The sequence below is a fragment of the Protofrankia sp. BMG5.30 genome (genome assembly GCF_001983005.1).
In the GTDB taxonomy this organism is placed as follows: Bacteria; Actinomycetota; Actinomycetes; order Frankiales; family Frankiaceae; genus Protofrankia; species Protofrankia coriariae.
Genome location: NZ_MOME01000046.1, coordinates 1 through 51513, shown reverse-complemented (window position 1 = coordinate 51513; position 51513 = coordinate 1). Strand labels below are relative to the sequence as shown.

Sequence of the window (51513 nt, the reverse complement as noted above, 5' to 3'; positions counted from 1 at the left end):
CCGCTGGCCGGGCGACCGTGGACTCGAGCGCAGAAGCTTCCACGACCGGATCATCGAAAAGCTGAGCGCGGACCCCGCGTGGGAATGAGGCACGCACTGCTTGAGGCACGCACTGCTTGACGTGGCCTCGTCGCGGTCGCCACCCGCGTTTGGCGTAGGCGAACTACCGCGCATGCGGGGCCTGCGTGTGGCTGGGCCGGCATACGGTCGACCATGACAGGCGGAGACATGGTGGTGACGGACCGGAGACGGGCCAGCGACGGACCAGTGCCGCGCGGACCGGGAGGGTGTACGTGCCTTGACGAGTTGGCCGAACGATCCCCGGCGTCACGGCCGCCCGGCGACGGTGATGCGGACAGTCCCCGCGTGGGCCGCCCGCCTGCGGCCATCGGACGCCGGACGGTGTGGCGCGGTGGAACCCGGCCTGGTGAAATCTGGTGCGACAGCGCCCGGCAGGCCGGAAACGGCGGTCGCCGTAGCCGCCACCGTCGGCGCCGTGCTCGTCGGTGCCACCATGGCCGAACGGGTGTGGGTGGGGCTGGCGCTGCTCGTGTTCGTGCTGTATGTCGCCCTGGCCGTCGTGGATCTACGGCTCGGTATCGCCCTGTGGACGCCAACGCTGTTCCTCGAGGCCGTCCCGGCCTTCAACCTTGCCGCGAAAGCGGCCGGTCTGGTCCTCATCCTGCGTTGGCTCGTGGCACTGCGCGGACCGGCAGGACCAGCAGGGCCGGCACCGCGGACGGCGGGGTGTGGCAGCGTCGACCTCTCCGCGCTTCGGCAGCGGCCGGGGCTCGTCACCGTGGGCATGCTGTTGCTGACGTCGCTGTCGCTGTCGCTGCTGTGGGCCGTCGACATCGGGGCCGCCGCCACCGACCTGTGGCACTGGTGGGCACTGGTAATGATCTTCGTCGTGGTGGGTACGGCAATGGCCGACATGCGGGCCGTCCGCCTGGCCGCCGGCGCGTTTCTCGCCGGTGCGGTGCTCTCGGTCGCCGTCGGCCTGGCCGGCGCCGGCCCGTGGCCGAGCAACCCCGCGGGCCTGGCTGGAGCCCCCCGGTTGCAGGGCGGGGCGGGTGATCCCAACTTTCTCGCCTCGTGGCTGGTGGCGGGGCTGATCCTGGCGGTTGGTCTCATCGCGGCGAGCGAGAACAGGGCGCTGCGCCGGCTCCTGCTCGCGGCCAGCGGCCTCGCCGCCGTCGGGCTCGCCGCGACCCTCTCCCGTGGGGCGTTCGTCGCCGCCGGTGCCAGCGCCCTTGCCGCGCTCGTCCTGCTGCGGCGCCACCGTCGGCGGGTGGCCGGGCTGATCCTGCTTGTCACGGCCGCGGCCACCGCCTGGCTGGCGACGTCGCCCGCGGCCTGGGAGCGCATCACGACGAACGACCGCGGGGACGGCCGGGTGGACCTGTGGAAGGTCGCCTGGAGCGTCGTGCGGGACCATCCGGTCCTGGGGGTCGGGCTGAACAACTACACGGCGGTGGAGAGCGACTACGTGCGCCGGGTCGGGCCCGTACCCTGGCTCGACATCATCATCAGCCGCGCGCACGAGGTGCACAACGCCTATCTCCAACTGCTCGCGGAGAACGGGATCGTCGGGGTAGCGCTGTTCCTGGCTTTTCTCGTCCTCTGCCTGCGGTCGATGTTCCTCGCCGCCCGGCGTTTCGAGGCGCTCGGTGACCGGCGGAACGCGGCGGTGGCGAGCGCGGTTCTGCTGGCCACGTTCAGCATGGCCGTTTCGGGTGTCTTCCTGTCCAACGCCATAGACAAGCGCCTGTGGTTCCTGCTCGCGCTGGGGCCGGCGCTGCTGCGGGCGGCAACCGACAGTCCGCGCCCACCCGTGGAGCACGCGTCACCGCCGGGTGTCTTTCTCTCACCAGCAGCCTGTGCGGTGGAAGAAGGACGCCCGGCGGGAAAGGAAGACCGGAGACCCGGAGACAAGCCCGGTGTCCGGGACGGGATCAGCCGGCCGGATCCAGGTCGAGGGTCATGGCGCGGTCGGCGATGAGCCGGCCCAGCTTCTCGATCAGTTCTGGGACGGGCCGTGAGCCCAGGTTGCGCCGCCCGCGGGCGCGGACGGACACCGAGTCGTTCTCCAGCTCACGGTCACCGATGACTGCGACGTAGGGCACCTTCTGCTGCTCGGCCCTGCGGATCTTCGCCTGCATCGTGTTGTCGCTGTCGTCGAGTTCCGCGCGGATTCCCGCGTCGACCAGGCGGCGCCAGACGGCGGCGGCGCCGTCGGCCTGCCGGTCGCTGATCGGGACGACCCGCACCTGCACCGGGGCGAGCCACACCGGGAACGCCCCGGCGAAGTGCTCGATGAGGAACGCGACGAAACGTTCGTGCGAGYCGAGCGGCGCCCGGTGCAGGACAACCGCCTGCTCCGCCTCACCGTGCCGGTTGGTGAAGGTCAGGCCGAACTGTTCGGGCATGTAGAGGTCGACCTGGTTCGTCGACGCGGCGAACTCCCGGCCGGTGACCGAGGTGAGGATGAAGTCGACTTTCGGCCCGTAGTGCGCCGCGCCGCCGATGTCCTCGATGTAGGGAATGCCGGACCGTTCCATGGCGTCGCGGGTGATGCGTTCGGCCTCCTGCCACATCAGCTCGTCGCCGTGGTATTTCTCGGTGTTCTTCGGATCCCGCAGCGCGAGGACCATGTGGTAGTCCTCGATGCCGAGCTTGTCGTAGTAGAGGGCGTGCAGCCGCATGACGGCGAGGAACTCGTCGATGGCCTGTTCCCGCGTGCAGTAGATGTGCGCGTCGTTCTGGGAGAAACCGCGCACCCGCATCATCCCGAACAGCTGACCGGACCGCTCGTAGCGGTAGACCGTCCCGTATTCGGCGAGCCGCAGCGGCAGTTCCCGGTAGCTGCGCGGGCRTGCCTTGTACACCATGTGGTGGTGCGGGCAGTTCATCGGCTTGAGGTAGTACTCCTCGCCATCGATGTCGATGGGCGAGTAGAGGTCGTCCGCATAGTACGGAAGATGCCCGGAGATGTAGTACAGGTCGCTCTTGGTGATGTGCGGGGTGACGATGCGCTGGTAGCCGTGGGCGCGTTCGACCTCCCGCGCCCAGGTTTCCAGCTCGTCGCGGACGATGGTGCCGTTCGGCAGCCACAGCGGCAGCCCCTTGCCGACCGCCGGGCTGAAGGCGAACAGGTCCAGCGCCTCACCGATGACCCGGTGGTCCCGCTTCTTCGCCTCCTCCAGCTGCCACAGGTAGTGACGCAGCTCTTTGGGGGAGTCCATCACGGTCCCGTAGATCCGCTGGAGCTGCTGGCGTTTCTCGTCGCCTCGCCAGTAGGCGCCGCTGACCCGCAGCAGCGCCACCGCGTCGGGATGGATCGCGCTGCTGTCCTCGATGTGCGGCCCGCGGCAGAGGTCCTCGAAGTCGCCGCTTTCGTAGACCGACAGCTCGACCGGCCCCTCGATCGGCTCGCCGTTGTCGTCGACGCCGCCGGCGACGATGTCGCGGATGAGTTCCAGCTTCAACGGCTGATCGGCGAACTTGGTGACGGCCTCGTCCGCGGTCAGCTCGTGCCGCTCGAAGTGCACGCCGCCGCGGATGAGGGCGCGTACCCGCTCCTGGAGCTCGGCGAGGTCCTCCGGGGTGAGGGGGCGCGGGAGCGCGAAGTCGTAGTAGAAGCCGTCCCGGGTCGGCGGGCCGACGCCCAGCTTGGCGTCCGGGAACTTCTCCAGCACCGCGTGGGCGAGCAGGTGCGCCACCGAATGGCGTTTGGCGTAGAGCGTGGATGCCCGGTACTCGGCGTCCGTCTGGGGGACCTTGCTCATGACCGCCCCCCGCTCTGGCTACCGTGGGCGCCGGTCAGCGATGACCGGCCGCCGGGCCTTCTCTCACACATCACGTCGTCCTTGCCCTGTCTGCCCTGTCCGTGTCTGCTGCCCTGCCCGCCGGGTCCGCATGCCGACCCCCACGGGCGTGGGGAGCGGTCGGCTCACCGGTTCGGCGGCGTCACCGCCGTGGCACCGTCCGGCATGATCGGACACACCCGTGGTTGGATGCGCCGGTGTCCCGCCGCCGACACGCCCTGTTCCCAGCAGACCTTACTCGATACGGGAGTCGCCGATATCGACCCGCTGGCGGGGCGGGCGGGGCCGCCGCAGTCACCCGCGGCGGTCATCTCGAGTATTCACCGACGCGGAACCGGCTCATGTTCGACTTGATCCATCCGATTGTCGCCGTGAGCCCGGCGTCGAGGTCGACCCGGGGGGCCCAGCCGAGCAGCTCGCGGGCCAGCGCCGGATTCGACACCAGCCGTGCGACCTCGCTGTGCGGCGGCCGCAGCCGGGTCTCGTCGACGTTGACGGTCAGTTTCCGGCCCAGCAGGTCGCCGACCGCGGTGACGAGTTCCGCCACCGAGACGTCGTGCCCGGTCCCCAGGTGGACGGTCCGGCCGACGGCGGCGTCGGACTCCGCCGCGGCGAGGAAACCGGCGACGGTGTCCGAGACGAAGGTGAGGTCCCGGCGGGTGTCGAGCTCCCCGAGGCGCAGCGTCCCACCGGCCAGCGCCTGCGTGATGACGGTGGTCGTGACCGCGCGGGCCGACTGGTGCGGGCCGTAGGTGTTGAACGGCCTGAGCACGGTCACCGGCAGCTGGTGCGAGCGGTGGAACGCGCCCATCAGCTGGTCGCCGCCTGTCTTGCTGGCGGCGTAGGGGGACTGCGCCGTCAGGGGATGCTCCTCGGTCATGGGGATGGTGCGGGCGGTGCCGTACACCTCGCTCGTCGAGGTGTGCACGACCCGGCCCACCCCCGCGCGCAGCGCGGCCTCGGCGACGTTCAGCGTCCCGAGCACGTTCGTCTCGAAGAAGTCCCGGGCGTTGACGTAGGAGTACGGGATGGCGATCTGCGCCCCGAGGTGGAAGACGACGTCCGCGCCGCTGACCGCCCGCTGCACCGACTCGACGTCGCGCAGGTCACCGAAGAGGACCTCCATGTCACGTACGACGTGCTGGTCGTGCCATTCCAGGCTGCCCCTCTCGCCCCGGGAGTTGTACCGGAGAAAGGCACGGACGCGGCTGCCACCGCGTACGAGCGCGGYGGCGAGATGCCCGCCGATGAACCCGCCCGCCCCCGTGACGAGCGCTGTCCGCGCCATTACCGGGCGGGCCCGGTCGGCTGGCCATCCAGCGCCCGCACCGTGGGGGCCACACCGGCCTGTGTGTCCACCGTGGACGCCTGCGGTCCGGGCGACGGGGACGCGCCGTCGGCCGCCGCCGTGTCCGCTGCCGGTACCGTGCCTGCCGATCCCGTACCCGCCGGCATCACGCCCGCGGATGTCGTGCCTGCCGATACCGTGCGGGCGGACCCGTCGTCCCAGGCGGAGCCCTGCCGGCCACGCCGTGCGCGGGCGAGCCGTTCGGCCGTGATCGCCGCTGCCGCCCCGAGGACGAGGCCGGCCAGCGTACTGATCGTCAGCACCAGCCAGGCCGGGGCGCCCGCGGCCGAGCGCGGGACCGCGGCGTCCTGCAGCAGCGACATGGTGGGATCACCGCTGTCGCGGACCTGGCCCAGTTCGACCAGCCGCTGCTCGAGGCCGGCGGCGGTGACGCTCTGCTGGCCGGCGGCGTCGCCGCTCTGCTGGCCGGCGCCGCCGGGCTGGCTGCGCAGCGCGTCGAGCCTGGCCTGGGCCGCGCGGGCCGAGGAGTCGGCCAGCCGTCGCAGCGTGGCCTGCCGGGTGTCGATCAGGGAGTGCGCGTACGTGTTCGCGACATCCGCCGCGGTCCTCGCCACAGAAGCGCTGGCCACGACCTCGAGAATGTTGGTCTGCCCCTTCGGCGCCACGTCGACGGTCCGCTGGACGCGTTCCGCCGTCCAGGGCGCGCCGAGCCGGGTGGCCGCGACCTGTGCGATGTCACGGTTGTCCGCGGCGGCGGCGGCGGTCTGGATCGTCCTGATCGGGTCCCCCAGGTCGCGGACGAGCGGCAGCCCGAGCAGGCTGTCGTCGTCCTGCGCCAGCGGTGTCACGAGAACGTCCGCCCTGGCGTGGTAGGTGGTCGGCCGCAGGGCGAGCGCCAGCAGACCGCCGCCGAGCGCGGCGAGCGTGACCAGGGTCACCAGCAGCCGGTGTGCCCGAAGAGCCCGCAGGTCGCCGGCGGGACGCTCGTCGTCCCACCCCCGCGCGGGGCCGTCCCGCCACGGCGCCGGAGACGACGGTGTGGGCCTCTCCGTCGGCGGCTCCATCGATGGCTCCACGTCGTCACCTCGCAGCCGTCTCGTCGCTGGTGTCCCGGCGCCGGGAGCTCGTTCTGGCGAGCGCCAGGGCCTTCCCCGTCGCGCTCACCACCTGTTCCTGCTGGTCGTCGCGCATGTGGGCGAACATGGGCAGGGTGACCGTCCGCGCCGCGTACCCGTCCGTCAGCGGGAGTTCCCGCCGGGGCGACCCCGGCGGGGCGGCGTGGACGGTGCTGCGGTGGACCGGCGGATAGTGGACGCTGGTCTGGACTCCCCGCTCGGACAGGTGGCCGCGGAACGCGTCGCGGTCGACGTCCGCGGGCAGGACGACGGCGAACAGATGATGCGAGCGGGCGCATCCGTCATCCACGGGTTGCCCCGGGACCGCGTCCACGGGGTGGCCCGGGATCACGACGTCGAGGTCGCCCAGCGCCTCCCGGTAGCGGGCGTCCAGCCGGGCCCGCCGCTGGTTCTCCGCGGCCAGCCGCCGCAGTCGGCAGGCGGCCAGCGTGGCCCGCGGTTCGTCGATGCGGTAGTTGTAACCGAGCGCGACGACGTCGTACGTGTGCGCGTGGCCCTGGTGACGGTCCCAGGCGAGTGTGGTCATGCCGTGGGAGCGCAGCAGCCGCACCCGGTCGGCGATGTCCGGGTCCGCGGTCACCACGACACCGCCCTCGCCGACCGCCAGGTTCTTGTTCGCGAACATGCTGAAGGCGCCGGCGGTGCCGAAGGTGCCCAGGTGGCGGCCGTGCCACCACGAGCCGGCGGCGTGCGCCGCGTCCTCGAGAAGGATCAGGCCGCGGCGGGCGCACAGGTCGCGCAGCGCCCCGATCTCCCCGGCGTGCCCGCCGTAGGCGACGTACAGGACGGCCTTCGTCCGACTGGTGATCACCTGTTCGCAGCTGGCCGCGGACAGCCACGGCCGCGCAGGCCCGGCGATGTCGGCGAAGACCGGGGTCGCGCCCGTGTAGCGCACGGCGTTGGCGGTCGCCACGAACGTCAGCGACGGGACGATCACCTCGTCGCCGGTGGTCAGCCCGACCGCCAGGCACATCAGGTGCAGCGCCGCGGTCCCGTTCGTGACCGCGACCGCGTGCCGGGTACCGACGAAGCGTGCGAAGAGGTCCTCGAACTGACGGGTCCGCGGGCCCATGCTGAGCCATCCGGACCGGTAGGTGTCGGTCACCGCCCGTAGATCGTCGTCCTCGACGACGAGATCCGACAGCGGCACGGCCCAGTCCATCACTGTCACTGTTCCGTGAGCAGGGCGACGTCCTGGACCGCCCGCTCGTATTCCTGCGGTGTGCCGATGTCGTACCAGGGGGCGTCGCTGGAATATGCCGCGACCTTCTCACCGGCCGTGAGCAGGCGCTGGACCAGCTCCGGGAACTGGCACTCACCGTCCGGGAGGTGTTTCAGCGCCCGCGGCTCGTAGATGTAGACGCCCATGCTCACGTCGTAGTGCAGCGTCGGTTTCTCCCGGTAGGAGCTGACATAGCCGTCCGTGGTCTCGAGCACGCCGAGGTCGATGTCGACCGGGTTCTTGTGGGTGGCGATGGTCAGGGCGGCGCCGGTCTCGACGTGGAAGTCGACCAGCTCGCGGTAGTCGAGGCCGGTCAGCACGTCGCCGTTCATGGCGATGAACGTCTGGTCGAGGTCGGGGACGGCCCGCAGTGCCCCGGCCGTGCCCAGCGGTCTTTCCTCCCAGTGCCAGTGCAGCTCCAGACCCGGTTCGAGTCGGGCCTGGGAGAAATAGGCCGCGATGAGCCCTCCGAGATAGTTCACACAGAGATCTATCCTGGTCACCCCGACGGCCCGCAGCCGGTCGATGATGTGCTGCAGGATCGGGCGTTCACCGACCGGCACGAGTGGTTTGGGGATGATTGTCGTGTACGGGCGCAGCCTGGTGCCGAGCCCGCCGGCAAGAACAACCGCCCTGATGTGCGACAGACCGCTCATCCCGTTCATCGACATCCCCGTCCTCGGCCCTCCGGTGCGGAACCCGCCTGCTTCGGCAGACGGCCCGTCCGGCTCGCGTGGAAGAATTCCGGACCAGCCGGAAGAGCTCTCCTCGCCCGTCACGTCCGACAGTTTTTCCGTCGTGTTCGGGCTTTCTGCGAAGCTCGGTTCTCCTGTCCCGTTCTGTTTTCCCGTCATATTCGACGTCGAAACGGCAGAACAGCACGAGTGGGGTCCACAGCAGCAGTTTGCAGTCGGTGGTGAGCCGCCGGTCAGCGGCGTACAGGCGGTCGAGCCGCACCTTCTCCGGCAGCAGGTCGTCGACGTAACGGCGCACCGGATCCCCGTCCTGCCCGGCACCGATCAGGTCGCCCTCGTCCCGGAAGACGAGCTGGGTCCATCCCGACAGGCCGGGACGGACCGTCAGGATCTCCTGGTAGGCCCGCGGGTGCAGGGCCACGAACCGGGGATCCTCCGGTCGCRGGCCGACCAGGCTCATCTGCCCGCGCAGGACGTGCCACAGCTGGGGGATCTCGTCGATGCGCCGGCGCGCGAGAAAGGCGCCGATACGGGTGAACCGTTCGTCGCCAGCCGCCGTCACCGGCGGCCCCGACATTCCCATCCGCATCTTCCGGAACTTCAGGACGGCCAGTGGCCTGCCCCGATGGCCCACCCGCAGCGCCCGGTAACACACCGGCCCTCTTGATTCGATCTTGATGGCAAGTGCGATCAGGAGTAGCGCCGGCAGGGCCAGCAGCAACAGAAGGGCCGCCAGCAGCATCTCGGCGGCCAGCTTCGTCCCGGCGAGAAACACCTCCCCACGGGTCCGCCCTGTCGTGCCCGCCGTGGTGGGCCTTCCGCCGAGGACGGGTCCTTCGTTGAACGGGCGTCCCGCGGCCGAATCCGGGCGCTGCGCCACCGGGTGTTCCGTTGCCGCGGTTTCTGCCGCCGGGTGTTCCGCCACCGACGTTTCCGTCACCGATATTGTGGTGAGAGCCCGCCGGATGTGCCCGGTCGTCCCGGCCACGGCGGTCGTACGACGGACCACGTCCTCCCCCTGCTTTCCCCGTCGACCGGTGGCGTACCGCCGGCCGGGCCGGGCCCGGGATTCCCACCGGATCCGGCGTCCGGAAGCCGGACTGGACGGTCCCGGGGCCAGGCACTCCACCGGTCGCCAGCGGGCCTGGAAACCGCATCGCCACCGTACGTCCGCCCCCGCCGCCACCGGCTCCCCCATCGGCACCAACTCCCCTACGCCGTATGTGGGTGGCGGGAGTCGTCCGGGTCACGCCTTCTCCCCTGCCTCCCCGGCGATGAAGCGGGCGACCCGGCTCGCCTCGGCTTCCAGGGTCACCGCCCGGGCGGTGACCAGGCCGTGGGCGACCAGACGATCCCGCAGGTCGGCGTCGTCGACGAGACGGTTGATCGCGGTCACCAGCCGGCCGACGTCCGAGGGCGGCACGAGCAGGCCGGCGCGCCCCCCGTCGAGCGCGGCGCGCACACCGCCGACGTCGGTCGCCACGACGGGCGTCCCGCAGGCAAGGCCCTCGATCAGCACCTGCGGCACACCCTCGGTGAACGAGACGTGCACGAGGATGTGTGCCTGCCGATAGAACCGCAGCAGGGCCGGGCCGAAGGGGACGTACCCCTCGAACACGACGCGTCCGTCGACGCCGAGCCGGCGGGCGTGCCGCCGGACCGCGTCCTCCAACGGCCCGCGGCCGAGCAGCCGCAGCACATGGCGCCCCGGCCGCTGCCGCTCCAGGTGGGCGAGCGCGTCGACGAGCAGCAGGGGGTTCTTCTCCCGGTCGATACGGCCGACGGCGAGCAGTTCGACCGGTCCCGTCCAGTCACGCCGTGGCACGGCCGCGGCGATGTCCCGGGCGGGGACCAGGCTGACCGTCATCGGCAGGACCGCCGGCCGCCGCCGCTCGCGGCCGGGCGGCCCGTCCCGCCGGCGCGAACGGCGACGCCGGGAGCCGTACCCGCGGGCGAGTTCCGTTCCGACGACCGTTGTCGGCAGCCACCGCGCCAGCAGACGGTAGCCGCTGTCGAGCGCCCGGACCGGCACGAGCGCCGGCGCCCACCGGCGGCCGGGCAGGCGGCTGCGGAAGTACGCGGGGGTGTCCTGACGGACCCCGAGGACGACCCGTCTGCGCCGCAGGAGAGCAAGCGCGATCAGGACCATCGCGAACGGGTTCGGCCCGAGCACCCACACGACGTCCACCCGCGCCAGCCCCCGCCACATCCCGGTGACGGTGCCGGCCGCCGCGCGCGCCAGCGCGCCCAGCCGGCGCAGGCTGGCGTAGTACGGCAGCGCGACGAGTTCGGTGCCGGGCGGCAGGACGTGGTCCGCGGGCCGGTCCGCGCGGAGCGTGCGGCCGAAGAGGACCAGCCGGTCGAAGTGCTGCCCGACCGCGCAGGTGAAGAGGAGGAACGCCTGGTCGGCGGAGATCCGCGGACCGGCGGCGGTCCGCTCGAGCTGGAAGACGTCGTCGGAGTAGACGCCCAGACGGCCGTGCATGTTCKGTCATCCTGACCCGGCTCCCGGCAGCGGGCCAGTCGCGGCACGCCGGCCGCGGCGGAGACGGCGGCAGAGACGGCAACCGCAGGACCGCGAGCCGCTGGCCTGCCGTCCGCCGGGCTGGCGGGCCAGCGGGAGCGCGCGGGAGAACGCACGGCTGTAAGCGGATCGCGAGCGGCAAACAGCGGACGGTGAATATATGCTGCCCAGGATGGCCGCGCCTTGGTGGGGGGATGGTGACGGCGGCCCCCGGCATCCCAACTTCGTCTCGTCGGCGCTCGCGACCTGGGGCACACAGCTTGCGGTCGCTGTCCTCTCGCTCGCCAACGTCCTGGTCGTCGCGCGGTCGCTGGGTGCCACGGGCCGGGGCGACGTCGCCTTCCTCACGGTGATCGCCTACGTCGTCTCCCAGCTCTCCCTGCTGGGCGTGGAACAGGCGAACGTCAACTTCGCCTCGGCCGAGCCCGGGCTGCGACCGGCGCTGGCGACCAACTCGGTCCTGCTCGCCCTCCTGCTGGGGACRGTCGCCGCCGGTGCGGTCGGCGGTCTGATCGCGCTCTTCCCCCAGGTCGGCGGGCATTCGTCGGCCGGGTTGCGCTGGCTGGTACTCGCCTCGGTCCCAATGCTGATCCTGCAGGTCTATCTGCTGTTCCTGGCGCAGGCCGACTACGCCTTCGGGTTCGCGAACGCGGCGTACCTGCTCGCCCCGCTGGTGAACGTCAGCGTCAACGGTCTGCTCGCCGCGCTCGGCGCGCTCAGCGTCGGCGTCGCGGTCGCCGCCTGCATCGGCGGCCAGCTGCTGGGCACCGCGCTGATGGCCTGGTACGTGGGACGCCGCGCGGCCGGGTTCGGCCGTCCCGACCTGCGCCTGGCGCGACGGTCGCTCGGCTTCGGGATGAAGGCACACGCCGGGCAGACGATGCTGCTCGCCAACTACAAACTCGACCAGTGGCTGGTGGGCGCCATCGCCGGCGCCCACCAGCTGGGTGTCTACAGCGTGGCGGTCGCCTGGGCCGAGGCGCTGTTCTACCTGCCGACGGCGCTGGCCGCCGTGCAGCGGCCGGACCTGGTGCGTTCCAGCGGGGGTGATGCCGGCCAGGAGGCCGCGGCCGTGTTCCGGGTCGCGGTCCTGACCACGCTCCTGATCGGCGCCGGTCTGGTCCTTGCCGCGCCTTTTCTCTGCGTGACCGTCTTCGGTGTCGAGTTCCAGGACTCGGTCGTCCAGCTGCGTGTTCTGACGGCCGGCGCGTTCGGGGTCGTCGCGCTCAAGCTGCTGGGCAATGCGCTGACCGCGCGGGGGAAACCGCTGCTGGAGACCGCCGCGGTGGGCATCGCGTTCGTTGCCACGGTGGCGCTCGACATCGTGCTCATCCCCGGGCACGGCGGTGTCGGGGCGTCGGTCGCCTCGGTGCTGGCGTATTCGGCCGGTGGGATCGCGGTCGCGATCATCTTCGCGCGGGCGTTGGGGGCAAGTTGGGGCAGTCTTGTCCCGCGCTGGCATGACGCGCGTGTGCTCGGGCGCGTCGGCCTGCGCTTCTCGGCGCGGCTGGTGCCGTCCCGGGCGGCAACGGCGAACACGTTCCGCGGCGACGGGTAACCCGTTCTCCGCCTGCCGGAAAACCAGGGTGGGACGTCGCGGAAATCTGCCGCGTCCGCCCCGGTTTTCTGGTTTTCTGGACCCTGTCAGGATCTGCCGGGGCGGGACGCGGCGGATTTCGCTTCAGCCGTTTTTTGTCTCAGCCGGGTCGCCGTGGCCGGTCGAGAACTCCTCGCAGGGTACCGAGAGCGTAACCCGCGTGCAGCGCCCCGAAACAGGCCGTGACCCTGGCGGTCATCGCCGGAAATCCGTCCGGGCGGCCCCCGACGACGGTCGTGTCGGGAACGGGCCCGTCTCGGCGCGCGCGTCTGACCGCCATGGCCGCCGACAGCGACGCGGCGGCAGAATATGCCAGCACAGCAACGGCAAGGGCCGTCCGTGTCCCGGTGGCGTCGGCCGCCCGACGTGTTCTGGACGCGCAGGCCGACGCCCCCGCCAGCCCCACCAGCGCGAGCAGAAAGGACGCCGGCGCCAGATGCCGGGGCCGGAGCATGCCGTGGTGTGCCCGGCACACCCGTACTCGGGCACGGCCATATCGGTAGTACTGGCGGAACACGGCCCGCCAGGAGGGACGGGCCAGGTAGTGGAACCCGATCGAGGTGTCGAGCACTATTCGGTAACCGGCCCGCCGCAGCCGCCAGTTCAGCTCCTCGTCCTCGCCGTAGACCATGTCGGGGTCGAAAAGGCCGACGCGTTCGAGCGCCGCGCGCCGGTAGACCCCGCACTGGACGGTGTCGACGAACGCGTGTTCCGTCCGGCCCGCGTACCCGCTGTCCCCGACACCGAAGTGGGACGTGCGGGCGAGCGCGGCAGCCGCCCCGAAGCGGGTGTCACCGTGCTGCCGTGGCCGCCCGCCCACACAGGCGACGTCGGACGGGCCGTCCCGCAGCGCGGCGACGGCGCGGCGCAGGAAGTCACACTCCGGGTAGCCGTGCGCGTCCACCTTCGCGACCAGGTCGTTGGTGGAGAGCCTGATGGCGAGGTTCAACGCCGTGGGCAGGACGCGGCGCTGCCCGTCAGCGATCACTGTCAGGCGCTGGTCGGCGGCTGCCCGCTCGTCGGCGATCGCGACGGTGCGGTCCCGCGAGCCGCCGTCGACCAGCCAGATCCGCACCAGTTCCGCCGGGTAGTCCTGGGCCAGTACCGCGTCCAGGCAGCGGCCGACGTGGCGTTCCTCGTCATATGTCGAGATGACGACGTCCACCGTTTCCGCGCCTGTCGTCTCCCGGTCCGCCGCCTCCTGGCCGGTTGTTTCTCGTCCGGTTGTTTCTCGGCCCGTGCTGTTCTGGTCTGTGGTGTCGCGCTTACCGGCCGGCGGTGCGGCACCCGCCGTTCCCGTGTTCTCGGCCGTCATGTCAGGACGCCGGGTGACAGGCCGTGTCCGGCGCGCCGATCTCCTCGGGAGGCTCTTTCTCGGAACGCTCGTCCCCGGCGTGTTCCGCGCCGTTCCCGTGGTCGTTCCTGCGGGCGACACCGGTGATGATGTACCGCCAGTTCTGTGGTGTGACCCGTTCGCACAGAGCCCGGTCGACGGCGCCGAGCGCCCGTCGCTGCCGTTCGGAGCGGCCGAATCCGCCGAGTATCCCCAGCGTCGTGTAGTCGACCGTCCCGAACGCGGACAACAGCCCAACGGCCTCCGTGGCCGACAGATAACCGCATCCCTTCCGACCCCAGCCGAAGTGCGTGCGGAAGAAACCGTGGATCCGCGTCCCGGCCGCGTTCTCCGCGAACCACAGCTCGCCGCCCGGTTTCAGCGCCCGGTACATGTTCGCGATCGCCTTCCGTTGCGGGACGGGCCAACTGTCGCCGCCGGTGGTCATTCCCGGGAGCAGGGACTTGAAGGCGACGATGTCGAAGGCGGCCACGTACGGCATGTTCAGCACGTCGATCCGCTCGTAGGTGACCGCGTCGCCGATGCCGTACGCGGCGTGCAGCCGCCGGGCGGCCGGTGACGGTTCCTGAAGGCCGGAGCACACGACCTGGAATCCCTTCGTGGCCAGCCACAGCGAGAGACCACCGTGCGTCCCACCGAAACCGATTTCCAGAACGCTGGGGGTGGCCGCGGCCACCCTGCTGTGCTCCTCCCAGAAGGACAGGCACCTCGACCAGTTCGTCACGTCCCAACCGATGCTGTCACGGACGAGGCTTGCTCGGTTCATGTTCGCTCCCCTGCCCGCGCGCGTGCGTGAAGTAACCGGATCCGGCCCCTACCGTCGATATTCAGTTACAGAAAGTGATATTTGTGGCGGTCTGGTCTGTGGCTCGCCCGCGACCCGGACCTTGTCCGACAAATGATCACCGGTTTTGTCCCAGCGTGGGTTCGCGGAGCCGGCGGCTGGGTGGTCGGCCCGTTACGGCAGGCGGGCGTGTTCGGCGCGGCTGGCGGCGATGCGCGCGGCCGCGAGCGCGCGGGCCCGCCCGGCGTCGCCGGTGAGCCGGGCGAGGATCGTCGCGAGCGGCCTGATCTGCCCGTGYCCGCCCCAGCGGCCCTCCGGAATCTCGGTGGGGAACACCCAGACCCGGCCGGGATCGCGTGGCCAGGCGCCGTTCTCCGCGTCCAGGAGCGCCTCGGTGACCTCGGCGATGACGCCCGCGCGCGCCCGCTCGTCCAGCTGCCCCTCGGGTACGGACGGCACGACCTTGTAACGCGGCGCCTGCGCGGGCGCCCCGCCGACGTAGACGGCGGCCGGTCGGTGCACGAACACCCAGGAGACGGACCGGGTCACCGGATCGGCGGGGTCGAGTCCCTCATGGCGGATCAGGATCTCGGTGATCCGGTTCACCAGCGCCGCCTCGGCCTCGGGCTGGAGCGTGCTGTCAGGGATGTACACGTCGAGCATGGGCATGGTCTCGTCTCCTGACTTTATTTTGTCAACTCAGAGCGGACCATAGGGAAGCTGGATGGAGATTGTCAACTCAGGTGCGGTAGGATCCGCCCATGGGGGCGCGGCGGATCGACCCGGTGAACTGTTCGGTGGCGCGCGCCTTGGCGGTGGTGGGCGAGCGCTGGTCGCTGCTGATCGTCCGTGAGGCGCTGGACGGCGCACGCCGGTTCAGGGAGTTCCAGACCCRCCTTGGCATCGCCAGCAACCTGCTGGCCACCCGGCTCGACACCCTGGTGGCGGCAGGAGTGGTGCGGCGCGTCCCCTACCAGGAGCCCGGCGATCGGCAGCGCTTCGAGTACCAGCTCACCGAGCAGGGGCTGGATCTGCGACCCACACTGGTCGCGCTGCTGGAATGGGGCGACAAGTACCTCGCCGACCCGCGGGGGCCGTCGGTCGTCGTCCGGCACCGGCCCGCCACCGACGAGGACGCCTGCGACGAGCCGGTCAGGGTTGTTCTCGCATGCGCCGCGGGGCACACCCATCTGCCGCCGCACGCCGTCCACCGTGCGCCCGGACCAGGTGCACGCTTCCTGGACACCACCTGACCGCCTGACCGCGCATCCCCTGACAGGACCCCCGCCCAGACCAGCAGCGTCACCGAACAATCACTCGTCGAACATGCCTAGCGCAGGGTGGCGCAGGGGGTGGGCTCGATGGAGGTGGCGTTGTCGTGCGGTTCACCGAGGGTGAGTACCCGCATGTGGGTGAGCAGGCTCTGCGGCAGGTCGACATATGTCTGGTCCCCCCAGGGATAGGGCACCGTGGTCGACAGCGGGTTCTGCGCGACGAGGCCGACGCCGCCGCCGGTGTCGCCGAGGATCATCCCGTACCGCTGGAGCGCGCGAGCAATGATCATTTCGTACTGGTTGAGGCCGAGGGTGGACAGGTCCACGCCGGGGTCGAGTTGGAGGCGTGCGCCCTCGGGGATCGCGCCGACGTTCGTGCTCGTACCGTCGGCTTCGGTGGCCGGCAGGACGGGAGCACCCGCCCTCGTCTGCGGGTAGGCGAAGAACAGGGCGTGCCTGATCTCGCCGTCCCGCAGTTCCTCGGGCCGGATCACCCCCGCGGCGCCGGCCGCGCCCGAACCGGTCGCCGACAGGCCGCGGGGGTACCAGCCCGGCCCGGCCGTGGAGGTCGCGTTCGCCCAGGATGCCGACCATCCGCCGTCGGCGTTGCGTACCGCCTGCCAGAAGTCGTACTCGCACCCGGTCGAACGGTCGATGATCACCATGTGGCCGTCGCCGGCCGGGTCGGGCACGGCGTGCGCGGGGATCGGGACGCCGGAGATCGTCGATGYCGGCGCCCACGGGGCGGTCAGCGTGACGGTGTGGCGTGGGGTGGTTGCGTCGGCGTAGTGCAGCGGCCTCGACCACTCCCTGACCGCGATCACGAAGCCCTGTGCCCGCGCGGCCTCGACGACCGTGCGCAGCATCGTGGCCGAGTTCGCGTCGGCTCCCGCGTCCGGTGGGACCAGGGTGTTCCACAGGCTCGTCGGCGAGTAGAGCGCCGGTGCCGGTGTGGTGGCCGAGGGGGACGGCGGAGTGGGCGTCGGCAGCTGCGGCTGCTGGCAGGCCTGGAGACCGGCGCCTGCCAGCAGTGCCAGCAGGACCGGCATCAGCGCGGCGGGCCGCCGCCGCGGCCTGGGCCGTAGGTCGGGCGGCCTGACCGGCACAGAACCGACCGGCACAGGATCCACCGGTACGGGATCCACCGGCACGGGATCGGCCGGCATGAACAGGTGATTATTGGGCATGTTACTTCCTTATGGGTACGACCACCCCCCCGGGCGGAGGCACCGTAACAGTTCGCTCCCGGTAGTCCAAAATCCGAACAAGACCGTTACGGTGCCCATATCGGTGTTATCGCGGTAACGACCCGGCGAAGCACGTGGAGTCAGTACAAATGGTTGCTCCACAACTGCGGGAACCACCCTTTTCACCGTCCGCCGGGATATGTCGGAACGCGTTCGGGGGCCGATGCCGATGGTGATGCCCGCCGGATCCCGGCTGATTCCGCCGCCGTGCCCGACGGACACCGGCCTGGGACGGGGCGTGCCGCGTCGGTGCGGTCACCACCAGCAGCGGTTCCTGATGGTCCCGTCCGCGCGTCACGTCGCCGACGCCGTGTGATGTGCCGCGGCGTGTATGCGGAATACCGTCGCCGTGGCCGGGTACGAGTCAGTCGGTCCTCGTTGCCGGGCGAGGACACCGGCTGCCGAGGAGGAGACGCCGGTCGCCGAAGAAAGATGCCGAAGGAAGTCAGCTGACGACAATGCCGGACGAAACGGCGTCGGACGAACGTGTCAGAGATACGGGGGAATCATGACGGCGATGTCGGCCGGCCCGGCCCGGAGTACCTGTCGGGGCATGCCGTGAGGGTGGTTCTCTGCGACGACCACCGCATGTTCGCCGAGGGCATGGCGACGGTGCTGGCCACGCGTGGCTGGACGGTGTGCGCCGTGGCTTTCACCACCGCCGACGCCGAAAGCGCGATCCGACGTCATCGGCCCGACCTGGGGATGATCGACCTCGGTTTCCCGGACGGCGACGGCCTGGATCTGATCCGTTCCCTCGCCGGACTGGCACCGGCGACAAACCTGTTGCTGCTCACCGGTTCCACCGACGCCGCGGCAGTCGGTGCCGCCATTCGGGCCGGCGCCGGCGGGGTCGCGTCCAAGACGCAGGGCATCGAACGGGTCATCGCGATCGCGGAACGTGTCGGCCGTGGAAAGACGATGACCGATGTGTGCGCTGTTACGCAAGGTGCGCGCATCCCCCRCCGCCCTGCCGCGCGGGCAACCGTCGCCACCCTGCTGACCAGCCGGGAACGGGACGTGCTCGGCCGGCTCGGCCGAGGGCAGAGCACCGCCGTTCTCGCGGCGGATCTTGGCATCACGGTGAACACGGCGCGTTCGCACATCCAGAATGTGCTCACCAAACTCGGCGTGCACAGCCGGCTGGAGGCCGCCGCGCTGGCGGCCAGGTCCGGTCTGCTGGACCGCGCCGGCTGACTCTCGGAGGGTGACTCCCGGGGGCTGATCCGAGGTGCGTCGGAGGTGTACTCAAAGTACCTGGACGGTACATGTCCAGCATGCGACCGAGCCGGCTACTGATCGCCGATTCCCAACGCGCCTTCAGTGATGTCATCRCCGCCGCCATACGTGTCGAGAACGATTTCACGGTGGTGGACACGGTGCCCAGCACAGAGATGGCGAGCAGGATTCTGGACCTGCGTCAGGTGGACGTTCTCCTACTTGACGTGGAACTTCTCATGGCGGATACTGCCGAACTTGTCAGGTGGCTGCGGCGGCTGTGTGAACGGCTGCCAACAGTCATTGTGACCGATATGGAAGACCCATCTCTGGCCATCGCCGCGGTACGCGCCGGAGTACGTTCGTGGGTGCCGAAAAGGCTGGATCTGCACCATCTGATATCCGTGGTGCGAGGTATCCGTGACGGTGAGAGCTGGTTTCCGCCGCCCCTGTTGGGGGCCGTTCTCACCGAGCTGGCACGGTCGGCGCAGCCGTCCCCCGCGCAGCGGAAACTCGCCACTCTCACCCGCCGTGAACGGYAGATCCTGCAGTGCATGGTGAACGGGCTCGACCGCGGCGCCATCGCCGCCCAGCTGTTCCTGTCCTCGAACACCGTGCGCACCCACGTCCAGAATCTGCTCGGCAAGCTTGAGGTCCATTCCGGGCTGGAGGCGGTCGCGCTGGCCGCCCGCGCCGGTATCGTTCCTGGCGGAACACCGGGCGAGGCAGCGGCCTTCGCCGGCGCGGCCGGAACCTGGCCGGCAACGAATCTCAACCAACACTGACGGACGCGGTGCCGCTGGCCGTGGCGGTGGGCGCGCTCTGCCCGGGTGCGGCGGCGGTCCCGTGCCCGGGGCGGGACAGCGCCAGCGCGAGCAGCCCGCCAGCCAGGGAGATCGCGGCGATGACGTACCAGCCGTGCTGAAAGCCGGCCAGCCGCGCCCACGGCCCGTCCGGGGTGCCCAGCACGGCGACGAGCATGGTGACGAGCACGGCGACACCGACAGCGATACCGATCTGACGGATCATGCTGACCACGGCGGATCCGGTGGCGAACCGCGCGGACGACCGTTGGGCTGTGCCTCCCGCGGGCCCGCCCGTCCAGCTCGTGCACGAGGCCTGCGGCCAGGTGGCCGAGGCGATCCCAACCTGCTCGCGGTGCGGCACCACCCTCCGCGTGGGAGACGTACGGGTAATTGCGGTACAGGCGCGGCCGACAGCAGAACCCTGCCGCCTCCCGTACGTCACTGACCGCCGCCGACATCAGGGCTGCCCGCTGCCCGATGTCCGTTGCCGGGCTTGTGCGGCAACGCCGCGGACGGGTGTGACGGCAGGCCCGGACACCGGGCGTCGCCACTCGGTCGCATGGCTGTACGTAACCGTATGTTCACTCTGTTGCCGCCGGTCGTCCGCGGACGGCCGGCAATGTTGTCGTCATGACAGAGCCGCCGGTGGTCATATTCGGTCAAAGTGCCGATGGTGACAGATGGTGGGCGCTCCTGCCCTCCGCCGAGGTCCTGCGCGCGTCACGTTTCGACGATCTCCTCACCCGTGTCGAGCGCGCGATGGCCGGGCAGGCGCCCGGCCGCCCGTTCGCGTTCATGCTCGACCATCGCGGCATCCGCGAACCGGGYGTCACACCACGCCCGCGCCGACGCGGCCGCCGCCCGACACGCCCGTCCCAGCCGTCCACGGGATGAAGCCGTCCATGGGATGAAAAGGGTGAACAAAACATGGCGCCGGTTGCCCAGGCGCTCGCCGAGTGGCGCCACACGGCCGAGGCCCACGCCGACCCGGGACCGCGCGCCGTTTGGCTGGTGGCGGGCCGCCGTATTGGCTGGTGCTTTCACGGGGAACCGGCGCCGCCGGTTCCCCGATTGCTCCCGAAAGCGTTCGCCGTGACGGGCGGGACGGGAATGCTAACGGCTGGCCGGTGGAACCGCATCCGCCACCGTCACGCCCCGTCAGAAAATCGGGTGAAGATGGCAATGTTTACCGTCACACGACGGCCGGGCATCCTGGGACAGGGCGCCGGTCCTTGAGTCATCGGCTTACCGGCCGACCATGAAGGGAAACGAAATGACGCTCGTGAAAAAGCCCCTGTACCTGCTGCCCGCGGTGGGCGTGGCCCTCTCGGCCGTCCTGTTCGCCCCGGCGGCCGCCCAGGCGGCTCCGTCAACGGGCCACTTCGACAAGTCGTACGGGAGTGGGTACGACCACGGCAAATACGGCCATGTGAAGTATGACTTCAAGAACTACGACTATAAGAGCTACGACCACGGCTCGTACGACGACCACGGCTGGTACGACCATGGCAAATGGTACGACGGCCATGGCTGGTACGACGGCCACGGCAAGTTCCACCAGGACAAGTCCTACAAGTAGGTGGAAGCCGCCGGCCCCCACGGTGCTGGGAGCCTGGTGAAGGACCCCGTTCGTCCGCCGGGAAGGCCGGTGGGATAGTCAGCCGTCGGCTGGCTCGTGCCGGCCACAACGGCGCCCGCAGGAATCCCACGGCCGGGACATCGCGCATGAGACCGCCGACGCGCACCGGCACTTTTCCGGCGGATGGCGGGGAGAGAAAACCGCGGGCCGCCCACGACACCGGGCGGCCCGCGGACCCGTGCGCCAGCGGCATCAACCATCCGTTCAGGATCCAGGACGCGACCAGGACGATCCGCTGAAGGACCCGGTTCAGCTCCGGCCCGACCAGGGTGCTCAACCGACCCGCGGGAAGGCGACCTGGAACCGGGCGGAGTACAGATCGTCACCGTACGGGGGACGTGCGCCGGGCGCGTCCGGATCGGATTTCACCGTAACGGTCCGCTCCGAGCAGGCCCGCGGAGTCAACTGTTCCATCGAGTTGTTCTGCCGGCGGGCGGGCGGGTGCGGCGGCCGGCCAGGCGTCCGGTCCGGAGCGGAGCCCGGTTACCGGCCGCGCTTTCCCGGTCGGCGGCAGAGCACGTCAGAGGCTGGGATCTTCGCCGGGGCCCTCGAGGTCGCCTTCGAGGTCGAGGTAGGTCTGGCGGAGGCCATCGAGGGTGGCGGGGTCCGGTTTCTCCCACAGGCCGCGGTCGGCGGCCTCCAGCAGGCGTTCGGCGATGCCGCGCAGCGCCCACGGGTTGGACGCCCGCATGAAGTCGCGGGTTTCCGGGTCGAAGACGTAGGAGGCGGCCAGCGACTCGTACATCCAGTCCTGGACGACACCGGCGGTGGCGTCGTAGCCGAACAGGTAGTCCACGGTCGCGGCCAGCTCGAACGCGCCCTTGTAGCCGTGCCGGCGCATCGCCGCGATCCACCGCGGGTTGACCACCCGGGCGCGGAAGACCCGGTGGGTCTCCTCCCGCAGGGTGCGGGTGCGCACCGCGTCCGGTACGGCACTGTCCCCGATGTAGGCGGCCGGGGACGCGCCGGTGAGCGCCCGTACCGCCGCCACCATCCCGCCGTGGTACTGGAAGTAGTCGTCGGAGTCGACCAGGTCGTGCTCGCGGGTGTCGGCGTTCTTCACCRCCACCTGGATGCGGCGGAACGCCTGTTCCATGTCGGCGCGCGCCTGACGGCCGTCGAGGTCGCGGCCGTAGGCGTAGCCGCCCCAGACCGCGTACACCTCGGCGAGGTCGGCGTCCGAGCGCCACTCCCGTGAGTCGATCAGGGGCAGCAGCCCGGCGCCGTACGCCCCCGGCTTCGAGCCGAAGATCCGGCTGGTCGCCCGCCGCCGGTCGCCGTGGGCGGCGCCGTCGCGGGCGAGGTCGGCGCGGACGTGCGCGGCGAGCAGGTTGTCGGCGTCGGCCTCGTCGTCGAGCCCGGCGACGGTGGTGATCGCGTCGTCGAGCAGGGCGATCACGTGCGGGAAGGCGTCCCGGAAGAAACCGGAGATCCGCACCACCACGTCCACCCGGGGCCGGCCGAGCTCCGCCAGCGGCACCACCTCGAAACCGGTCACCCGCCGGGAGGCGTCGTCCCAGGTCGGACGGCAGCCGAGCAGCGCCAGTACCTCCGCGATGTCGTCACCCTGCGTGCGCATGGCGGAGGTGCCCCAGACGGTCAGGCCCACCGAGGCCGGGTAGGAGCCGGTGTCGGCGAGATGGCGGGCCAGCAGCGAGTCGGCGAGCGCCCGGCCGGTCTCCCAGGCCAGCCGGGACGGGATCGCCTTCGGGTCGACCGAGTAGAAGTTCCGCCCGGTCGGCAGCACGCCCACCAGCCCCCGGGTGGGCGAGCCGGACGGCCCGGGCGGCACGAACCCGCCGCCCAGCGCCCGCAGCACGTTGGTGATCTCGTCGGAGGTCCGGTTCAGGCGCGGCACCACCTCGGTGGCGGCGAACGCGAGCACCCGCTCGACCTCGGTGTAGCCGGGACCGGCGGCGCCACCGCTGGCCTCGCCGTCCGTAAGGACGTCCGCGCGCACCCCGGCCGCCGCGGCCGGGTCCCAGCCCGCGGCCTCCATGCCGGCGACGAGCGCGCGGGCGGCCGCCTCGAAACCGTCGACCTCCACCCGCGCGGCACCGCCGCCCTCGACCAGGCCGAGCGCGGCCCGCAGGCCCGGCAGCGCCCCCGCCGTGCCGCCCCACACCTGCGACGCCCGCAGGATCGCCAGCACCAGGTTCACCCGCGCGTCACCGGCCGGGGCGGCGCCGAGGATGTGCAGGCCGTCGCGGATCTGGGTGTCCTTCACCTCGCAGAGGTATCCGTCGACGTGCAGCAGGAAGTCGTCGAAGTCGTCGTCGCCGGGACGCTCGTCCAGCCCGAGATCGTGGTGGAGCTGGGCGGCCTGGATCAGCGTCCAGATCTGGGCGCGGACCGCCGGCAGCTTCGCCGGGTCGAGCGCGGCCAGGGTGGCGTGCTCGTCCAGGAGCTGTTCCAGCCGGGCCATGTCACCGTAGGTGTCGGCGCGGGCCATCGGTGGCACCAGATGGTCGACGATGACCGCGTGCGCCCGGCGTTTGGCCTGCGTGCCCTCCCCGGGGTCGTTGACCAGGAAGGGGTAGACCAGCGGCAGGTCGCCGAGGACCGCGTCCGGCGCGCATCCCGCCGACAGGCCGAGGCCCTTGCCGGGCAGCCACTCCAGCGTGCCGTGCTTGCCCAGGTGCACGACCGCGTCCGCGCCGAACTCCTCGTCCAGCCAGCGGTAGGCGGCCAGGTAGTGGTGGGACGGCGGCAGGTCCGGATCGTGGTAGATCGCCACCGGGTTCTCCCCGAACCCCCGCGGCGGCTGGATCATGAGCAGGATGTTGCCGAACCGCAGCGCGGCCAGCACGATCGCGGGCTCCCGCCCGTCCCCGTCCGCGGGCCGCGGCAGGCCGCCGCCAGCGCTGCCGGGAATGTCACCGGGAGTGACCGTTGGAGGGTCGACGTAGAGGCTGCCGGGCGGCTCACCCCAGTGTCGGAGCATCCCCTCGCGCAGGGACGCCGGCAACGCGTCGAACCAGCGCCGGTACACGCTCGCCGGCACCCGTGCCGGGGCGGCCGCGAGCTGCTGTTCGGTCAGCCACTCGACGTCGTGCCCGCCGGCGGCGATGAGCGTGTGGATGAGCGTGTCCCCGTCGGTGGGGACCGGCCGTCCGCCCGGCCCGTTCTCGCCCAGGTCGTAGCCGGCCGCCCGCAGCGCGGCCAGCAGCCGGACGGCGGAGGCCGGGGTGTCCAGGCCCACGGCGTTGCCGACCCGGGCGTGCTTGGTCGGGTACGACGACAGCACCAGCGCGATCTTCTTCTCGGCGTTCGGGACGTGCCGCAGCCGGRCCAGCCGGGCGGCGGTCCCGGCCAGCCGGGCGGCGCGCTCGGGGTCGGCCACATAGCCGGGCACCCCGTCCGGCCCGGACTCCTTGAACGAGAACGGCACGGTGATGATCCGGCCGTCGAACTCGGGGATCGCGACCTGCATGGCCGCGTCCATCGGCGACAGCCCCGCGTCGCTGCCCGCCCACTGCGCCCGCGACGACGTCAGGCACAGGCCCTGGAGCACGGGTATGTCGAGTGCGGCGAGCGCGCCGATGTCCCACGCCTCCTCGTCCCCGCCGGCGGACGCGTCGGCCGGGCGGGTGCCGCCGGCCGCGAGCATCGTCACGATCAGCGCGTCCACCCCGGCCAGCAGTGGTAGGACGTCGTCGGATGCCGAGCCCAGCCCGCGCAGGGAGGCGGCGAACACCGGCCGGGCATTGACCCCGCGCGCCTCCAGCGCGTCGCACAGCACGTCCACGAAGGCGGTGTTCCCGGACGTCGCGTGCGCCCGGTAGAACACGACACCGACGGTGGGGCGGTCCGTCTTCGCCGTGCGCGCGCCGTGCACCCCGGCGGCGGGCATCGGCGTGGGCGGGGCGAACCCGAAGCCGGTCAGCAGCAGCGTGTCGGCGAGGAAGCGGTACAGCTCGGCGAGGTTCGCCGCGCCGCCCTCCACCAGGTAGGCGAGCGCCTCGGTGGTGACACCGGCCGGCACGGTGGAGCGGCGCATCAGGTCGGCGTCGGGTACCGCCTCCCCGCCGAGGACGACCGTGGGCAGCCCGGCGGCGAGTGCCGCGGCCAGCCCGTCGGGCCACGCCCGCTGCCCCCCGAGCAGCCGGACGACCACCGCGTCCGCGCCCTGGAGCAGGCCGGGGACGCCCTCGGCAGCGAGCCGGGCCGGGTTCGCCACCCGCCACGGCATCCCGCTGGCCCGGGCCGCCAACAGTTCGGTGTCGGCGGTGGACAGCAGAACGATCATCGGCTCGCTGCCAGGACGTGTCACGTCGATACTCCCGAGGAGAAGAAAGGATCAGCAGGCGAAGGGGTGCGGCACGCGAACGCGGATGGTCGACACGCCCTGGCCCCGGACCGCATGCTGACCCTCGCAATCCGGTCGACCAACGGCATACCAACGGCATACTGTAATCGGCTGGGACGGCTCGGGGGCTGTTCCGCCGGACCTGGGCCTCGGCGGTCGCCGGCCACCCTGACTGGCCGGCGACCGGTGGCCGGGACCCGGAAAACAACGGAAAAACAGGCCGGACACCAGGACGGGAAACGCGCAGCGCGGGCAGGGGATCCAGGTCGCGCCGCGCGTTCAGTATTTTCCGCGATCAGCAGCTTGTGAGCAGGCAGGCGTTCTTGTCCCACCAGGAGGCCGCGGAGACGGCTGACTGATCTTCACGGACCACCACGACACGTTCCGTGTTGAACGCCCAGTTGATCTGGAACTTGCCGTTACTGAGAAAAATACACACCTTGYGGCCCAGCGTCCCGCTGGAGGACGTGTGCCAGGTGGTGTTCGACTCCTGGCCGTCCTTGCAGTTGCCGAGGCCGTTGACGGAGCCGGCGGCGCGGTCCAGATACGCGTTCATGTCCGCGACGGTTCGGTACCGCAGGAGCTGGACCTTGGTGGAGTCCGCGGCGGTCTCACACGTGATCGCGCTCAGGGCGTTCCAGGGAGCCACCGACTCCAGATCGGGACGGCTGTGGCAGGAGCGGCGATCGATCAGGCTGCTGCGCAGCAGGGTGCAGATGGCCGCCTGATCGGTGTCGAGGGACGGTGACGCCGTACCCACCGTGCACGGCGGACGGGCCGTCGCCGTCGTGCGGACCGGGCTCGGGCTCGGGCTCGGGGTGCGGGTCCTGGTCGGCGTGGGCGTGCTGGTGTACGGCGCGGTCGAGGTCGGGGGCTGCGGCGGGGGCTTCACCGTCGCGCTGCCGGTGAGGGCCACGGCCACCAGCGGCCCTATCACCGCCGTCAGCAGGCCCACGAGTGAGGGAACGACGATATTGGGATTGCGCCACCACGGGTCGTTCGACAAGCTCAGTACCCCCTTGAGAGCCTGTTCCGAGCCTTTCGTCCACCCGGATGGCCATTACCCGGACAGGCCTGACCGCCCCCGCGGATCCTGCTTGTTCCCGGCCAGACCGGTATACAACGTTTGACGCTGTGACGGGAAACAGATGGCGGGGACCCTACCGACGGATCACCGACAGATCAGGAGGCGGCCGATCGCCGGCCGGCGGCCCGGCCTGGAAGAAGCGCGGTCTCCTCAGGTCATGTCGACCCGACCGCAACGGTCATCGGCCGCCATTTCTCCGGACGGGCGGTGAGCGGGCACCCGCGGCACCATCCGGTGACCGGAGGCGATGGCCGCTGTCACCCCGGTGCCCCCGGCGGGACGAAGGGCAGGCCGGCCGGGGGACCGCCCTCGAGCAGCCGGCGGACGGCCCCGGTGTCGAGATGGTCCGCGACCAGGTCGCCGAGGACGTCCAGACGGCGGCGGCGGACGTCGGCGAAACAGGTGCGGGCCGGGATGAACGAGCGTCCGGCGCGGGCCGCCACGTCGACGAGGAACTCCCGGCGGAACTCGTCGTTCTCCAGCAGCCCGTGCCAGCTCGTGCCGGCGACCGCGCCGGCGCGCACCCCGTCCGCGGCGAACGGTTCGACGGCCGGCCCCCCGGCGTTCCCCCTCACCGGCCCACCCGCGGGCCTCGCGAGCGGCCCGGCGTCGTGGACGGTGAGCCGGCCGTGACGGATCTCGTAGCCGGTCACGGTCAGACCGTCGGGGGTGGTTCCGGTACGGCGGCCGAGCAGCTTGTCGGGGGCGAAGGCGGTGGTCACCGGCAGCAGGCCGAGGCCGTCGACCGTACCGGCGCCGGATTCGACCGGGTCGTCGATGCGCCGGCCGAGCATCTGGTAGCCGCCGCAGATCCCCAGCAGCGGCCGGCCCCGCGCGGCCCGGGCGCGCAGGGCGGCGTCCAGGCCGCGCCGGCGCAGCCAGCCGAGGTCGTCGACGGTCGCCCTGGTCCCGGGAACGACCACCAGATCGGCGTCGGTGAGATCGTCGGGGCGGGTCGCGAAGCCCACCAGCACCCCGGGCTCGGCCCGCAGCGCGTCGATGTCGGTGACGTTGGACAGCCGCGGCAGCCGGATCACAGCCACCCGCAGGACGTCCCCCGTGTGGCTGTTGGCACCAGTACCGCCACCATGGGTATCGGCGCCACGGGTATCGGCGGCGTTGTGTGTGTCGGCGTCGTCGGCGTCGCCGGCGTCCGGGTAGGCCGGATAGGAGGCGAGGTCCAGGGAGTCCTCGACGTCCAGCCACAGCCCGGAGCGCCACGGCAGCACCCCGTGTACTGGACGGCCGGTGAGCTGCTCGAGCTGGCGCAGCCCGGGCTCGAGCAGCCGGGGGTCGCCGCGGAACTTGTTGACGATCCAGCCGGCGACCAGCGCCTGATCGTCGGCGTCGAGCAGCGCGAGGGTGCCGAACAGTGCGGCGAACACCCCGCCGCGGTCGATGTCGCCGACGACGAGCACCGGCAGGTTCGCGGCCCGGGCCAGGCCCATGTTCGCGATGTCGGTGTCCCGCAGGTTGATCTCCGCGGGCGAGCCGGCGCCCTCGCAGATCACCGCGTCGAATCGGCCGCGCAGGTCGGCCAGGCAGTCCGTGACGATGCCGGCCAGCCGCGCCTTGTACGGGCGGTAGCCCAGCGCGTCGACCTCGGCGACGGGCCGGCCGAGAACGACGAGCTGGCTGTGCCGGTCGCTTCCGGGTTTGAGCAGCACCGGGTTCATCGCCGCCTCCGGTTCGACCCCGGCTGCGGCGGCCTGCATCGCCTGGGCGCGGCCGATCTCCGCGCCGTCCGCGGTCACCACCGAGTTCAGCGCCATGTTCTGCGCCTTGAACGGCGCGACCCGCACGCCTTCGCGGGCGAGCCAGCGGCACAGCCCGGCGGTGACCACGCTCTTGCCCGCGTCCGACGTCGTCCCGGCGACCAGCAGCGCTCCCCCGCTCACCGCCGGCCTCGCCGGCGGGGCCGGGCGGTGGCCCATGTGGAGGCCCGCGCGGAAGTGTGTCTGGAGCCCCGTGCCGAGCCCAGCGCCGACCGGGCCGCCGCCGTGGCCACGGCGACGCCGGCGGACAGCACCAGCGCGCAGCCGCTGACCGAGGCGGAGAGGAGCGCGGCCCGTTCCAGGTCGGCAGGTACGGCCGGCCGGCCATAGCCCATCACCGGCCGGTGCTCCACCCCGTGGTGGTAGCGCAGCGTCCCGCCGAGGCGCAGCCCGAGCGCGCCGGCGAACGCCGCCTCCACCTGGCCGGCGTTCGGGCTGGGATGGCTGCAGCCGTCCCGGCGCATCACCCAGAAGGCGTCGACGGCCGAGCCGCCGACGATCGGCGCGCACGCGCAGGCCAGCAGTCCGGCGACGCGGGACGGCAGCAGGTTCGCGAGATCGTCCAGGCGGGCCGAGGCCCAGCCGAAGCGGGCGTGCCGGGTGCTGCGGTAGCCGACCAGCGCGTCCAGGGTGTTGACCGCCCGGTAGCCGAGCAGCCCCGGGACACCGCCGAGCGCCCCCCACAGCAGCGGCCCGACGACCGCGTCCGAGGTGTTCTCGGCCAGCGACTCCACCCCCGCCCGGGACAGCCCGGCGCGGTCGAGGACGGCCGGGTCCCGGCCGCACAGCGACGGCAGGCGGCCACGGGCGGCGATCAGGTCGTCGCGCAGGAGCTCGCCGCCGAGGTGACGGCCGTGGCGGCGCAGGGATGCCCCGCCCAGCACCGTCCACGTCGCCGCCGTGGTCAGCGCCACCGGGGCGGCCCGCGGGCAGCCGAGCCGACGGCCGGCCCTGGTCACCCCGGAGCGCGCCAGGGCGCCGACGGCGACGGTGCCGCCGGCGAGCGCGCAGGTGTAGGCCAGCCCGGCGGCCCGGCTGTCGCGGTAGAGCAGCCGTTCGGTGTGGTTGGCGACGGTCCCGAAGGCCGCCACCGGGTGCCCCCGCGCCGGGTCGGCGAGGGCGGCGTCGAGCGCGGCGCCGGCGAGCAGCCCGACGGCACGGAACCATCCGGACACGGGAGTTCTCCCTGACACGAGGAGGAGGCCACGCCAGCCGGTACCGACTGGCGGCATGATGGACTATGTGACGTGATCAGCAGCTCGGCGTGATCGGATACGCGGCGTGAGCGACGGCTTAGTGTGAGCGACGGCTCAGCGTGACCGGGTGCTCAGCGTGCGGGGCTGTGATGCCATGGCCGGCCCCCGCAGGGCGCCGGCCGCCGAGCCCGGGCCGCCGGGGCGACCGGCCGATGTCAGGGGAGACTCCCACCGGCTTCCTCCGCGTCCATCATGCGTCCATCGACTGGGCCCGGTGCATCGGCTGGGCATGACGAGCAGAACAGATCCCCCAACTCCCGGTCAAGTCGCCACCCTCGGCTCCCACCCTCGGCGGCCATCCCGTCAGGCGTGCGCTGAACCGGCCGCACGGTGCGGGTCAGGTGTCAGGTGTCAGGTGGTAGCGCGGCAGCGGCCACACGAGCTGTCGCAGGACGTTCAGCCCGGCCGCCACGAGGAGGTAGACCCACCGCGGCGCTCACCGGGACCGCCGAAGCAGACGCACCGTTTTCATACAGCCGTGTCATAAAAATAATTTAGCACGGCCGTGCCATTATGGGTCCGTGCCGAAGGTTGTCGATCACGAGGCCCGCCGTGAGGAGCTCGCCGGCGCGGTGTGGYGGGTGGCGCTGCGCGACGGCTTCCCCGCCGTGTCRGTCCGGACGGTGGCGCGGGAGGCGGGCTGGTCGCCCGGGGCGCTACGGCACTACTTCGCCACCAGCGGCGACATGATCGTATTCGCGGTCGAGTGGGCGGTCGGTCAGGTCCGGCGGCGGTTCGACGCGCTCGACGCAGCCCGCGGCGGCGCTGTCACGCCGGCCGCGCCCATGGGGATTCTCGAGCAGTTGCTGCCCCTCGACGCGAACCGGCGGGTCGAGTCCGAGGCATGGCTCGCGATGGTCGGTAACGCGCACCTCGGAGCGGACCTGCGCGAACAGCGGCGCGAGATCGACAGGCTGATCCGCCATGTCGTGCGGACTGTCGTCCGCCAGCTCGGCGACCTCGGCCGCCTCGCCACCCGCCGGGATCCCGAGGTGGAGACGGCCCGGCTGCACGCGCTCCTGGACGGCCTGGCCGTGCAGGGCATCGCCGACCCGCCCGGCATCACACCAGCCGGCATCCGCGCCGTCCTGCGCCAGCACCTCGACGATCTGGCCCACTGATCCGACCAAACGGATCGTCCGGCCGCCCGAGGAACAACCGCTGGGCGCGTTGGGTCGCTGGTTTGACAGTGGTTGTCCTCCGGGTAAGGGTCCCTGCGCTTGCCCGAGCTCACCCCTCCCCTTGGTTCTGCCTTGATCTTCAAGATCACTTTATGATCATCCAGCTTCACTAGTTACACTTAGTAACCAGCAAGGGCGTCGGACGCTCATCGGAATGACCGTCGCCGTGAAGCGCCGGGACGCCGGCGGGTCGGTCGGGCGGCGTGGACGCCATTCACGGCCGTCCATTGGTTGCTGTTTTGTAAATTTTACAAATACCGCTGTCCGGGCTCGCGGGATCTCGCTGTTCGACGGTGACGGCTACGCTCGGCCGCTCGTTCCGCACTGGCGAGGATCACCCGCGATCTGACTGTCCAGACTCAAGAATCTCTTTAGAAGCCGACGTCAGAGTGTGTGTCGTCCGGACGGCCGATGATCATTAAAACTGGGGCGGCACTCTGCGGACCTGGCCGGACGGATCTTCCCATAATTATTACAGCTCTGTAAGCATCGGAGTTCTGTGAGTATTGAAACCGAGCCCGGCCACGACGGGGCCGCAGCTGTCCAGCCATATCACGYCCGGTTACGGGGGCGGACCTTCAGCGGCGAGCGGAACCGGACGACGACGCCCGCCGATCGGCTCGGTGCCGTGCGCCCGCTGACGAACGCGGGCCCGCGGACACCGACCGGACACCGCAGCCGAGATTGAGGCGCCTCTCAGGGCGCCGTCACAGCACCCGGTCGTGTCGACCTGGTCGTATCGCGGACCGGCCTGGCATGTGCCGGAGGAAGGGTTCCCCATGGCTGCGGCGGGCGTGACCGTCCCGGTGCTGGCAGGTGATGATCCGGCGGCGATCCTGGCCGCCGCGGACGCGGTCGCGCAGGTGATCGCCCCGGAGGCGGCAGCGGCCGACCGTGACGGCCGCTTTCGCCCGGCCAGCGTCGAGGCCCTGTGGCGGGCGGGACTTGGCAACCTGACGCTCGCATCGCGGCTCGGCGGCTCCGGGGCCACGCTGCCCACGGTCACCGAGGCGGTGGCGCGGATCGGTGCCGTCGACCCGTCCACGGCGTTGGTGTGGGTCATGCACCTGCTGCAGTTGCAGCTCGTGTCGGAGCCGGTCGACGTGTGGCCGGACGAGCTGCGCGACGAGATCGTCGCCGAGACGCTCGCCGGGCCAGCTCTGATCAACGCGCTGTCCGTCGAGCCGGACCTGGGCTCCGCGGCGCGCGGTGGCCGGCCCGCGACCACGGCCGTCCGTGTCACAGGCGCCGACGGCACGCCGGCCTGGCGCCTGTCGGKCCACAAGACGTTCTGCACCGGCAGTGTCGGGCTGCGCTGGCTCGTCGTCTGGGCGTCGGCGCAGGGCGAGAGCGGGCCGCTCACCGGGGCGTTCTTCGTGCGCGCCGACACGCCCGGGATCGAGATCCGCGAGACCTGGGACCACGTCGGCCTGCGCGCCACCGCCAGCCACGACGTCATCCTGCACGACGTCGTGGTCCCACCGCATCGTGTCGTCGGGCTCGCTCCGGCCGACCGTGAGCAGCCGTTTCGCAGCGGCACGTTCGTCGTGTGGGGCGTGGCGCTGCTGGCGGCGATCTACGTGGGCGTCGGTCGTGCCACCCGCACGGCGCTGACGACATACCTGCGCGAGCACGTGCCGGCCAGTCTCGGCGTCTCGTTGGCGACGCTGCCGCGGGTGCAGGCCATCGTCGGCGAGATCGAGGCGGAGCTGCTGATCGCCGAGACACTGACACGCGAGCTGGCCGCCGCGGGCGAGCACGGCGGCACCGAGGCCGAGCGCGCGTCCGCCCGGGCCACTCTGGTCAAGGCCGTCGTCACGCGCGCGGTGCTGGCAGCGACCGACCGTGCGCTCGATGCCGTCGGTGACGCCGGCCTGGCCCGCCACCACCCGTTACAACGTCACCACCGTGACGCGCTGTGCGGCCCGGTGCACACGCCTCAGACCGATTCCGTTCTCACCGCGGCCGGTCGCGCCGCACTCACCCCTGTCACCCCGACCGAGAGATCCCACGATGCCCGTTGAGCTGATCGGAGTGTTGTCCATCCAGGACCACTCCGCGGCTGGCGGCGATCGCCCCCGCGCGCAGCCTGACGCGGTGCGACGCCTTGCCCACGCCCATGAGGACGCCGGTTTCGACCGTGTGCTGGTGCCGACCGGCCCGTCGGTGCCGGACAGTCACCAGGTCGCCGCCTACGCGGCGTTGCAGACCGAGCGGCTCGGCCTGCTGATCGCGCACCAGCCAGGCCTGACACAGCCGACGGTGGCCGCGCGCGCCCTGTCCACGCTCGACCGGTTCAGCGACGGGCGCGTCGCGGTTCTCGCGCTCGTCGGCACATCAGAGCACGAACGACGTCGTGACGGCGACTTCGTGCCCGAACAGGACGCGCTCGCCCGCGACCGCGAGTACCTCCAGCTCCTCAAGCAGGCCTGGGCGGCACATGAGCCCGTCGACGTCGACGGACGCTTCTATCGCGTCCAGCACTACGTCAACCACATCTCCCCGCTGCGTCATCACATCCCGCTCTACATCGGCGGGTCGGGGGCGGACGTCGCCCAGCTCGCCGAGCAGGAAGCCGACGTCCATCTGCTGCCCGCGCCGCCCCGGCACGCGGGTGCCGGGAGCGCTGACACACATCCGGCCGTCGAGCACGGTCACGATGCGACCGGTGTGACCGGTGTGACAGAGGGGCATCGGCACACCGCGACCGGCGTGACCGTCACGGTGACACCCGACACGAACGTCCAGACCCTGCTCGATCATGTCGACGCCGGCGCGAGCGCGCTGGTACTCGACGGCTACGAGCTCGACCAGCGCGTACGCGACCTGATCACCCAGGTACGCGAGCACGCCGGCGCGGGCGCGGGCGAGCGCGTGACCCACGGAGCCGGGGCATGAGCGCCGCGGTTCGTTCGTGGCGCCGCGTCGCCCTGGTCATCCTGCTCGGCCTGGCGCTCGCGGCCACCGGCGCCGGCTGCGGCTCGGGCGACGACGACACCACCGGCACCCCCGCAAACGGTCCCGCCGTCGGGGGGACGCTGCGCTGGGCGGTGTATGCCAACCTCGGCTGGGATCCGGTGACGTCGGGGGCGGCGATCGAGACCCCGATCCTGGGCCTCGTCTACGACTCCCTGATCCGGCTCGACGAGCAGGGCCAGCCCACGCCGGGCCTGGCCACCGCCTGGAACTACTCCGAGGACGGCCGCACGCTCACGCTGAAGTTGCGTGACCACGTCACCTTCACCGACGGCGCGGCGTTCGACGCGCAGGCCGTGAAGGTGAACCTGGAACGCGGGAAGACGCAGAAGGACTCCGTGCTGGTGCCGCTGCTGACGGGCATCGCGTCGGTCGACGTCGTCGACCCGTTGACCGTGCGGCTGCAGCTCACCCGCCCGGACTACCAGCTCGTGCTGGTCCTCGGCGGCAAGGCCGGAATGATCGTCAGCCCGACGGCGCTGGCGGGCGACATCGCCCGGCTGGCGACCACGCCGGTCGGCTCCGGGGCGTTCCGGCTGACGAAGTTCGTGCCCGACGGATCGTCGTCACTGGTGCGCAACCCCGACTACTGGAACGCGGCGAACATCCATCTCGCCGGCGTGGAGCTGAAGTACCTCACCGACGCGCAGGTGATCCTGGCCGGTCTGCAGAGCGGCGAGCTCGACCTGGCCAACATCACCGGTGGCGGAGTCAAGGCCGTGGAGCGCGCGGGGCTGAAGGTCACGCAGTTCCCGAGCCTGGCGGCGAGCTCGCTTCTGATCAACGACTCGATCCCGCCGTTCGACAACCACACCCTGATCGAGGCGATCAACACCGCGATCGACCGCAGAGCGCTGATCGCCGCGCAGAGCGGAGGCATCGGCGAGCCCACCTTCCAGYCCTTCCCCAAGGGCACCGTCGGCTACAGCGAGGAGGTGGCCAACCTCTATCCTTACGATCCAGCGAAGGCTAGGAGCCTGCTGGCGCAGGCGGGCTACCCCAACGGCATCACGCTGCCGCCGATCACCTACGTCGACCTCATCGGCTACAAGGGCCTGACCGAGCAGCTTCAGGCCCAGCTCGCCGCCGTCGGCATCAGGGCCGAGCTGCAGGTGCTGCCGGTGACGCAGTTCGCCGACCGCGTGGTCATCAAACACGAGCTTCCGTTCACACCCGCCGTCCAACTCGGCCGTGAGTCGCCCCTGCAGCTGCTCGTCCAGCAGTACAGCAAGGACGGCCAGCTCAACGTCGGCCACAAGGCGAGCCCCCGGCTCACGCAGTTGCTCGCCGAGGCGGCCAGCTATCCGCTCGACAGCCCGCAGTACCCCGGGGCGCTGCAGGCGGCGACGGCGCTGGCCGCGCGCGAGAGCGCGATCACCTATCTGTTCACCCGTCCGACGGTCCTGGCCCACACCGCGAACGTCAGCGGTCTGCGGCCCTACGTCGTCTTCACCCGTCTGGAGGGCGTGCGGCTCGCGAGCTGAGGCCGCACCGGCGCTCTCGATGACAACGACGACAACAACGACGACGCCGTCCACGGCCGACACGGGCCGTGGACGGCAGACGCGGCGACGACACGTCGCGGGTGTGCGGGCCCGGCGCTGGGCCCGCACACTCCTGCTCGGCGCGCTGCCGGTGGCGCTGATCAGCACGTTCCTCGTCTTCCTCATGACGTACCTGGCCAGCGGTAACCCTGCCGCCCAGAAGCTGGGCGATCGTGCCACGCCCGAGGAGGTAACACGGCTCAACGCCTCCTGGGGCCTGGACAGGTCCTTTCCCGAGCAGTACCTCTCCTGGTTGGGCCATGCGGTGCGGGGCGATCTCGGGAAGTCGTACTTCAGCGGCCTGTCGGTGACGAAGAGCATCGGCGAACGGCTGCCGGTCGATGCCTCTATCACCCTGGTGGCGGTCGTCGTCGCGGTTCTCGCGGGCTTCGCCGCGGGCATTCTTGCCGCGCTCCGCCAGGGCGGCATCACCGACCGGGCGATCACCGTGCTGGCGGCGGCGGCGACCACGATCCCCGAGTTCTGGCTGGCGATCATGTTCGTCTCGCTCTTCTCGCTGACGCTCGGCTGGCTGCCCTCCGGCGGCTACGTGCCGCTGACCGAGGATCCAGGCCAGTGGCTGCTGCACGTGCTGCTGCCCGGCGGCTCGCTCGGCCTGGCCGTGGCCGCCCAGGTCGCCCGCCAGCTGCGCACCTCGCTGCTTGCCGCGTTCGGTGCGCACTACGTCCTGGGCGCGCGGGTCCGCGGCCTGTCCACGCCGCGGATCCTGTTCGGGCACATCCTGCGCAACGCCGCCGCCCCGGCCATCGCAACGCTCGGGCTGGCGATCCCGACGCTGCTCGGCGGGGCGGTCATCGCCGAGGCGATCTTCGGGCTGCCCGGCCTGGGGCAGTACGCGCTCAGCGGCGCGCAAAGCCATGACATTCCCGTCATCCAGGGGGTTCTCGTCGTCTCGATCGTCCTCGTCCTGTCGTGCAACCTCGCCGTCGACGCGTTCCTCGGCTGGCTGCGGCCCGCGACGCGGGGCACGCGATGACGGCGACGGCAACGGCCGCGCGTGTGTTCGCCGCCGTGCCCGCCCGCGTCGCGGGGGCGATACTCATCGTGCTCGCGGCCGTCACGGTGCTCGGCGAAACGCTGGCCCCGCACGACCCGCGCGCGCAGCAGGCGAAGCTGTTCGCGCCGCCGGGCACCGGTGGGTATCCGCTGGGCACCGACTACCTCGGCCGTGACGTGCTCAGCCGCCTGCTCGCCGGCACGGCGCCGTCGATACGCGACGCGCTCGCGATGGTCGGGGTCGGCCTCGCGCTCGGCGCGCTGCCGGGGATCCTCTCCCCCTTTGCCGGACGTGGCGCGCAGTTCGGGCTGCTGCGCCTCACCGACGCCCTGATGACGCTTCCTCCGATCGTCTTCGCGATCGCGGTCGCGGGCCTGTTCACCGACGGTGAGCTGGGCGTAGTGATCGCGATCGGTGTGCTGCTCGCCCCGCGCTTCTTCCGCGTCATGCGCGCGGAGACGCTCGGCTTCGCCGGCGAGCAGTACGTCGAGGCCGCGCTGCTCGCCGGCGCCTCGCGCGGCTGGATCCTGCGCCGCCACATCGCCCGCAAGGTGCTGCCGACGCTCACCGTGGCGGCCACCACCTCCGCCGGCTTCGCCGTTCTGGCCATCGCCAGCCTCGGCTTCCTCGGCCTGGGCGTCCAGGCTCCCGACCCGACCTGGGGCGGGATGCTCGCCGACAGTGTCGAGCACCTTGCCGACGACCCGCTCGCGCCGGTCTGGCCCGGGCTGACGATCGGCCTGACGGTCTGGGCGCTCAGCGCGCTGGCCGACGGGCTGACCGACGGCCTCGCGCGCCACGCGCACCGCCCCGGCGAGGCCGGCAACACCGATGGAGCAGCCGAAACAGCCGAAACAGCCGAAACAGCCGAAACAGCCGAAACAGCCGAAACAGCCGAAACAGCCGAAACAGCCGGAGCAGCCGGAGCAGCCGGAGCAGTCGCGGCCGACAGCTTCGACGACCGGGACGGCGCATTGCCCGCTTCCGCGGCTGAGGACCCCGCGCGGATCGTGCCAGCCCAACCGCTCGCGCCTCACACCGAGCGCGTGGCGGCGGACGGCCCGTCCCCCGGCCGCGGGCCCGTCCGGCCGCAGGAGATCACCACGCGGCGGCCGGCCGCTCCCTCGCTGCTGACCGTCACCGGCCTGCGCATCACGGTCCCCGGCGCCGACGGGCCACGGGAGGCGGTCCACGGTGTGGACCTCACGCTGGGCAGCGGCGAGGCGCTCGGACTCGTGGGCGAATCGGGCAGCGGCAAGACCCTGACCTGCCGCGCGCTGCTCGGCGCGCTGCCACCCGGCTGCACGATCGGGGGCGGCCGCCTCGTGCTCGACCACAACGATCTGACCACCTACACGGCGCGTGACTGGCGCGCGCTGTACGGCACGCGCATCGGAGCCGTCTTCCAGGACCCGGCGGCCTACCTCAACCCGTCCCTGAGCGTCGGCCGCCAACTGACCGAGGTGCTGCGCGTCAGGGGCGGCCACTCACGGCCCGCCGCGCGTCGCCGCGCGCTCGAGCTGCTGCGCGCTGTCGAGCTACGCGATCCCGAACGCGTCTACGGCCAGATCCCCACCCAGCTCTCCGGCGGCATGCAGCAGCGCGTCATGCTCGCGCTCGCGATCAGCTGCGAGCCGGATCTGCTGATCGCCGACGAGCCCACCAGCGGTCTTGACGTCAGGACCCAGGCGGAGATCGTCGCGCTCCTGCGCTCGCTGCGCGAGCGGACCGGGCTCTCCCTGCTGTTCGTCAGCCACGACATCGCCGTCGTCTGCGAGCTCTGCGAGCGCCTTGCCGTCTTCCGCGACGGGCGGATCGTCGAACAGATCACCACCGCCGGCCTGCTGGCAGGCGAAGCACGCCACCCCTACACGCGCGCGCTGGCGGACGCCTCCAACATCCAGCGCGCCGTTGCCTGACCGTCCGTCACGACCTGGGAGCTCCCGACCATCATGCCTATTGAGATCATCGGCCCGCTGCTTACCAACCAGGCAACGGAGATACACCCGGGCGGCCCGCCGATCGACCGCGCCTTCCTGCGCCGCCTCGTCCGCGCCACCGAGAAGGCCGACTACGATCGCGTCCTCGTCACACTGACCTCGGTGATACCCGACCCGCTCTACGTGACCACCTACGCGGCCGCCCACACCGAACGGCTCGGCTTCCTGATCGCCCATCGGCCCGGCTTCACCCAGCCGACCGTTACCGCGCGGCAGTTCGCGACGCTCGACGAGATCACCGGCGGGCGTATCGCGCTGCACACCATCTCCGGCGGTATCGAGGCCGAACAGCGCCGCGACGGGGACTTCCTCGACAAGCCCAGCCGCTACGACCGCAGCGGCGAGTACCTGCGGGTCCTCAAACAAGCGTGGACCGCCGAGCGGCCCTTCGACCATGACGGCCGCTTCTACCGCATACGCGGCGGCGAGCCGGCGCCGACGTACCAGCGGCCACGCATCCCGATCTTCTTCACCGGCTCCTCACCGGACGCGTACCGGGTCGGTGGCGCCGAGACCGACGTCTACGCGTTCTTCGGCCAGCCGCTTGACCAGATCGCCGAGGAGATCCAAAACGTGCGGGCGGCTGCCGACGCCGCCGGCCGCAGCCAGAGCCCGCGCATCAGCGTGTCGTTCCGTGTGATCATCGGTGCGACCGAGAAGCTCGCGTGGGAGCAGGCGGAGCGGATCCTGCTCACCGTCAGGCAACGGCTGGCGCGCTTCGGAGGGCCCAAGGAGCTCGACGGACAGCCGAAGGAGGCGCCCCCGGTCAGCTTCCAACGCCAACTGGAGGCGRCTCGGCGCGGCGAGCGCCACGGCAAGGTGCTGTGGACAGCGCTGGCCGCCGCGACCGGCTACGGTGGCAACAAGATCACACTGGTCGGCACGCCGGACACGATCGTCGAGGCGCTGCTGGAGTACATCGACATCGGAGTCAGCACGCTGCTGCTCACCGGCTTCGACGTCTACGACGACACCGTCGCGATCGGCCGTGAACTCATCCCGCTGCTGCGCCAGGAGGTCGCCCGACGCGACCGGCAACGGATCGCGGACGGCGAGCCGCCGCTGGGCGCGGCACCCGTGGGCGCCGCCGGCTGGCGGGCCGCGCCGGCTCCGGCAACCGCCTGACGACAGCCGAGAGATCACCAGCCTTCGTCGATGAGCGACACGCCGGCCGTGCGGCCGGCCGGGTCCCGTCATCGCCGTGGCCGTCGGAGCGTGCTCCGCCCATCAGGCGGAACTGACACACTGGCGGTCTCAGGCCGCGCCACCTGGCACGGACACCACCTGGCACGGCACGGAAGGGCGGGTGGTCCGGGCCGCGCCCGCCAGGTGGCGGCGGAGGTCTTTCCCCTCTTGTCGGGAGGTCGGGTGGATCCGCACGGGCAGCACCGCTACCAGGCCCGCTGCCGCTGGGAGGGCTCGACGGCCGCCGGCTACGAGGGGTACGACCGGGGGCATCACGGCGAATGCCCGCCCGCGCCCGCGGGCGTCCCGCTCAGCGCGGACCCCGCCTTCCGCGGCTCACCCGAGCATCCCAACCCCGAACAGCTCCTGCTGCTCGCGGCGGCGTCCTGCCAGCTGCTGTCCTTCCTGGCGGTGGCGGCCCGGGCGCGGGTGGACGTCCGTGACTACTCCGACGACGCGGAGGCGGTCATGCCGCACGGGCGGCGGACGGGYCTGAGCCGCATCCTGCTGCGGCCACGGATCGTGGTTGCCGGGGACGTCCCGCTCGAGCGGCTGCACCGCCTGGTGGAGCTGGCCCACCAGGAGTGCTACATCGCGAACAGCCTGCGCTGCGAGGTCGACATACAGCCCACCTTCGTCCGGATGCCGGTGTATGCGCCCGGCCCGGTGAACCGATCGGACGTGACGACGCCGCTGTCGTAACAGCAGAAATGTTACAGTACCCATATGAGTATCCATGAATACCCGCTGGGTGAAGGCCCTTCTACTCGGTTGAGCCTGTCCCTTCCTCAGGGGACCGCTGACGCCGTACGTGAGCTGATCGGTAAACGCGAGTTCTCCGGCTTCGTCGCAAAGATGATCGAGGACCGTATTCGCCGCGAACTCCTCGCCGAGGACATCCGTGTCTACCAGGAAGAGCACGGCGCGTTCACGGACGACGAGCGGGCCTGGGCGCATGAAGCRCTCACCGGCACGGTTGCGCAGGAGCACGACGCTGCGTGAAAGTCTCAGCTACACAGGGGACCCTTGTTCTTGACTGCGCGGGACTGTCCGGCTTCGTCGAGGGGCGGCGAAGGGTCATGGTCGTCCTGGACGAGGCACAGCGCATGGAATGGAGGGTCAGGACCTGCGCCGCAACCATCATCGAAGCGACACACCCCAAGACAGACGCGGCGCGCATGACCTGGATCCTCTCTCGCGTCCAGGTGGAATCCCTCACCAGGGATGCCGCACGAGCCGCGTCGGCACTGCTGCGGGCCGCGAATCTACATGGGCACAAGTACGCCATCGACGCCATGGTCGCAGAAATGGCGCTGCGTCAGCGAGGGCCAGTAGCCATGATCACATCCGATCTGGATGACATGGCCCGACTATGCGGCCCCGGCGTCCGCCTGATTCCGCTCTGACGGTTGAKAAATAGTTTTCACCGTTATTTTCGTCGCGCTCATCGTCGACGGGCGCAGGCGGCTCCGGTCTCATACTGTCGATGCTGTGACGTGCGCGCGTGCGTCGAACACGGCCGAATCACGCGACCGAGGGACTGAACGGTCGTGACAGCAGCCGTTTTCGCCCTCGATTTCACGGGTGGAAGCATCCAGCAGAAGGAATCCAGTATGAGTGAAGTCACGCAGGCGGTTCCCGCGGCCGAGCTTTTCACCCCGGAGTTCCGTCTCGACCCGTATCCGACGTACGCCCGGCTGCGGGAGAACGCGCCGGTCTGCCGGGTGCGGACGCCCAGGTTCGAGACCTGGATGGTCACCCGGTACGCCGACGCGAGGGCAGTGCTCTCCGATCCGCGGCTGAGCAAGGACATCGACCGGGCCGGGGATCTCTACCTGCAGGTCTTCGGGGAGAAGTCGGTCGCGTTGAACCGGAACATGCTCAACGCGGACCCGCCGGAACACAGCCGGCTGCGCCGCCTGGTCTCCCAGGCGTTCACCCCGCGCCGTATCGATGCGCTGGCCCCGCGCGTCCAACAGGTCGTGGACGACCTGCTGGACCCGATCGTGCCCGCCGGCCGGGCCGAGCTGATCAGCGAGTTCGCCCTGCCGCTGCCGATGAACGTCATCTGTGAGCTGCTCGGCGTCCCGGTCGAGGACCGTGAGCAGTTCTTCAGCGGCACGCAGGTCATCCGCACCCAGGGCACGGCCGGGCGCAGCAACGAGGAGGACCGGGCCGCCATCCAGGAGGCGCAGCAGAATCTGTACGCCTATCTGACCAAGCTGGTCGGGAACAAGCGCGACCGGCCCGGCGACGACCTGATCAGCGCGTTGATCGCGGCCCGTGACGGCGGCGGGAAACTCTCCGAGGAGGAGCTGGTTTCGACCGCCTTCCTGCTGTTGTTCGCCGGCCACCAGACAACGGCCGACTTCATCGGGAACGCGGTCACCGCGCTGCTGACGAACCCGGACCAGCTCGACCTGGTGACGAGGAACCCGGACCTCCTGCCGGGCGCGATCGAGGAGCTTCTCCGGTTCAACGGATCGGTCCCGGTGGCGAGCTTCCGGCTGGCGACGGAGGATGTCGAGTACAGCGGGGTGCGTATTCCGAAGGGCTCGATCGTCACCGTCGTCCTCAACGCGGCGAACCATGACCCGGCGCATTTCACCGACCCCGACGGTCTGCACGTCGACCGGACGGACAATCCGCACATGGCCTTCGGGTACGGCGTCCACTACTGTCTGGGTGTGTCGCTGGCCCGGATGGAGGCGCGGACCGCCCTCGGCACACTGTTGCGCAGGTTGCCCAACCTGGCGCTCGAGGTGGCGCCGGAGAACCTTCGGTGGCTGCCCGCGGCGTCGTCCTTCCGCGGTCTCCTCGAGCTCCCGGTCCGCTTCGGTGACACATGAAATGAAACATGAAAAATGACATGTGAAATGACACGTGAAAACGGCGTCTGAAAGCGGCGTGTGCGGCTGGTTCCTGAAAGCGACGACGGGGATTCCGCCCCGCCGCGGGAAGTTATATCGACATGGCGTAGGCGACGACGCCGCGGCGGACGGCGTCGAGCCCCGCTCGGGCGGTACCCCGCACGGTCGAACCCTCCGGGGCGACCTGGACGATCTGGTCGAGCAGGTCGATGAGCTGACGCATCCAGCGGACGAAGTCACCGGCGGTGAGGTCCAGACCGGAGTCGGTCAGGACCTTCTCCAGTGACTGTCCGGACGCCCAGCCGAACGCCACCCAGGCGAACCCGGGCTCGGGCGGGCGCAGGAAGTCCAGCCCGTGGGCGGCCTCGACGTCGCGCAGCCGGCCTGCGATGCGGGCCGTGGCCGTAAGCGCGTCCCGCAGCCCGGGGTCGCCGGGTGTCTTCGTCGCCGCCGTCTCCTCGCCGCGGGGCTCGTAGACGAGCGTGGAGACCGCCGCGGCGAGCGCGGCCGGTGACAGCCCCTCCCACACGCCGTCGCGCAGGCATTCGGCGACGAGCAGGTCCTGCTCGGTGTAGACGCGGCTGAGCAGGGCGCCGACGTCGGTGACGGTGTCACCTCGCAGGTAGTCCAACGTTTCCAGGGCCGCGCACACCCGGTCGAAGATCTTCGCGACGGTGTTCGTGCGGTTCTCGATGCGTCGCTGCAGGGTGTCGGTCTCCCGGCGCAGCTTCGCGTGGCGGTCCATGACGCGCAGGTGCGCGTCCCGGTCCGGGCAGCCGTGCACGGGATGGGCGCGCAGCACGCGGCGCAGCCGGGCGAGTTCGGCGTCGTCCGCGGCGGCGGCCCGGGCGCGGGCCCGCCGCCCCTGCTCGGGCGGGACGTCGATCTGACGCAGCGACGATGCCAGGTCACGGCGCGACTGCGGTGAGCGCGGGTTGAACGTCCGCGGCACCCGCACGCGGCCCAGCGCCTCGACGGCCACCGGGAAGTCGACCGTGGACAGCCGGCGGACCTGCCTGTCCACCGTCAGGACGACCGGGCGCGGACCGTCGTCGCCGTAGCCGTTCACCCCGGGGTCGAGCACGACTGCCAGGCCGCTGCGCCGGCCGGCCGGGACGCGCACGACATCCCCGACCCGTAGCCGGGACAGCGCCTCGAGCGCTTCGGCGCGGCGACGGTTGGCGCCCTCCCGGGACAGCTCCGCCTCGCGGGCGCGGATCTCCTCGCGCAGGCGCGCGTACTCGCTGACCGGGCCCTGCTCGCAGGTCAGCTCGGCGGCCAGCTCGGCGAGCGCGCCGTTGTTGCGGCGGACCTGCCGGGCCAGGCCGACGACCGCGCGGTCGRCCTGGAACTGTGCGAAGGACGACTCAAGAACACTCCGGGCCTCGGTCCGCCCGAGTCGCCCGACGAGATTGACCGCCATGTTGTACGACGGCCGGAACGACGATCGGAGCGGATAGGTGCGGGCCGACGCCAGCCCCGCCAGGGCCACCGGGTCGAGACCGGGCTGCCACAGCACGACCGCGTGCCCCTCGATGTCGATGCCGCGCCGCCCGGCCCGCCCGGTGAACTGGGTGTACTCACCCGGGGTGATGTCGGCGCGGGTCTCGCCGTTGAACTTGTTCAGCCGCTCCAGGACGACCGTGCGCGCCGGCATGTTGATGCCGAGTGCCAGGGTCTCGGTGGCGAACACGGCACGCACGAGGCCGCGGACGAACAGCTCCTCGACCACTTCCTTGAACGTGGGCAGCATCCCGGCGTGGTGCGCGGCGATGCCGCACTCAAGACCGTCCAGCCACTCCCAGTAGCCGAGTACGCGCAGGTCGTCCGCGGGGATGCTCGCGGTACGGGCGCGTACGTGCTCGCGGATGGTCTGCCGCTCCTCCGTCGTGGTCAGCCGCAGGCCGGCGCGCACGCAGGCGAGCACCGCGGCCTCACAGCCCGCCCGGCTGAACACGAAGGTGATCGCCGGGAGCAGCCCGGCGCGGTCGAGATGGCGGACGACCTCGGGCCGGCTGGGCACCCAGGGCCGCTCGCGCGGTGCGGCGACGGCCCCGCCCCGGCCACGCGGCCGCGGTGGGCGGCGGCTGTCCTGCCGGGACAGGCGGATCAGATCCGGGTTGATCCGGGGACGCGCGGCGGCGGGCGTCTCGGGGGTCGCCGCGTCCCGCTGGGTGTGCGGGGCGCCGTCGGGGGCGAGCGGGCCGGCGACGAACAGGTCGTGCAGCTGCCGGTCGGCCAGCACGTGCTGCCACAGCGGCACCGGGCGGTGCTCGGAGACGACGACCCGGGTGTGGCCGCGGACGGTGATCAGCCATTCCGCGAACTCCTCCGCGTTGCTCACCGTCGCCGACAGCGACACCAGCTGGACATACGCCGGCAGGTGAATGATCACCTCTTCCCAGACGGCTCCGCGCTGCCGGTCGGCGAGGTAGTGCACCTCGTCCATGACGACGAAGGCGAGCAGGTCGAGCCGTTCCCGCCCGGCGGGCTGCGCGTAGAGCATGTTGCGCAGGACCTCGGTGGTCATGACGATCACCGGCGCGTCCGGGTTGCGGGTGGTGTCGCCGGTGAGCAGGCCGACCGCGTCAGCGCCGTGGCGGGCGACGAGATCGGTGTACTTCTGGTTCGACAGCGCCTTGATCGGGGTCGTGTAGAAGCAGCGCTGCCCGCGGGCGAGCGCGAGATGGGCGGCGAACTCGCCGACGACCGTCTTACCGGCCCCGGTGGGCGCCGCGACCAGGACGCCCTCACCGGCGTCGAGCGCGGTGCACGCCTCGATCTGGAAGGGGTCGAGACCGAAGGGATAACCGCCCATGAAGTCGGTCAGAGCCGTGGGTATGGCCGCGGGAAAAGCCCCGGGCCCGGACGGCGGGCCCGCCGGCGCGGTGGACACTTCGTCAGCCTACGCCCACGCCGCCGGGCCGTTGCCGGGCGGATGTTCACCGAGCCTGGTCGGCTTTGACATGGCCGGCGGACCGAGCTGGACGCCCGCTCGGATGGACTGAATGATCATGTCGGGTGATGCCGTCAGGTGCCGTCAGGCGATGCCGGACGGCATTAAGTTACGCTAAGTGATATCAGAGATGCCAGGCGATGTCAGGTGATGTCGATGTGGGTGGCGTTCGGCGAGGAGCCCGGAGCGCCGGTCGCGCCGACGGCGGTACCCACCGGGTCGGCGGACGCCGTGGGCCTTGCTGGTTCTCCCGCCACCGGATGCGGCAGGTCGAGGTCCAGCGGTGACGCCTCGTCGTCGTCGAGGCCGGCGTAGGGCGAGGTGTCGCCGTGGCGGGCCTTGCGCCTGTCGTTRGCCCATCCGATCACGAGGGCGACCTCGTACAGCACGACCATCGGCAGGCCGAGGGCGATCATGGTGAACGGGTCCTGGCTCGGTGTCACGATCGCGGCGAAGACGAAGACGAGGAAGATCTCGGCGYGCCGCCACGAGCGCAGTTTGGCGGTACTGACCACGCCCGCCAGGTTGAGCATCGCCACCAGCAGCGGGATCTCGAAGGACAGCCCGAACACGAGCAGCATGGCGATGACGTAGCTGAGGTACTTGTTGACGTCGAGGACGCTGACGAGCCCGTCCCCGCTGAATCCGAGCAGGAGCTCCAGCCCCGTGCTCAGGGTCAGGTAGGCGAAGAAGGCGCCGAGGGTGAACAGGACCAGCGAACAGCCGACGAACGTCAGTGACCAGCGGCGTTCGTGCCGGTGCAGGCCCGGCGTGATGAACGACCAGAGCTGGTAGAGCCAGACGGGCGAGGAGAAGACCGCCCCTGCGATCATCGAGATCTTCAGCCGGATCATGAAGGCGTCGAGGATGCCGAAGAATGCCAGCTGACACTGCCCGTCGACACCGGAGCGGACGTCCGCGGGCAGGGAGCAGTAGGGCTCCTTGAGGAAGTTGAAGATGTGCGGCTCGAAGTAGAAACAGACCGCCGCGGCGACGGCGAGCGCGACGAGTGCTTTCACCAGCCGGTCACGCAGCTCCCGCAGGTGCTCGGTGAGCGACATCCGGCTGTCCTCGACCGTCCTGGTACGGCGGAACTGCATCGCCTGCGCTATCCGCCGTGGCGTGGGAAACGCGGGCACGGACCGGCTACTCCTGCTCGTGGGAAAGGCGGTTGATGGTCTTCGACCCGGTCAGCCCCGGGTGCTGTCGCCCGCGACGCCGTTGACGCCGCTCGACGCCGGCTGCGAGGCGACGGACGGCTGGCCGGCCTCGATGGGCCGCRGTGCCGGCTGCGCCTGGGGCTGCTGGGGCTGCGGCTGCGGCACGGCGGCCGAGGGAGCGGCGGCCTGGGCCTGCTCGTCCTGGCTGAGCCCCTTGGTCTCCGCCTTGAAGATCCGCAGTGAGCGCCCGAGCGAACGCGCGGCGTCGGGCAGCTTCCTGGAACCGAACAGCAGGATGACGACGAACGCAATAATCAGAAGCTCGGGGGTACCGAGGTTGGGCATGGCATGCGTCCTTTGCTCCGGTGCCCGGCCCGTCGACCGGGGCGTGTTTGATGCTACGTCGGCCAGCCTTGCCCCGTCAGACGGCGGTCACATGTACACCRCATGACAGGCGGGCGACGCCTCAGGCCACGACGTGGCACCCGATGCCGCCGGCGGAGCCGCCCTCACCTGCTGGAACGCCGTACGACGCCACGGTACCGGCCGCGGTCTGGCGCGCATCAACCTGGTGCGACCGTCGGGCCACCCGGCCGGTGTGGAACACGGCGTTGAACCGGGCGACGCGCCATTCCCGGACGTTGCCAACACCATTCTAGAGACCGCTGCCAGCGGGCCGTGAGCRCTTCCGCCGAGGCGGTGCCGATGTGCCCGTCACCGGTTACTCGTCACCGGTACTCGTCATGGTGGCCGACAGCGCCGAGAAGAACTCCGGCGGAGACGCCGAACCCTCGCCAGCAGGGCTGGAGTACCGCCCGTAACGTCGGGATTCCGGTGGGTGTCAGGCCGGGATCCGTTCGTTCAGCCGCGCGGTCACCTCGACGGCGTCCAGCCGGGCCGCGAGCGCGGCGGTCTCCTCGGTGAGTGTGGACAGCCGGCCGCGCAGCTCGGCGGCCTCCTGGTTGACCTGCCCGACCTTCCCCCACAGCCGCCACGCCAACGTGGCGAGCAGAACGAACGTCAGCAGAACCAGACCAAGATCGATGAGCAACCAGCGCATACGATCAACCTACCCGCCCACCGCCCCCGGCACCGGTGAGCTCCGCCCGGACCAGCCGCCGCGCCCGGCCGAGGCGCCGCCGGGCCCATCGTCCAGATGATTTGTGACGGGGTTGACGGGCGCACGTCGGGGGCGACCGGAATACGGCCGGAAGCCGCCATGGCGATCATGCGGCGGAGTGTTACTCATCGGTGATGAGGTGGTCGAGGGCGCGGATCTTGTCGTCTTCGGTGGGTTGGGTGTAGATCCGGACGGTTTCGAGGCGGGTGTGGCCGAGGAGTTCGGCGACGGTGACGAGGTCGGTGCCGCCGCGGACGAGGCTGGTGGCGAAGGTGTGGCGTAGGACGTGGGCGGTGGTCTTCTCATCGAGGCCGGCGGCTGCGGCGATGGTGGTGATGATGGTGTGGGCGCCGGCGGTGGACAGCCGGCCGCCCTGCTGGTTGAGGAACAGTGCGGGGCCCTCGGCGCCGGGCCAGTCCGCGCGTTCGCTGAGCCAGCCGGTGAACGCGGCGCGCAGCGGCGGGTGGATGGGGACCTGGCGGACCTGGTCGCCTTTGCCGTGGATACGCACGCTGCCTCTGCGGGCGGACAGGGCGACGTCGTCGATGTCGAGGCCGACGGTTTCGGCGATGCGGGTGCCGGCATAGAACGGGGTGAGGGCGAGGGCGGCGTCGCGGGGCGAGGGCCAGCGCTCGACTTCGCGTAGGAACCGCACCGCGGCCTTGCGGGTCAGCGCGCGGGGTGCGGTGCGGGGTAGAGGGGCGCGGGCCGCGGTGGCGGGACCGAGTCCGGTGCGGGTGTAGAAGTCGTCGACGGCGGCGAGGGCGTTGTTCACCGTGCGCGGGGCGCGCTTGGTGACGTTCTGCAGGTGGGCGCGGTAGTCGCGGACGGCCCAGTCGCGGGCGGCCTTCTCCGTCAGCGGGTCGCCATCAAGCGTGGTGTCGGCGAGCCAGGCCAGGTACTGGCGGACCTTGGAGGCGTAGGTGCGCCGGGTCTGCGCGGAGACCGGCGCACGGGCCAGCGCCGTCGTGTAGGCGGTGAGGACCACGGTGTAGGACTCGGAGAGCGCGACCGCGCGGCGGCCGGGCCGGCTCGACTCCGGAACCGTCTCCCTGTTCTCTAAAGCCGATCCGGTGGGCTCCGCGCCGCTCGGGTGCGCGTTCTCTAGGGGTCGCCGTAGTTTCCGCCGAAAATCGGGCGGATATCGATGTGACCGGCCCTGGTAGATGGCAGGGTGGGTCAGGAGGTCAGCCACGACCAGACTGGCTATGGAGGCATCGCCGGTGGTCTCAGGTCATCCCCCATCGACGGGGGCTGGACAGCGTCTCGGTGGCCTGATGGCTGATCAGGCAGGAGAGCCAGTCGCCGGTACCACCAGTCGCTCGACGTCGGTGATGAGTTCGGCGACTCGCTGGTAACGCTGCGACGTGTCGTTCGCCGCGCACTTCTGGACGATCCTGCCCACCTCATCGTTGGTGGTCTTCAATGCTTCCCTGCCGGTGAAGATGTAGGAGAGCACGAAGCCGAGGGAGTAGACCTCGTTGGGAACGCCATAGTCCTTGAAGCTGCTCAGCGACGGGTCCCGGATCGTGCCGCGCATCTGCGTGCTCGTCCGCGTGAAATCCGAGGCGTGGTCCTTGACCAGGCCGAAGTCGGAGAGCTTCACCAGCACCGCGCCGTCGCCGTACACCTTGAGCATGACGTTCTGGAGGCTGACGTCCCGGTGGAGCAGGTTCTTGTAGTGGATGTAGTTGATGCCGTAGAGGAACTGAAGAGCGATCCTCTTGCGCGCGTCGGGCCGTAGCTCGCCGTTGCGCCTGGCGATGTAAGAGCGGAGCGTCTCGTCGCAGTACTCCATCATGTACTCGTTGCGGTCCTCGTCGTACCGGTAGACCTCGACGATGTACGGGTGCTTCAGCCCCTTCAGGACCTCGAACTCCCACTTGAACCGGTGGAGGTCGCGCTCGTCGAGGTCCTTCTTCGCGCGCTTGACCGCGAACCGGATGCCGTAGTCGGGGTCGGTGAAGGAGTACACGATGGCGTACGACCCTTCGCCGACCATCTTCAGCGGGGGCGTCGCACGGCGGGCCTTGAGCCTGGCAGTCGTCTMCGGCCTGGCGAAGACCGGCTCGAACTTGATGAGTCGGATCTGTTCGAAGTCCTCGGGCACGGCGCTGCCGCCGCTCGGGGAGAGCCACGGGGTGCAGCGGTCGATGGCCGTGCGGTAGCCGTCGGCGAAAACCACCTCGAAGCCGGCGGTCTTCAAGCAGCCGAGCGCGTCGTCTAGCTCTTCGATCAGCGCCAGCATTTGCCGGCTCGACTCGGCCCAGTAGTGCCTTGTGCTCTTCGCCCTGTCGTTGATCGAGCTGAAGTGCTCGTTCAGCCGCTGGTGAAGGCTGGCGAAGACATGACCGAACCGGGCATCGTCGGCGTAGAGCCTAGTGAAAGCCTCCGGGGCAGGCGTCCCGGCGTAGCGACCTGTCAGGTCGGCAAGCATCAGTTCCAYAGGGTCGGCCACCGCCGCCGTCACTCCCGCCAACTCACCTGATTAATAGCGCAGCCGGACCTCGGTTCATCCGGTTGCGGTGCCCCCCGCTTACAGCGACCGGGCGGTCCTGGTCTGGGGTACTTCTCACTTCGCCGGTGTCTTCGGCGTCAGGGTCCGGTAGATCGTGGGCCGGGTGACCCCGAACTCATCGGCGATCTGCTGCACTGTGTAGCGGCGCTTTCCGTCGTCGCCTTTCTCCGCGTACATCGACCGGGCCAGGTCCACCTGGCGGGGCCGCAGCTTCGGCTTCTGGCCGCCGGTCCGGCCGCGGGCCCGGGCGGCCTCCAGGCCCTCGCGGGTGCCCTCCACGATGAGTTCCCGCTGGAACTCGTCGATTGCGGCGAGCAGGTGGAACACCAGCCGTCCCTGCGGGGTGGTGGTGTCGATCTGCTGCTTGAGCACAACCATCCCGACGCCGCGGGCCGCCAGCTCGGCCGCCAGCTCGATCATGTGCCGCAGCGACCGCATCGCGCGGGACAGGCGGGTGATGATGAGCACGTCGCCCTCGCGGAGGTAGGCGAGGGCCTTGTCCAGCTMAGGGCGCTCGGCGAGCTTCCCGGAGACGCCGCGGTCGATGAACAGCTTGTCGCACCCGTAGGCGGTGAGTTCATCGACCTGGGTGTCGTCGCTCTGGCCGCGCGTACTAACGCGGGCGTAGCCGATCCTTGCCACCCCAAGATCGTAGCGGAAACGGTAAAGCGCTTTACATAGGCGCGTACGCGAGTTCCGTTACGCCGGCCCCCTGGGGAAACGAACCGTCCGGCTCCGTGTCCGCGAACGTTCACTTCCCGTGCGCCAGAACCCGGACAAAACCCACCTCAAAAGATCTTGAAAAAGTAGGCGACCGCTCACTGGCTTAGGTCGAGGATGCGCACCGGCTGACCGGCCCACCGGTCCGGCGCCGCCGTCGCGACGACCGCCCCGTCAGGACGCTCCGGGGTGGGAGCGGCGRCATAGCGGGTGTGCGCCACCGCCCACCCGGTGTCGCGGGCGACCGCGAGCGCGGCCACCAGGTCCAGCTCGAGCACGGTGACCGCGGGCAGGGCGGCGATGTGCTCGGCGGTCCCGGGCCGGGTCCGGTCCGCCTCCACCAGGGCGCACGCCGGCGCGTAGAGGAACCAGTCCGGTTCGGTGTGGGCCCGGTGGATCAACCGGGACGCCAGCCGGTTGCCGTAGCCGGCGGCGACCATCGCCGCGTCGTCGAAGACGACGTGCAGCGCGTCCGTCACCGCGCCGCCGCCCGGCCCAGCCGCCGGTCCAACTCGGCATCCAGCCGCGCGGCCTCCTCCTCGGTCGGGTCATAGCCGTTCCACGCCTGCAACGCCACCCGCGCCCGCTCGGCCCGGGCCGCCCGCTCGGCCGGGGTCAGCACCGTGGCGGCCAGCCGGGCCAGATAGGCACGCAGGGACAGCCCCTCGGCCGCCGCCACCGCGGCCAGCCGATCCCGGGCATCCACGGGAATCCGCACGTTGGCATCGGCCACCGGGCTCCTCCTTCACGCTTCACGACTTCCCCCAGGGTACGGGTACGTAGACGTACCCGTACACCATCGTGCGTCCCACGCAGACGATCGTGAACCATCGACACATCAACACATCGACGCTTTGAGACATCTACGCCGCCGACGCCGGCATCACCGACCCGGGGGTCGAGGAAGATCCGCGCGGATTGGGGAGTGTCTCGTGATCAGTGTTTCCGGCGGATTTGATCAGTAGGTCTCAGCGGACGGCCAGCGGTCACTAAACGTGATTGCCATCGCGTCGATCACGGGTTTCCACCGGACAGCCCACCGGGCGCGGCCGGTCCCGGTCGGATCCAGGCTGCGGGTCACAAGATACAGGCATTTCAACGCGGCCTGGTCGCTCGGGAAATGCCCGCGGGCGCGGACCGCCCGGCGGTAGCGGGCGTTGAGCGACTCGATCGCGTTCGTCGAGCACAACACCCGCCGTATTTCCG

General features: G+C 70.9%; 46 protein-coding genes. 19 read left to right on the top strand and 27 right to left on the bottom strand.

Features of this window, described 5'->3' with window-relative positions; genetic code table 11:
* Positions 1–427 precede the first annotated feature (427 nt).
* On the top strand, positions 428–2002 hold the full coding sequence (locus BL254_RS21065; RefSeq protein ID WP_139342432.1) for an O-antigen ligase: 1575 nt from the start codon (positions 428–430) through the stop codon (positions 2000–2002).
* Here BL254_RS21065 and thrS read toward each other — a convergent pair.
* The 7 genes from thrS to BL254_RS21030 all read right to left on the bottom strand — a co-directional run bounded on the left by thrS (position 1956) and on the right by BL254_RS21030 (position 10674).
* The gene (thrS, locus tag BL254_RS21060) at positions 1956–3788 is read right to left on the bottom strand and encodes a threonine--tRNA ligase (protein WP_076844728.1); all 1833 of its coding nucleotides are present in this window, start codon (positions 3786–3788) and stop codon (positions 1956–1958) included. The two genes, BL254_RS21065 and thrS, sit on opposite strands and share 47 nt — an antisense overlap.
* 346 nt (positions 3789–4134) lie before the next feature.
* Positions 4135–5115, bottom strand: a complete 981-nt coding sequence (locus tag BL254_RS21055) for an SDR family NAD(P)-dependent oxidoreductase (RefSeq protein ID WP_076844727.1) — start codon at positions 5113–5115, stop codon at positions 4135–4137.
* The gene (locus BL254_RS21050) at positions 5115–6200 is read right to left on the bottom strand and encodes a hypothetical protein (protein WP_047224234.1); all 1086 of its coding nucleotides are present in this window, start codon (positions 6198–6200) and stop codon (positions 5115–5117) included. The genes BL254_RS21055 and BL254_RS21050 overlap by 1 nt, the downstream gene beginning before the upstream one ends.
* A gap of 16 nt (positions 6201–6216) precedes the next feature.
* The gene (locus BL254_RS21045) at positions 6217–7434 is read right to left on the bottom strand and encodes a DegT/DnrJ/EryC1/StrS aminotransferase family protein (RefSeq protein WP_047224259.1); all 1218 of its coding nucleotides are present in this window, start codon (positions 7432–7434) and stop codon (positions 6217–6219) included.
* Between the two features lie 5 nt (positions 7435–7439).
* The gene (locus tag BL254_RS21040) at positions 7440–8150 is read right to left on the bottom strand and encodes a sugar phosphate nucleotidyltransferase (protein ID WP_200902489.1); all 711 of its coding nucleotides are present in this window, start codon (positions 8148–8150) and stop codon (positions 7440–7442) included.
* Positions 8044–9198 (bottom strand): sugar transferase, encoded by a 1155-nt coding sequence (locus BL254_RS27900; RefSeq protein WP_076844723.1) that lies wholly within the window; start codon positions 9196–9198, stop codon positions 8044–8046. Before BL254_RS27900 ends, BL254_RS21040 begins: the two co-directional genes overlap by 107 nt.
* A gap of 237 nt (positions 9199–9435) precedes the next feature.
* Complete coding sequence (locus BL254_RS21030) at positions 9436–10674, bottom strand: glycosyltransferase family 4 protein (protein WP_076844721.1); 1239 nt, start codon at positions 10672–10674, stop codon at positions 9436–9438.
* A 199-nt stretch (positions 10675–10873) separates the two neighbouring features.
* Between BL254_RS21030 and BL254_RS21025 the strand changes: the two genes are divergently transcribed.
* Positions 10874–12271 carry an oligosaccharide flippase family protein gene (locus BL254_RS21025; RefSeq protein WP_047224237.1) on the top strand — a complete coding sequence of 466 codons (1398 nt, stop codon included), beginning with the start codon at positions 10874–10876 and terminating at the stop codon, positions 12269–12271.
* Between the two features lie 139 nt (positions 12272–12410).
* On the opposite strand, the gene BL254_RS21020 is transcribed toward BL254_RS21025, so the two are convergent.
* From BL254_RS21020 to BL254_RS21010, 3 genes are all read right to left on the bottom strand, one after another.
* A complete protein-coding gene (locus tag BL254_RS21020; protein WP_052914803.1) occupies positions 12411–13625 on the bottom strand; it encodes a glycosyltransferase family 2 protein in 1215 nt (404 codons plus the stop codon).
* 1 nt (position 13626) lies between these two features.
* Positions 13627–14430 (bottom strand): bifunctional 2-polyprenyl-6-hydroxyphenol methylase/3-demethylubiquinol 3-O-methyltransferase UbiG, encoded by an 804-nt coding sequence (locus BL254_RS21015; RefSeq protein ID WP_139342430.1) that lies wholly within the window; start codon positions 14428–14430, stop codon positions 13627–13629.
* Positions 14431–14622: 192 nt separating this feature from the next.
* Positions 14623–15117 carry a hypothetical protein gene (locus tag BL254_RS21010; protein ID WP_047224238.1) on the bottom strand — a complete coding sequence of 165 codons (495 nt, stop codon included), beginning with the start codon at positions 15115–15117 and terminating at the stop codon, positions 14623–14625.
* A 92-nt stretch (positions 15118–15209) separates the two neighbouring features.
* Here BL254_RS21010 and BL254_RS21005 point away from each other — a divergent pair, with 92 nt between their 5' ends.
* Complete coding sequence (locus BL254_RS21005; RefSeq protein ID WP_076844719.1) at positions 15210–15701, top strand: helix-turn-helix domain-containing protein; 492 nt, start codon at positions 15210–15212, stop codon at positions 15699–15701.
* Between the two features lie 77 nt (positions 15702–15778).
* Here the strand turns inward: BL254_RS21005 and BL254_RS21000 are convergent, their stop codons facing one another.
* Positions 15779–16909 carry a hypothetical protein gene (locus BL254_RS21000; protein ID WP_139342429.1) on the bottom strand — a complete coding sequence of 377 codons (1131 nt, stop codon included), beginning with the start codon at positions 16907–16909 and terminating at the stop codon, positions 15779–15781.
* Positions 16910–17527: 618 nt separating this feature from the next.
* Between BL254_RS21000 and BL254_RS20990 the strand changes: the two genes are divergently transcribed.
* Positions 17528–18166 carry a response regulator transcription factor gene (locus BL254_RS20990; RefSeq protein WP_139342428.1) on the top strand — a complete coding sequence of 213 codons (639 nt, stop codon included), beginning with the start codon at positions 17528–17530 and terminating at the stop codon, positions 18164–18166.
* 71 nt (positions 18167–18237) lie between these two features.
* Positions 18238–18972 carry a response regulator transcription factor gene (locus BL254_RS20985; RefSeq protein ID WP_083731271.1) on the top strand — a complete coding sequence of 245 codons (735 nt, stop codon included), beginning with the start codon at positions 18238–18240 and terminating at the stop codon, positions 18970–18972.
* Here the strand turns inward: BL254_RS20985 and BL254_RS20980 are convergent.
* A complete protein-coding gene (locus BL254_RS20980) occupies positions 18959–19354 on the bottom strand; it encodes a hypothetical protein (RefSeq protein ID WP_047224240.1) in 396 nt (131 codons plus the stop codon). The two genes, BL254_RS20985 and BL254_RS20980, sit on opposite strands and share 14 nt — an antisense overlap.
* A 269-nt stretch (positions 19355–19623) precedes the next feature.
* On the opposite strand from BL254_RS20980, the gene BL254_RS20975 reads away from it, so the two are divergent.
* The 3 genes from BL254_RS20975 to BL254_RS27405 all read left to right on the top strand — a co-directional run bounded on the left by BL254_RS20975 (position 19624) and on the right by BL254_RS27405 (position 20871).
* A complete protein-coding gene (locus BL254_RS20975) occupies positions 19624–19887 on the top strand; it encodes a hypothetical protein (protein WP_047224241.1) in 264 nt (87 codons plus the stop codon).
* A 379-nt stretch (positions 19888–20266) separates the two neighbouring features.
* On the top strand, positions 20267–20572 hold the full coding sequence (locus BL254_RS20970) for a hypothetical protein (RefSeq protein ID WP_047224242.1): 306 nt from the start codon (positions 20267–20269) through the stop codon (positions 20570–20572).
* A 146-nt stretch (positions 20573–20718) separates the two neighbouring features.
* Positions 20719–20871: a hypothetical protein gene (locus BL254_RS27405; protein ID WP_157180564.1), complete on the top strand. Its 153-nt coding sequence runs from the start codon at positions 20719–20721 to the stop codon at positions 20869–20871.
* 34 nt (positions 20872–20905) lie between these two features.
* Here BL254_RS27405 and BL254_RS27400 read toward each other — a convergent pair whose 3' ends face one another.
* The 5 genes from BL254_RS27400 to BL254_RS20950 all read right to left on the bottom strand — a co-directional run bounded on the left by BL254_RS27400 (position 20906) and on the right by BL254_RS20950 (position 28978).
* The gene (locus BL254_RS27400) at positions 20906–21046 is read right to left on the bottom strand and encodes a hypothetical protein (protein WP_175648438.1); all 141 of its coding nucleotides are present in this window, start codon (positions 21044–21046) and stop codon (positions 20906–20908) included.
* Between the two features lie 106 nt (positions 21047–21152).
* Complete coding sequence (gene cobN / locus BL254_RS20965) at positions 21153–24881, bottom strand: cobaltochelatase subunit CobN (protein ID WP_076844713.1); 3729 nt, start codon at positions 24879–24881, stop codon at positions 21153–21155.
* Positions 24882–25236: 355 nt separating this feature from the next.
* On the bottom strand, positions 25237–25947 hold the full coding sequence (locus BL254_RS20960; protein WP_139342427.1) for a hypothetical protein: 711 nt from the start codon (positions 25945–25947) through the stop codon (positions 25237–25239).
* A gap of 338 nt (positions 25948–26285) precedes the next feature.
* A complete protein-coding gene (locus tag BL254_RS20955) occupies positions 26286–27962 on the bottom strand; it encodes a cobyric acid synthase (RefSeq protein ID WP_047224244.1) in 1677 nt (558 codons plus the stop codon).
* Entirely contained in the window at positions 27923–28978 is a 1056-nt protein-coding gene (locus BL254_RS20950; protein WP_076844709.1) for a cobalamin biosynthesis protein, read from the bottom strand. Before BL254_RS20950 ends, BL254_RS20955 begins: the two co-directional genes overlap by 40 nt.
* 602 nt (positions 28979–29580) lie before the next feature.
* Here BL254_RS20950 and BL254_RS20945 point away from each other — a divergent pair.
* The 11 genes from BL254_RS20945 to BL254_RS20885 all read left to right on the top strand — a co-directional run bounded on the left by BL254_RS20945 (position 29581) and on the right by BL254_RS20885 (position 41812).
* Positions 29581–30180, top strand: a complete 600-nt coding sequence (locus BL254_RS20945; protein WP_076844707.1) for a TetR/AcrR family transcriptional regulator — start codon at positions 29581–29583, stop codon at positions 30178–30180.
* 839 nt (positions 30181–31019) lie between these two features.
* Positions 31020–32264 carry an acyl-CoA dehydrogenase family protein gene (locus tag BL254_RS20940; protein WP_083731270.1) on the top strand — a complete coding sequence of 415 codons (1245 nt, stop codon included), beginning with the start codon at positions 31020–31022 and terminating at the stop codon, positions 32262–32264.
* Entirely contained in the window at positions 32254–33138 is an 885-nt protein-coding gene (locus BL254_RS20935; RefSeq protein ID WP_052914809.1) for an LLM class flavin-dependent oxidoreductase, read from the top strand. The genes BL254_RS20940 and BL254_RS20935 overlap by 11 nt, the downstream gene beginning before the upstream one ends.
* The gene (locus BL254_RS20930; protein ID WP_076844705.1) at positions 33135–34700 is read left to right on the top strand and encodes an ABC transporter substrate-binding protein; all 1566 of its coding nucleotides are present in this window, start codon (positions 33135–33137) and stop codon (positions 34698–34700) included. Before BL254_RS20935 ends, BL254_RS20930 begins: the two co-directional genes overlap by 4 nt.
* Before the next feature lie 19 nt (positions 34701–34719).
* Positions 34720–35757: an ABC transporter permease gene (locus BL254_RS20925; protein WP_052914810.1), complete on the top strand. Its 1038-nt coding sequence runs from the start codon at positions 34720–34722 to the stop codon at positions 35755–35757.
* On the top strand, positions 35754–37697 hold the full coding sequence (locus BL254_RS25390; protein WP_083731268.1) for a dipeptide/oligopeptide/nickel ABC transporter permease/ATP-binding protein: 1944 nt from the start codon (positions 35754–35756) through the stop codon (positions 37695–37697). The genes BL254_RS20925 and BL254_RS25390 overlap by 4 nt, the downstream gene beginning before the upstream one ends.
* Positions 37698–37730: 33 nt before the next feature.
* A complete protein-coding gene (locus BL254_RS20905) occupies positions 37731–38903 on the top strand; it encodes an LLM class flavin-dependent oxidoreductase (RefSeq protein WP_076844702.1) in 1173 nt (390 codons plus the stop codon).
* A gap of 243 nt (positions 38904–39146) precedes the next feature.
* Positions 39147–39665, top strand: coding sequence for an OsmC family protein (locus BL254_RS20900; RefSeq protein WP_047224249.1), 519 nt, complete (start codon positions 39147–39149; stop codon positions 39663–39665).
* Between the two features lie 24 nt (positions 39666–39689).
* The gene (locus BL254_RS20895) at positions 39690–39965 is read left to right on the top strand and encodes a hypothetical protein (protein WP_047224250.1); all 276 of its coding nucleotides are present in this window, start codon (positions 39690–39692) and stop codon (positions 39963–39965) included.
* 77 nt (positions 39966–40042) lie between these two features.
* Entirely contained in the window at positions 40043–40369 is a 327-nt protein-coding gene (locus BL254_RS20890) for a DNA-binding protein (RefSeq protein ID WP_200902490.1), read from the top strand.
* A gap of 207 nt (positions 40370–40576) precedes the next feature.
* Positions 40577–41812, top strand: a complete 1236-nt coding sequence (locus tag BL254_RS20885) for a cytochrome P450 (RefSeq protein WP_047224252.1) — start codon at positions 40577–40579, stop codon at positions 41810–41812.
* Positions 41813–41924: 112 nt separating this feature from the next.
* Here the strand turns inward: BL254_RS20885 and BL254_RS20880 are convergent, their stop codons facing one another.
* From BL254_RS20880 to BL254_RS20830, 10 genes are all read right to left on the bottom strand, one after another.
* Positions 41925–44651, bottom strand: a complete 2727-nt coding sequence (locus BL254_RS20880; protein WP_217699339.1) for an RNA helicase — start codon at positions 44649–44651, stop codon at positions 41925–41927.
* 281 nt (positions 44652–44932) lie between these two features.
* Positions 44933–45928 (bottom strand): twin-arginine translocase subunit TatC, encoded by a 996-nt coding sequence (tatC, locus tag BL254_RS20875; RefSeq protein WP_076844698.1) that lies wholly within the window; start codon positions 45926–45928, stop codon positions 44933–44935.
* 51 nt (positions 45929–45979) lie between these two features.
* The gene (gene tatA, locus BL254_RS20870) at positions 45980–46294 is read right to left on the bottom strand and encodes a Sec-independent protein translocase subunit TatA (protein WP_076844695.1); all 315 of its coding nucleotides are present in this window, start codon (positions 46292–46294) and stop codon (positions 45980–45982) included.
* A 496-nt stretch (positions 46295–46790) separates the two neighbouring features.
* The gene (locus tag BL254_RS20860) at positions 46791–47009 is read right to left on the bottom strand and encodes a hypothetical protein (RefSeq protein WP_047224255.1); all 219 of its coding nucleotides are present in this window, start codon (positions 47007–47009) and stop codon (positions 46791–46793) included.
* Positions 47010–47190: 181 nt separating this feature from the next.
* Positions 47191–48264, bottom strand: coding sequence for a tyrosine-type recombinase/integrase (locus tag BL254_RS20855; protein WP_200902491.1), 1074 nt, complete (start codon positions 48262–48264; stop codon positions 47191–47193).
* Between the two features lie 90 nt (positions 48265–48354).
* Entirely contained in the window at positions 48355–49539 is a 1185-nt protein-coding gene (locus BL254_RS20850; protein WP_217699337.1) for a protein kinase family protein, read from the bottom strand.
* Between the two features lie 102 nt (positions 49540–49641).
* The gene (locus BL254_RS20845; protein ID WP_076844691.1) at positions 49642–50229 is read right to left on the bottom strand and encodes a recombinase family protein; all 588 of its coding nucleotides are present in this window, start codon (positions 50227–50229) and stop codon (positions 49642–49644) included.
* Between the two features lie 176 nt (positions 50230–50405).
* On the bottom strand, positions 50406–50786 hold the full coding sequence (locus BL254_RS20840; protein ID WP_175648437.1) for a hypothetical protein: 381 nt from the start codon (positions 50784–50786) through the stop codon (positions 50406–50408).
* Positions 50783–51040, bottom strand: a complete 258-nt coding sequence (locus BL254_RS20835; protein ID WP_047224258.1) for a hypothetical protein — start codon at positions 51038–51040, stop codon at positions 50783–50785. Before BL254_RS20835 ends, BL254_RS20840 begins: the two co-directional genes overlap by 4 nt.
* 225 nt (positions 51041–51265) lie before the next feature.
* The coding region (locus BL254_RS20830; RefSeq protein WP_139342426.1) for a transposase at positions 51266–51513 on the bottom strand (248 nt) is incomplete at its 5' end.

Excerpts from the sequence above, each read along its gene's own strand:
- BL254_RS21050 (WP_047224234.1), bottom strand. The coding sequence starts at position 6,200 with ATGGAGCCGCCGACGGAGAGGCCCACACCGTCGTCTCCGGCGCCGTGG.
- BL254_RS21045 (WP_047224259.1), bottom strand. The coding sequence starts at position 7,434 with ATGGACTGGGCCGTGCCGCTGTCGGATCTCGTCGTCGAGGACGACGAT.
- BL254_RS21040 (WP_200902489.1), bottom strand. The coding sequence starts at position 8,150 with ATGAGCGGTCTGTCGCACATCAGGGCGGTTGTTCTTGCCGGCGGGCTC.
- BL254_RS21030 (WP_076844721.1), bottom strand. The coding sequence starts at position 10,674 with ATGCACGGCCGTCTGGGCGTCTACTCCGACGACGTCTTCCAGCTCGAG.
- BL254_RS21020 (WP_052914803.1), bottom strand. The coding sequence starts at position 13,625 with ATGACGGCCGAGAACACGGGAACGGCGGGTGCCGCACCGCCGGCCGGT.
- BL254_RS21015 (WP_139342430.1), bottom strand. The coding sequence starts at position 14,430 with ATGAACCGAGCAAGCCTCGTCCGTGACAGCATCGGTTGGGACGTGACG.
- BL254_RS20970 (WP_047224242.1), top strand. The coding sequence starts at position 20,267 with ATGACGCTCGTGAAAAAGCCCCTGTACCTGCTGCCCGCGGTGGGCGTG.
- BL254_RS27405 (WP_157180564.1), top strand. The coding sequence starts at position 20,719 with ATGAGACCGCCGACGCGCACCGGCACTTTTCCGGCGGATGGCGGGGAG.
- BL254_RS27400 (WP_175648438.1), bottom strand. The coding sequence starts at position 21,046 with ATGGAACAGTTGACTCCGCGGGCCTGCTCGGAGCGGACCGTTACGGTG.
- BL254_RS20955 (WP_047224244.1), bottom strand. The coding sequence starts at position 27,962 with ATGGGCCACCGCCCGGCCCCGCCGGCGAGGCCGGCGGTGAGCGGGGGA.
- BL254_RS20935 (WP_052914809.1), top strand. The coding sequence starts at position 32,254 with ATGCCCGTTGAGCTGATCGGAGTGTTGTCCATCCAGGACCACTCCGCG.
- BL254_RS20925 (WP_052914810.1), top strand. The coding sequence starts at position 34,720 with ATGACAACGACGACAACAACGACGACGCCGTCCACGGCCGACACGGGC.
- BL254_RS25390 (WP_083731268.1), top strand. The coding sequence starts at position 35,754 with ATGACGGCGACGGCAACGGCCGCGCGTGTGTTCGCCGCCGTGCCCGCC.
- BL254_RS20890 (WP_200902490.1), top strand. The coding sequence starts at position 40,043 with ATGGTCGTCCTGGACGAGGCACAGCGCATGGAATGGAGGGTCAGGACC.
- BL254_RS20885 (WP_047224252.1), top strand. The coding sequence starts at position 40,577 with ATGAGTGAAGTCACGCAGGCGGTTCCCGCGGCCGAGCTTTTCACCCCG.
- BL254_RS20860 (WP_047224255.1), bottom strand. The coding sequence starts at position 47,009 with ATGCGCTGGTTGCTCATCGATCTTGGTCTGGTTCTGCTGACGTTCGTT.